Origin of the sequence: Massilimicrobiota sp. An105 (assembly GCF_002161155.1) — a bacterium.
Lineage (GTDB): Bacteria > Bacillota_I > Bacilli_A > Erysipelotrichales > Coprobacillaceae > Allocoprobacillus > Allocoprobacillus merdigallinarum.
Window position 1 is genome coordinate 1 of record NZ_NFLY01000013.1, and the last position, 56,901, is coordinate 56,901.

55 protein-coding genes and 1 riboswitch are annotated in these 56,901 nt (G+C 30.8%); of the genes, 33 read left to right on the plus strand and 22 right to left on the minus strand.

Going from position 1 to position 56,901, the window contains the following annotated elements:
- Positions 1 to 184 precede the first annotated feature (184 nt).
- Positions 185 to 1,054, minus strand: a complete 870-nt coding sequence (locus B5E48_RS05110) for a DegV family protein (protein WP_087304306.1) — start codon at positions 1,052 to 1,054, stop codon at positions 185 to 187.
- Between the two features lie 184 nt (positions 1,055 to 1,238).
- Here B5E48_RS05110 and B5E48_RS05115 point away from each other — a divergent pair, with 184 nt between their 5' ends.
- The 6 genes from B5E48_RS05115 (at position 1,239) to B5E48_RS05140 (ending at position 8,069) form a co-directional block, all read left to right on the plus strand.
- Entirely contained in the window at positions 1,239 to 2,057 is an 819-nt protein-coding gene (locus tag B5E48_RS05115; RefSeq protein WP_241146928.1) for a mechanosensitive ion channel family protein, read from the plus strand.
- A 206-nt stretch (positions 2,058 to 2,263) separates the two neighbouring features.
- On the plus strand, positions 2,264 to 4,054 hold the full coding sequence (locus B5E48_RS05120; RefSeq protein ID WP_087304308.1) for a peptide ABC transporter substrate-binding protein: 1,791 nt from the start codon (positions 2,264 to 2,266) through the stop codon (positions 4,052 to 4,054).
- 99 nt (positions 4,055 to 4,153) lie between these two features.
- Positions 4,154 to 5,116, plus strand: coding sequence for an ABC transporter permease (locus B5E48_RS05125; protein WP_087304309.1), 963 nt, complete (start codon positions 4,154 to 4,156; stop codon positions 5,114 to 5,116).
- 6 nt (positions 5,117 to 5,122) lie between these two features.
- Complete coding sequence (locus tag B5E48_RS05130) at positions 5,123 to 6,097, plus strand: ABC transporter permease (protein ID WP_087304310.1); 975 nt, start codon at positions 5,123 to 5,125, stop codon at positions 6,095 to 6,097.
- A gap of 5 nt (positions 6,098 to 6,102) precedes the next feature.
- A complete protein-coding gene (locus B5E48_RS05135; RefSeq protein ID WP_087304311.1) occupies positions 6,103 to 7,107 on the plus strand; it encodes an ABC transporter ATP-binding protein in 1,005 nt (334 codons plus the stop codon).
- Positions 7,107 to 8,069 (plus strand): ABC transporter ATP-binding protein, encoded by a 963-nt coding sequence (locus B5E48_RS05140; protein ID WP_087304312.1) that lies wholly within the window; start codon positions 7,107 to 7,109, stop codon positions 8,067 to 8,069. Before B5E48_RS05135 ends, B5E48_RS05140 begins: the two co-directional genes overlap by 1 nt.
- 129 nt (positions 8,070 to 8,198) lie before the next feature.
- Here B5E48_RS05140 and B5E48_RS05145 read toward each other — a convergent pair whose 3' ends face one another.
- From B5E48_RS05145 to pepT, 3 genes are all read right to left on the minus strand, one after another.
- Complete coding sequence (locus B5E48_RS05145) at positions 8,199 to 9,257, minus strand: DUF2812 domain-containing protein (RefSeq protein WP_087304313.1); 1,059 nt, start codon at positions 9,255 to 9,257, stop codon at positions 8,199 to 8,201.
- A gap of 83 nt (positions 9,258 to 9,340) precedes the next feature.
- On the minus strand, positions 9,341 to 10,711 hold the full coding sequence (locus B5E48_RS05150) for an aminopeptidase (RefSeq protein WP_087304314.1): 1,371 nt from the start codon (positions 10,709 to 10,711) through the stop codon (positions 9,341 to 9,343).
- A gap of 1 nt (position 10,712) precedes the next feature.
- Entirely contained in the window at positions 10,713 to 11,933 is a 1,221-nt protein-coding gene (pepT, locus tag B5E48_RS05155; protein WP_087304315.1) for a peptidase T, read from the minus strand.
- 90 nt (positions 11,934 to 12,023) lie between these two features.
- On the opposite strand from pepT, the gene B5E48_RS05160 reads away from it, so the two are divergent.
- On the plus strand, positions 12,024 to 12,755 hold the full coding sequence (locus B5E48_RS05160) for a nitroreductase family protein (protein WP_087304316.1): 732 nt from the start codon (positions 12,024 to 12,026) through the stop codon (positions 12,753 to 12,755).
- 23 nt (positions 12,756 to 12,778) lie between these two features.
- Here B5E48_RS05160 and B5E48_RS05165 read toward each other — a convergent pair whose 3' ends face one another.
- Positions 12,779 to 13,951 carry an AI-2E family transporter gene (locus B5E48_RS05165; RefSeq protein WP_087304317.1) on the minus strand — a complete coding sequence of 391 codons (1,173 nt, stop codon included), beginning with the start codon at positions 13,949 to 13,951 and terminating at the stop codon, positions 12,779 to 12,781.
- Between the two features lie 115 nt (positions 13,952 to 14,066).
- Here B5E48_RS05165 and B5E48_RS05170 point away from each other — a divergent pair, with 115 nt between their 5' ends.
- Positions 14,067 to 14,612, plus strand: a complete 546-nt coding sequence (locus B5E48_RS05170; RefSeq protein ID WP_087304318.1) for a DJ-1 family glyoxalase III — start codon at positions 14,067 to 14,069, stop codon at positions 14,610 to 14,612.
- 25 nt (positions 14,613 to 14,637) lie between these two features.
- Here B5E48_RS05170 and B5E48_RS05175 read toward each other — a convergent pair whose 3' ends face one another.
- Genes B5E48_RS05175 through B5E48_RS05190 form a run of 4 tightly spaced genes read right to left on the minus strand, consistent with a single transcriptional unit; the run spans position 14,638 to position 16,565 of the window.
- Entirely contained in the window at positions 14,638 to 14,967 is a 330-nt protein-coding gene (locus B5E48_RS05175; protein ID WP_087296850.1) for an inorganic diphosphatase, read from the minus strand.
- A 2-nt stretch (positions 14,968 to 14,969) separates the two neighbouring features.
- The gene (locus B5E48_RS05180) at positions 14,970 to 15,605 is read right to left on the minus strand and encodes a GNAT family N-acetyltransferase (RefSeq protein WP_087304319.1); all 636 of its coding nucleotides are present in this window, start codon (positions 15,603 to 15,605) and stop codon (positions 14,970 to 14,972) included.
- A complete protein-coding gene (locus B5E48_RS05185) occupies positions 15,602 to 15,841 on the minus strand; it encodes a hypothetical protein (RefSeq protein ID WP_087304320.1) in 240 nt (79 codons plus the stop codon). Before B5E48_RS05185 ends, B5E48_RS05180 begins: the two co-directional genes overlap by 4 nt.
- A gap of 19 nt (positions 15,842 to 15,860) precedes the next feature.
- Complete coding sequence (locus B5E48_RS05190) at positions 15,861 to 16,565, minus strand: YaaA family protein (protein WP_087245692.1); 705 nt, start codon at positions 16,563 to 16,565, stop codon at positions 15,861 to 15,863.
- Between the two features lie 79 nt (positions 16,566 to 16,644).
- Between B5E48_RS05190 and B5E48_RS05195 the strand changes: the two genes are divergently transcribed.
- From B5E48_RS05195 to B5E48_RS05210, 4 genes are all read left to right on the plus strand, one after another.
- The gene (locus tag B5E48_RS05195) at positions 16,645 to 17,631 is read left to right on the plus strand and encodes a nucleoid-associated protein (protein WP_087304321.1); all 987 of its coding nucleotides are present in this window, start codon (positions 16,645 to 16,647) and stop codon (positions 17,629 to 17,631) included.
- 154 nt (positions 17,632 to 17,785) lie between these two features.
- Positions 17,786 to 17,992, plus strand: a complete 207-nt coding sequence (locus B5E48_RS05200; RefSeq protein ID WP_087245696.1) for a helix-turn-helix domain-containing protein — start codon at positions 17,786 to 17,788, stop codon at positions 17,990 to 17,992.
- A 144-nt stretch (positions 17,993 to 18,136) separates the two neighbouring features.
- Positions 18,137 to 20,008, plus strand: a complete 1,872-nt coding sequence (gene glgB, locus B5E48_RS05205; RefSeq protein WP_087304348.1) for a 1,4-alpha-glucan branching protein GlgB — start codon at positions 18,137 to 18,139, stop codon at positions 20,006 to 20,008.
- 16 nt (positions 20,009 to 20,024) lie between these two features.
- Positions 20,025 to 22,421, plus strand: a complete 2,397-nt coding sequence (locus B5E48_RS05210) for a glycogen/starch/alpha-glucan phosphorylase (protein ID WP_087304322.1) — start codon at positions 20,025 to 20,027, stop codon at positions 22,419 to 22,421.
- A gap of 244 nt (positions 22,422 to 22,665) precedes the next feature.
- Here the strand turns inward: B5E48_RS05210 and B5E48_RS05215 are convergent, their stop codons facing one another.
- On the minus strand, positions 22,666 to 23,895 hold the full coding sequence (locus B5E48_RS05215; protein ID WP_087304323.1) for a hypothetical protein: 1,230 nt from the start codon (positions 23,893 to 23,895) through the stop codon (positions 22,666 to 22,668).
- Positions 23,892 to 24,593, minus strand: coding sequence for a LytR/AlgR family response regulator transcription factor (locus tag B5E48_RS05220; protein WP_087304324.1), 702 nt, complete (start codon positions 24,591 to 24,593; stop codon positions 23,892 to 23,894). Before B5E48_RS05220 ends, B5E48_RS05215 begins: the two co-directional genes overlap by 4 nt.
- Positions 24,594 to 24,874: 281 nt before the next feature.
- On the opposite strand from B5E48_RS05220, the gene B5E48_RS05225 reads away from it, so the two are divergent.
- The 6 genes from B5E48_RS05225 (at position 24,875) to mfd (ending at position 34,090) form a co-directional block, all read left to right on the plus strand.
- A complete protein-coding gene (locus B5E48_RS05225) occupies positions 24,875 to 25,300 on the plus strand; it encodes a hypothetical protein (RefSeq protein WP_087304325.1) in 426 nt (141 codons plus the stop codon).
- Between the two features lie 193 nt (positions 25,301 to 25,493).
- A complete protein-coding gene (locus B5E48_RS05230; RefSeq protein ID WP_087304326.1) occupies positions 25,494 to 25,925 on the plus strand; it encodes a hypothetical protein in 432 nt (143 codons plus the stop codon).
- Positions 25,926 to 26,132: 207 nt separating this feature from the next.
- On the plus strand, positions 26,133 to 27,800 hold the full coding sequence (locus B5E48_RS05235; protein WP_087304327.1) for a Na/Pi cotransporter family protein: 1,668 nt from the start codon (positions 26,133 to 26,135) through the stop codon (positions 27,798 to 27,800).
- Between the two features lie 172 nt (positions 27,801 to 27,972).
- The gene (gene pulA, locus B5E48_RS05240) at positions 27,973 to 30,069 is read left to right on the plus strand and encodes a type I pullulanase (RefSeq protein ID WP_087244337.1); all 2,097 of its coding nucleotides are present in this window, start codon (positions 27,973 to 27,975) and stop codon (positions 30,067 to 30,069) included.
- 9 nt (positions 30,070 to 30,078) lie between these two features.
- Positions 30,079 to 30,633 carry an aminoacyl-tRNA hydrolase gene (gene pth, locus B5E48_RS05245; protein WP_087304328.1) on the plus strand — a complete coding sequence of 185 codons (555 nt, stop codon included), beginning with the start codon at positions 30,079 to 30,081 and terminating at the stop codon, positions 30,631 to 30,633.
- 13 nt (positions 30,634 to 30,646) lie between these two features.
- Positions 30,647 to 34,090 carry a transcription-repair coupling factor gene (gene mfd / locus B5E48_RS05250; protein WP_087304329.1) on the plus strand — a complete coding sequence of 1,148 codons (3,444 nt, stop codon included), beginning with the start codon at positions 30,647 to 30,649 and terminating at the stop codon, positions 34,088 to 34,090.
- Between the two features lie 38 nt (positions 34,091 to 34,128).
- On the opposite strand, the gene B5E48_RS05255 is transcribed toward mfd, so the two are convergent.
- From B5E48_RS05255 to B5E48_RS05265, 3 genes are all read right to left on the minus strand, one after another.
- Positions 34,129 to 34,581 (minus strand): dUTP diphosphatase, encoded by a 453-nt coding sequence (locus tag B5E48_RS05255; protein WP_087304330.1) that lies wholly within the window; start codon positions 34,579 to 34,581, stop codon positions 34,129 to 34,131.
- Positions 34,582 to 34,635: 54 nt separating this feature from the next.
- Positions 34,636 to 35,196, minus strand: a complete 561-nt coding sequence (locus B5E48_RS05260) for a manganese efflux pump MntP (RefSeq protein ID WP_087304331.1) — start codon at positions 35,194 to 35,196, stop codon at positions 34,636 to 34,638.
- Between the two features lie 98 nt (positions 35,197 to 35,294).
- The gene (locus tag B5E48_RS05265) at positions 35,295 to 35,891 is read right to left on the minus strand and encodes a YigZ family protein (protein ID WP_087304332.1); all 597 of its coding nucleotides are present in this window, start codon (positions 35,889 to 35,891) and stop codon (positions 35,295 to 35,297) included.
- A gap of 101 nt (positions 35,892 to 35,992) precedes the next feature.
- On the opposite strand from B5E48_RS05265, the gene B5E48_RS05270 reads away from it, so the two are divergent.
- The 10 genes from B5E48_RS05270 (at position 35,993) to B5E48_RS05315 (ending at position 45,807) form a co-directional block, all read left to right on the plus strand.
- The gene (locus tag B5E48_RS05270; protein WP_087304333.1) at positions 35,993 to 36,856 is read left to right on the plus strand and encodes a DegV family protein; all 864 of its coding nucleotides are present in this window, start codon (positions 35,993 to 35,995) and stop codon (positions 36,854 to 36,856) included.
- A gap of 12 nt (positions 36,857 to 36,868) precedes the next feature.
- Positions 36,869 to 37,141, plus strand: coding sequence for a hypothetical protein (locus B5E48_RS05275; RefSeq protein ID WP_087244344.1), 273 nt, complete (start codon positions 36,869 to 36,871; stop codon positions 37,139 to 37,141).
- A gap of 50 nt (positions 37,142 to 37,191) precedes the next feature.
- A complete protein-coding gene (locus B5E48_RS05280) occupies positions 37,192 to 38,247 on the plus strand; it encodes a hypothetical protein (protein WP_087304334.1) in 1,056 nt (351 codons plus the stop codon).
- A 215-nt stretch (positions 38,248 to 38,462) separates the two neighbouring features.
- Positions 38,463 to 39,521, plus strand: coding sequence for a hypothetical protein (locus tag B5E48_RS05285; RefSeq protein WP_087304335.1), 1,059 nt, complete (start codon positions 38,463 to 38,465; stop codon positions 39,519 to 39,521).
- A 132-nt stretch (positions 39,522 to 39,653) separates the two neighbouring features.
- Complete coding sequence (locus B5E48_RS05290) at positions 39,654 to 40,256, plus strand: hypothetical protein (protein WP_087304336.1); 603 nt, start codon at positions 39,654 to 39,656, stop codon at positions 40,254 to 40,256.
- Between the two features lie 9 nt (positions 40,257 to 40,265).
- On the plus strand, positions 40,266 to 41,261 hold the full coding sequence (locus tag B5E48_RS05295; RefSeq protein WP_087304337.1) for a helix-turn-helix transcriptional regulator: 996 nt from the start codon (positions 40,266 to 40,268) through the stop codon (positions 41,259 to 41,261).
- 17 nt (positions 41,262 to 41,278) lie between these two features.
- A complete protein-coding gene (locus B5E48_RS05300) occupies positions 41,279 to 41,962 on the plus strand; it encodes a response regulator transcription factor (protein WP_340640774.1) in 684 nt (227 codons plus the stop codon).
- On the plus strand, positions 41,955 to 42,938 hold the full coding sequence (locus B5E48_RS05305) for a sensor histidine kinase (RefSeq protein WP_087304338.1): 984 nt from the start codon (positions 41,955 to 41,957) through the stop codon (positions 42,936 to 42,938). Before B5E48_RS05300 ends, B5E48_RS05305 begins: the two co-directional genes overlap by 8 nt.
- Before the next feature lie 102 nt (positions 42,939 to 43,040).
- Positions 43,041 to 43,799, plus strand: coding sequence for an ABC transporter ATP-binding protein (locus B5E48_RS05310; protein WP_087244351.1), 759 nt, complete (start codon positions 43,041 to 43,043; stop codon positions 43,797 to 43,799).
- A gap of 1 nt (position 43,800) precedes the next feature.
- The gene (locus B5E48_RS05315) at positions 43,801 to 45,807 is read left to right on the plus strand and encodes an ABC transporter permease (protein ID WP_087304339.1); all 2,007 of its coding nucleotides are present in this window, start codon (positions 43,801 to 43,803) and stop codon (positions 45,805 to 45,807) included.
- Positions 45,808 to 45,874: 67 nt separating this feature from the next.
- Here B5E48_RS05315 and B5E48_RS05320 read toward each other — a convergent pair whose 3' ends face one another.
- From B5E48_RS05320 to B5E48_RS05340, 5 genes are all read right to left on the minus strand, one after another.
- A complete protein-coding gene (locus B5E48_RS05320; RefSeq protein ID WP_241146929.1) occupies positions 45,875 to 46,222 on the minus strand; it encodes a DUF2200 domain-containing protein in 348 nt (115 codons plus the stop codon).
- Positions 46,222 to 47,256: an aspartate-semialdehyde dehydrogenase gene (locus tag B5E48_RS05325; RefSeq protein WP_087296831.1), complete on the minus strand. Its 1,035-nt coding sequence runs from the start codon at positions 47,254 to 47,256 to the stop codon at positions 46,222 to 46,224. The genes B5E48_RS05320 and B5E48_RS05325 overlap by 1 nt, the downstream gene beginning before the upstream one ends.
- A 13-nt stretch (positions 47,257 to 47,269) precedes the next feature.
- A complete protein-coding gene (locus B5E48_RS05330; protein WP_087244102.1) occupies positions 47,270 to 48,499 on the minus strand; it encodes an aspartate kinase in 1,230 nt (409 codons plus the stop codon).
- 6 nt (positions 48,500 to 48,505) lie between these two features.
- Positions 48,506 to 49,660: a homoserine dehydrogenase gene (locus B5E48_RS05335; protein WP_087304341.1), complete on the minus strand. Its 1,155-nt coding sequence runs from the start codon at positions 49,658 to 49,660 to the stop codon at positions 48,506 to 48,508.
- Between the two features lie 235 nt (positions 49,661 to 49,895).
- Complete coding sequence (locus tag B5E48_RS05340) at positions 49,896 to 50,645, minus strand: HAD-IIB family hydrolase (RefSeq protein WP_087304342.1); 750 nt, start codon at positions 50,643 to 50,645, stop codon at positions 49,896 to 49,898.
- A 130-nt stretch (positions 50,646 to 50,775) separates the two neighbouring features.
- On the opposite strand from B5E48_RS05340, the gene B5E48_RS05345 reads away from it, so the two are divergent.
- From B5E48_RS05345 to B5E48_RS05365, 5 genes are all read left to right on the plus strand, one after another.
- Entirely contained in the window at positions 50,776 to 51,558 is a 783-nt protein-coding gene (locus tag B5E48_RS05345) for a MerR family transcriptional regulator (protein ID WP_087304343.1), read from the plus strand.
- 2 nt (positions 51,559 to 51,560) lie between these two features.
- Entirely contained in the window at positions 51,561 to 52,376 is an 816-nt protein-coding gene (locus tag B5E48_RS05350; protein WP_087304344.1) for an ABC transporter ATP-binding protein, read from the plus strand.
- Entirely contained in the window at positions 52,373 to 53,104 is a 732-nt protein-coding gene (locus B5E48_RS05355) for an ABC transporter permease (protein ID WP_087304345.1), read from the plus strand. Before B5E48_RS05350 ends, B5E48_RS05355 begins: the two co-directional genes overlap by 4 nt.
- Positions 53,105 to 53,127: 23 nt before the next feature.
- Positions 53,128 to 53,820: a GNAT family N-acetyltransferase gene (locus B5E48_RS05360; RefSeq protein ID WP_087304346.1), complete on the plus strand. Its 693-nt coding sequence runs from the start codon at positions 53,128 to 53,130 to the stop codon at positions 53,818 to 53,820.
- A gap of 168 nt (positions 53,821 to 53,988) precedes the next feature.
- Complete coding sequence (locus B5E48_RS05365; RefSeq protein WP_087296825.1) at positions 53,989 to 54,393, plus strand: hypothetical protein; 405 nt, start codon at positions 53,989 to 53,991, stop codon at positions 54,391 to 54,393.
- A gap of 68 nt (positions 54,394 to 54,461) precedes the next feature.
- On the opposite strand, the gene B5E48_RS05370 is transcribed toward B5E48_RS05365, so the two are convergent.
- The 3 genes from B5E48_RS05370 to B5E48_RS05380 all read right to left on the minus strand — a co-directional run bounded on the left by B5E48_RS05370 (position 54,462) and on the right by B5E48_RS05380 (position 56,750).
- Entirely contained in the window at positions 54,462 to 55,151 is a 690-nt protein-coding gene (locus tag B5E48_RS05370) for a radical SAM protein (protein WP_087296824.1), read from the minus strand.
- Complete coding sequence (locus tag B5E48_RS05375; protein WP_087304347.1) at positions 55,097 to 55,696, minus strand: ECF transporter S component family protein; 600 nt, start codon at positions 55,694 to 55,696, stop codon at positions 55,097 to 55,099. The genes B5E48_RS05370 and B5E48_RS05375 overlap by 55 nt, the downstream gene beginning before the upstream one ends.
- A gap of 62 nt (positions 55,697 to 55,758) precedes the next feature.
- Positions 55,759 to 55,805, minus strand: a riboswitch (PreQ1 riboswitch).
- A gap of 126 nt (positions 55,806 to 55,931) precedes the next feature.
- Positions 55,932 to 56,750, minus strand: coding sequence for a phosphate ABC transporter substrate-binding protein (locus B5E48_RS05380; RefSeq protein ID WP_087244112.1), 819 nt, complete (start codon positions 56,748 to 56,750; stop codon positions 55,932 to 55,934).
- Between the last annotated feature and the right edge of the window lie 151 nt (positions 56,751 to 56,901).

Below are 56,901 nucleotides of genomic sequence, written 5' to 3' on the forward strand. Positions count from 1 at the left end.
ATCATGAACTCCATGTGTGAGCTAAGATATAGTGACTTTACAAATGAATTTTCATTTAAGACCATATAATCAATATATTTTAAATATAGTTACCAACATTTATCTAGGGTTAGATTTTTCCAAAAAAATAAAAAAGAGCCAACTTACTAAGTTGACTCCATTGAGCTACTCCTTTGAGTAGCCGTTAAATCTTTTTACATGCACCAATTGCTAAAGAATGAGGTCCAATATGACAAGCAACACTTAATGAAAGTGGGTCACAAATGACTTCATGATTTGGGAAAGCTTCTTCCACTTCTTTTTTGAATTCAAGTGCCAAATCTCTATCATATGTATAAGCAATCATGATATGAGCCTCTGACATATCTTCATGTATGGGATCAATACGTTCTTTAATATCTTTTTGAAGGGCTTCAATCATTATTTTTGATGCTTTTTGCATTGTACGTGTTTTTTGGAAAGAATCTAATTTTTCACCTTGAATTGTGAGAACAGGTTTGATTTTTAATAATCCTCCTAAGGCTGCAGCAGCTGGTGTAATACGACCACCTTTTTTTAAATATTCCAAAGTGTTCACAGTAATATAGATAGATGCATTGAATTTATTTTCCATTAAGATATCATGAATTTCTTTTGCATCTTTACCTTGTTTCGCTAATGCCATGGCATCCAAAACATCCCATTTTTGAGTCACAGAAATACGTTGTGAGTCTACAACAAAGACTTTTCCTTTATAATCTTCATCATCAGCTAACATCATAGCAGTCTGGCAAGAACCACTTAAACCACTTGACATTGGAATATGCACAATCTGATCATAATCTTCTAAAATACGATCAAAGAAAGCTGTCACTTCTCCAGCGGCTGGCTGTGAAGTAAAAACTTCAGCTCCATTCATTAACTTATCATAAAACTCTTCTTGAGTCAGATTGATATCTTCTTTATATTCCTGACCATCAATAGTAAAAGGCATAGGTAAAACAAAAATTCCTAATTCCTTGGCTTCGCTTTGCGTAATTCCACTATTACTGTCAGTCATAATTGCTACTTTCATGAAATTCCTCCTTATGTTAATAATATTATTGTATCTAAATAAAAAAATAATGCAACTCTTTTTGTGCATTGAGATATATTTCTAGGGTGAAAATAATAATGATATATTCATATAAAATTGCAAAAAAGATATGATATAGATTGTGAATGTGATAAGATAATGAAAAAAGAAAAGAGGAATGAAAATGCTAGATCGATTGATTGAAAAATATGCTGGCTTTGGTATGAGTGTCATAGAAGCTACCATTATATTTATAGTTGGATGGTATGCTGTGAAAATAATATTACATATTCTTTCAAAGATGATGAGAAGAAGTCAGATTGATGCGATTATTGAGAATTTTGTTATATCTATATTAAATATAGGATTAAAAATCATTGTGATTATTACTGTCATTGCACAGTTAGGTGTACCTACAACATCATTAGTAGCTGTTTTAACAACAGCAGGAGCAGCAATCGCCTTAGGATTGCAAGATTCTTTAAAAGGAATTGCTTCTGGTATCACAATTTTGTTTTCTAAGCCTTTTGTCAAAGGAGATATTATTGAAATTGATGGATATGTGGGAACAGTCCAAGAAATACAGCTCTTATATACGATTGTCATGACATTTGATAATAAGATGGTAGTGATTCCTAATAATGATTTAGTATCATCAAGTTTTGTGAATTATTCACACGAAGAAATACGAAGAGTAACAATTAGTTTAGAAATGCATCCTGATACTGATATCATGCAATTTAAAAAAGCATTAATGAAAGTCATTGAAAAACATCCATATGCTTTAAAAGAACCAGCACCATGTATTAAAATCAGTGATTATAAACAACAGAGTGTAACACTGCAAGTTTGGGCATGGGCGAGCAATGAACATTTTTATGAAGTTAATGATGATTTGCTTATTGCTATTAGAGAAATTTATAAGGAACAGAAAATCAAGATTCCAACTCAACGTATTGATGTCCACATTCAACAAAGTGATACTGATTACGAAAATGTTTGAATGTGTATACAATGTAAAAATTGTATACATCTGTAAAAAAAGAAGGTTTATTTTTAGTTAAAAAACAAATATGTAATAATTGTGGTTGAATTATCGCAAAACTGTAAAAAAATATAAAAAAAACTATTCCCATATTAAAAAAGTTATGATAAACTAGGGTAAAATAACTGACGTGATTGGTTATTTTGGAGGAGGGAAATTTAATAATGAAAAGAAATTGGTTAAAAACAATTATGGCTTCAGGATTGTGTTTATCAATGCTTGTTGGGTGTAGCGGGAATTCAAGCTCATCTGAGGGAAGTGTAAGTGTAAACATTTCTTCTGAACCACCTGAAATGTTATCTTTCTTAAATACCGATAGTACTTCAGGAAACGTATTGAGACATGTTGTGGAAGGACTTGTTACATTAAATCCTGAGAACGAAGCAGTTCCAGGTGTCGCAAAAGAAGTTCCTACTAAAGAAAATGGTGGGATTTCTGAAGATGGAAAAACAATTGTTTTCACAATGAACCCAGATGCAAAATGGTCTGATGGTACTCAAGTTACTGCTAAAGATTTTGAATTTGCATGGGATCAATTATTCTCACCAACTAATGGTGCTGGTTATGCTTCAACATGGGCTCCATTAATCGTGGGTGCAGAAGATTACTTAAATACTGCAATGATTTTACAAGAGGAATTTGTAAAAGCTGGTAAAGCTAAAATAGTTAAAGAAAAGAATTCAGAAGGTGAAGAAGAAGAAAAATTCACTGTTGAAAAAAGCTATGAAAAAGAATATAACGAAACATTAGCTACTCGTACTGAAGAAAATTTAGCAAAAAAAGGTTGGGTTGCTTCAGAAGATGGAACAACTTTTACAGTTCAATTAACTGGACCTTATACTTATTTCGTAAACTTAATGGCTTTCTATAACTTTGCTCCATTACAACAAGAAGCTTATGAAGCTGCTGGTGGTTTAGATACTTATGCAAACGATATGGAAGGTTTCTTAGGAAATGGACCATTTAAGTTTAAAGAATGGTCACATAACGATAAAATCGTATTAGAAAAAAATGAAAATTATTGGAATGCTGATTCAATCAAACTAAATGAAATTACTATGAGAATGATTGATAATACAAACACTGCATTAAATGAATTTGAAAATGGTACAATCGATATGATTGGATTAACAGGTGAACAAGCAAATAATTTAACAAAAGATGGACAAAAAGTTTTAAATTATGCTGATGGTTCAGTATGGTATTTTGAGTTTAATCATAATACAAAAGCATTTAGTAATGTTAAAGTTCGTAAAGCTCTATCTTTAGCATATGATGTTAATACTTATATTGACACAGTAAAAGGTGATCAATCAACTGTTGCTAATACATTTACAGCTCCATCTGTAAATAATGGTGAATTTGCTAAATCTTTAGGTAATTTATTTGATAGACCAGAAACTGAAGCTGATTATGCAGAATTAAAAGCATTATTAGAAGAAGGTTTAAAAGAAGAAGGAATCGAATTTAAAGATTTCAAGATTACTTTATTAGGTGATACTGGAGATGACGCATTAAAAACTTATGCTTTCTTTAAAGAACAATGGCAAAATCATTTAGGATTGTCTGATAGTCAAGTTGTTATCAAACAAGTTGAATTTAAGACAAGAATTGCAGATATGCAAAGTGGAAACTTTGATATCGTCTTTGCTGGATGGTCTGCTGATTATGATGATCCTATGAGTTATCTTGATTTATGGTTAACTGGTTCTGGAAATAACCATGGTGGATATTCAAATGCCGAATATGATAAAGTAGTAAAAGCTGCTTTGGTTGAAGCAGATGCTGCAAAACGTACAGAATATTTAAAACAAGCTGAAAAGATTATTGCAGAAGACTACCCAATTGGTGTTATCTATCATAGACAAAGATCATATATTTGTTCTGATAGATTAACTGGTGTTGTAAGAAATGCTTTCTCTGATTTAGATTTAAGATATGCAGAAATAAAGTAGTCGCTTATTCAATTTAAAATAAAAAGCATATGGGACTATTCAAAAATAGTCCCATTATATTATGTTATATAATTTGAATTATAAAAGGATGTGAAAAAAATGGGTAAAAGGAAACAACTTATAAAATACATTTTACAACGTTTTTTATATGCTTTCGTAACAATTTTAGTTTTAATTGTTATTACTTTTTTAATGATGCACGCTCTTCCTGGTGACCCAATTTCAGGAGATAAAGCTGTTAGTCCGGCTGTTAAGGCAGCATTACAAGCAAAATTTGGTTTAGATAAACCAATGTTTGAGCAACTGATTATTTATATTAGTAATGCTTTAAGAGGTGATTTTGGAGCGTCTATTAAATATGGTAGAGATGTATCTGTAATTTTAGGAACTGCTTTCCCTTATTCTGCAGAATTAGGGCTTAGAGCTATGATTCTTGCTGTCTTTGGTGGAGTTGCTATTGGATCGTTATCAGCAGTTCGAAGAGGTTCTAAAATCGATACTTTTGGAATGGGAATTGCTGTTTTAGGTGTATCGGTACCTAACTTTATTGTTGCAGGGCTATTACAGTATTTTGTTGCGTTACAATTTAATAAATTAACAGGTACTGTTGTTTTCCCTATCACTGGTTGGGAAGGTGAAATGGCAAAAGTTTTACCATCTATTGCTTTATGTTTAAGTCCGCTTGCTTCAATTTCTCGTTTAATGCGAACAAGTATGCTTGATGTATTGAGTTCGGACTATATTAAAACAGCTAAAGCTAAAGGTCTGTCTGAAAAAATGATAATTTTTAGACATGCCTTAAGAAATGCATGTATGCCTGTTTTAACAGTTTTAGGGCCAACTATTGCATCAATTTTAACAGGATCATTTGTTGTTGAACAAGTTTTCTCTATTCCAGGAATGGGTCGTTACTTTGTAACATCTATTAAGGAACAGGATTATACAATGATTGCTGGAACAACTATTTTCTTTGGTATTTTCTTGATTGTTTCAATTTTAGTCGTAGATATTTTATATGGTGTTGTTGACCCTAGAGTCAATGTTGCAGGAAAGAAGGAGTAATGTGTTATGAGTGAATTAAATAAAGAAATAAAAGAAGAAATTACTCCAACTATGGATATTGATAGTAGCGAGTTTGAGTATGTAGGTCGTGATTTAGAAAAAAGTGAAGAAATTGGTCGTCCAAGTATTAGTTTCTGGCAAGATTCTTTTGGCCGTTTAAAAAGAGATAAGTCGGCTATTGTTTTTATGGTTATTTTAGCTGTCATTGCTTTGTGTGCTATTTTTATTCCAATGTTTTTTCCATATACGTCATCTGAACAACATACATGGCATGTAAATATGGGGCCGCTTTTTAGTGGTGATGGATGTTTCCATCTTTTTGGAACAGATTATTTAGGACGTGATTTATTTGTTCGTATTTGGGAAGGTGGACGTATTTCACTTATAATAGCTTTTGTAACAGTATTGGTTAACTGTTTAATTGGTGTAGTTTATGGAGGTATTTCAGGATATTTTGGTGGTATCGTTGATAATATCATGATGCGTATTGTAGAAGTTGTTAATGGAATTCCTTATTTAATGATTGTTATCTTATTAATGACAGTAATGGAACCAGGCATGACAACAATTATAATTGCAATGGTTTCAGTTGGTTGGGTTGGAATGGCTCGTTTGGTTCGTGGAGAAGTAATTCGTTTAAAAGAACAGGAATATGTTATTGCAGCAAAATCAATGGGATGTTCTGCTTCAAGAATTATTGCAAAACACTTATTTCCTAACTTACTATCAATTATTATTGTTAATCTAACATTAGCTATTCCTAGTGCAATCTTTACTGAAGCATTTTTATCATTCATTGGATTAGGTATCCCTGTACCTGGTGCTTCATGGGGAACATTAGCACAAGATGGTATTACTAATTTTAGATATTTTCCTGAACAATTATTATTTCCGGCATTCTTTATTTCTATCACAATGTTAAGTTTTAACTTATTAGGTGATAAATTGAGAGATGTATTTGATCCAAAATTAAGGAGGTAGGTAGAATGTCTGATAGAGTTTTAGATATAAAAGATTTATATGTTTCTTTTGATACATATGCAGGAGAAGTTCAAGCTGTTCGTGGTGTTTCTTATTATGTAGATAAAGGGGAAGTTTTAGCTGTTGTAGGTGAATCTGGATGTGGTAAATCAGTAACTGCGCAAACAATTATGAAATTGAATCCTATGCCTCCTGCAAGAATAAAATCTGGTGAATTAGTTTTAGATGGTATTGATATTGTCAATAGTTCTGAAGAGAAAATGCAAACAATTCGAGGGAAAGAAGTAAGTATGATTTTCCAAGATCCAATGACATGCTTGAATCCCACAATGCAAGTTGGTAAACAAATTGTTGAAGCAATTGTTCATCATCAAAATTTATCTAAAGAGGAAGCAAGTGCGAAAGCTATAGAAATGTTAAAATTAGTACAAATTCCTAATGCAGAAGAACGTGCAAAGCAATACCCTCATCAATTTTCTGGTGGAATGCGTCAGCGTGCAATGATAGCAATGGCATTATCATGTAATCCAAAATTACTAATTGCTGATGAACCTACTACAGCGTTAGACGTTACTATCCAGGCTCAAATTATTGATTTATTAGCAGATATACGTAAGAATTTTGATACTGCTATTATTTTGATTACACATGATTTAGGTGTTGTAGCGTCACTCGCAGACAGAATTGCTGTTATGTATGCTGGGAAAGTTGTAGAAACTGGTAAATCAAAAGACATTTTCTATAATGCTTCTCACCCATATACAAGTGCATTATTAAATTCTTTGCCTAAACATGATACAAATAAGGAAGATACACTTTCTTCTATTCCAGGAACTCCACCTGATTTATTAAATCCACCAAAAGGTTGTGCATTTGCTTCACGATGTGAAAAATGTATGAAAATCTGTAAAGAAAAACAACCTCCAGTTTTCAATGTTGGAGAAGGACATGAGGCTTCATGTTGGTTGTTGCATAAAGACTGTCCTACATCAAATAAGGAGGAAAAATAATGGAAGAAAAAGTGCTATTATCGTTAGAAGATGTATGTAAAAGCTTTCATGTAAATGGAGGAATTTTAAAAGCTGTAAGCCATGTTTCATTTAATATTAAAAAGGGTGAGACTGTTGGCTTGGTTGGTGAATCAGGATGTGGAAAATCTACATTAGGTCGTACAGTAATGGGTATTTATCAACCTACATCTGGAGAAATTATTTATAATGGTGAAGTTGTACATGTGAAAACTGCCAAAGATCGATTGAATTATGCAAAAAAAGCACAGATGATTTTCCAAGATCCATACGCCTCTTTAAATCCAAGAATGACAGTAGGGGATATTATTGCAGAAGGTATGGAAGTTCATAACATGTATGATCGTAAAAAAAGAAAAGAAAGAGTTGGCGAACTTTTAGAATTAGTTGGTTTAAATAGAGAATTTGCTAACCGTTTCCCTCACGAATTCTCTGGTGGACAACGCCAACGTATTGGAATCGCAAGAGCTCTAGCTATTGAGCCTGAATTTTTGATTTGCGATGAACCAATTTCAGCTTTAGATGTATCTATCCAATCACAAGTTATTAATTTATTAATTGATTTACAAAAAAAATTAGGACTTACTTATTTATTTATTGCTCATGATTTGGACATTGTAAGATATATTTCTGATAGAATTGCAGTTATGTATTTAGGGCATTTAGTAGAATTAGGAACAAGTGATGAAGTTTATCATCATCCACTTCATCCATATTCTGAAGCTTTATTGTCTGCTGTTCCTATTCCTGATCCAGATTTAGAAAAGGAAAAGAAACGTATTATACTTGAAGGTGATGTACCAAGTCCAATAAATTTACCAGAAGGATGTCCTTTTGCAGGAAGATGTCGTTATGCAACAGAGAAATGTAAACAAGAAAAACCTTCATTTGAAGAAGTAGAAAAAGGTCATTTTGTTGCTTGTCATCATCCTATAAAAAGATAATAATAAAAAAAGTATTATTTAGATTTTATTATCTAATAATACTTTTTTTTATCTGATTTAAATAATTATTGTTTTAGAACTATGTGTTTTGAAATTTATATGCATGAGGTAAAAGAGGATTGTATTTTATTATTTTAAATAAAAATCTTCAATAATTTCAACATGACTTTCATTAACTTCAAAACCAGGTATAATTATAGTTACTTGTTGATCGTGTAAAATAACGATAGAAGTGAGTGAATCTCCTATATAACCACAAATTGTTGTTTTATTAGATTTTTGGCTATTGCAACTATATATTTCAGGATTTTCTTTCATTTGCTCAAATATTTTTTTTGCCATTTCATAAGAATGAAATGCAAATTCTTTAATATAAAGAGCTTCGTTAGTGTTTTTGCTAGTTTCTAATGAAATATATGTATGTGGAATGGTAAAACTTGAATAAGATTGGGTTGATATATTTGTGTTTTGTTGATATCCAAAATCATCTAATTGAATTACTTGATGAGTTTTTATATTAAAGGGATGATTATTAGTAAAATCTTCTAAAAGTCCACCACCAATGAGTAAACACATAATAATGAGAGAAATATTATATACTTTTTTTAATGTATATATTTTTTTTAATTGTGGTTTGCCGGATTGGAGCTCTTTATGGAATTGTGTAAGCTTGTAAAAATCGAAATAGTTTTTTAAACTTGCAATAATAAATAAAAGAAGCATACCAATATAATATAAAGTAATTCCATAACTATAAAACATATCAAATGTTGCATTGAAAAGATATAAAGAATATAAAGCTAAAGCAACAATAGAAACAAAAAAAAGGGCAAAAGATTTCAGTCTTTGTTTTAATGGAATAATATCTTTTTTTTCTTTCCAATTGATATTGATTGGTATGTCATTATTTGATAAAAAAACGTACATATTATTTTTATGATATATACAACGATAGCCTTTATCTTCATATTTATCAATAAAAGTAAGTTGACTTATTTTTATATCATTACGTGAGGAACCTGTTGGATTAAAAAAATCTATTGTATAATAGACAGGTTTATCTTTTTTTCTAAAAAAAGAAATGAAAGATAAATCATTTGTGCTGTAACCTTGTTTGCCTAACTTATCTAATTTTTCTTGTAATAATTCATATTCGTATGGTTTATAGTTCATAATCATAAATTTCATGGTTGTGTAACCTCCTTAATGGGCTTATTATATCAAAGAGATAATCACTTGTCTATGAAAGAAAAAAAGCTCATGATGAGCTTTTATAATTGAAGTAAGAATTGTGTATAAGCTAAGTAAGCTTCATAAACATCGACTTTTGATACAATTTCATGAGGAGCATGCATGTTTAAAACAGCAATTCCTGCATCAATAACATTCATATCATAATTTCCTAAGATGTAGGCAATAGTACCTCCACCACCTTGATCAACTTTACCAAGTTCAGCAGTTTGGAAATGGACACCAGCTTGATCCATAACATTTCTAATTTTAGCAAAATATTCAGGATTAGCATCATTGCTTCCGCTCTTACCACGAGAACCAGTGTATTTATTGAAAACAATTCCTTTTCCTAGATATGCGGCATTTTTAGGATCATTCACTTCTTTATAAAGTGGATCAAAACCTGCACTAACATCACTTGACAACATCATAGAATTGGCTAATGTCTTTCTCACAGACAAGAAAGTATCATCACCACATAAGTGTAAGATTTGAGCAATTGTATTTTCAAAGAATAAAGATTGAGCACCAGTCGCACCAACACTACCAATTTCTTCTTTGTCAACTAAAATACAACAAGATGTATATTGTGGGATTTCCTGAATATCTAAAATAGCTTTTAATGATGTATAAGCACAGACACGATCATCATGTCCATAACCCATAACCATACTTCTATCTAAACCATAATCTCTGGCGGGACCACTTGGTACAACTTCAATTTCTGCACTTAAGAAATCTTCTTCTTCAATATCATATTTTTCTTGAAGAAGTTTTAAAATATTCGCTTTCACAGCATCTTTTTCAGTATCTTTTAAAGGAATGCTTCCTAATGTCACATCCAAATTTTCTCCTTCAATCACTTTCGCAGCTGTTTTTTGCATTTGATCAGCAGATAAATGAATTAATAAATCTGTAATACCTACAACAGGATCATGATCATCTTCACCAATCACAACATCAATCTTAGTTCCATCTTTTTTAATAACAACACCATATAATGATAATGGAATTGTAACCCATTGATATTTTTTAACACCACCATAATAATGAGTATCTAATAAAGCAAAACCATCACTTTCATAAAGTGGATTCTGTTTTAAATCTAAACGTGGTGAATCAATATGTGCTCCTAAGATTCTCATTCCATCAACTAATGGTTTTTCTCCCATAATAAATAAAGCTAAGTTTTTATCTTTATTGATTACATAGAATTTATCTCCAGGTTTTAAACTGTCCATATTTTCAATATCTTGAAAACCAGCTTTTTTAGCAAGTTCAACAGATTCTTTTACACAAGCTCTTTCTGTTTTACCGGCTGTTAAGAAAGCTTTATAACCTTCATTAAAATCCATAACATCTTGATATTGATTACTTTCGTATTTGTCCCAAGCATTTTTTGCGTACATTTTATATAACCTCATTTCTTTCAATTATTTTTAATAGAACTTCTACTTGTTTTTTCATCATTGTTAATGATACATACTCAAATGGTCCATGGAAATTATACCCACCTGTACCTAAATTTGGACAAGGAAGTCCCATATATGTTAAATTAGCACCATCAGTACCTCCACGAATAGGTACAGCATATGGCTCAATACCACATTCTTTCATGGCTGCCATGGCATTTTCAACGATGTACATATGTTGTTCAATATGTTCACGCATATTTAAGTAACTTTGTTCAATTGTGACTTTAACCATTGAATATCCATACTTTTGATTTAAGAATGCAGCAATATTTTCAAAATCCTGACATTGTTTTTTAGCTAATGTTAAATCATGATTTCTAATGATGTATTCCATCACTGTTTTTTCACATTTTCCCTGAATATTTTCAAGATGATTAAAACCTTCATATCCTTCTGTATATTCTGGTCTGGCATGAACTGGTAACATAGCATCAAATTCCTGAGCAATGCGAATAGAGTTAATCATCGCATTTTTAGCACTTCCAGGATGAATACTTTTCCCTGTGATTTCTACGACAGCACTAAATGCATTAAAGTTTTCATATTCAATTTCAGCAATATTACCACCATCAATTGTATAAGCATAATCAGCATGGAAAGCTTCTACATCAAAGTTTTCAGTTCCTCGACCGACTTCTTCATCAGGAGTAAAAGCAATCTTAATATCATTGTGCTTGATTTCAGGATGATGGTAAAGATGTTCAGCCATACTCATGATAATCGCAACCCCAGCTTTATCATCTGCACCAAGCAATGTTGTTCCATCAGTTGTGATTAAATCATGATGAATCACATTGAGAAGTTCAGGAAATTCATGAGGATCAAGATATAATTCTTTCTCTTGATTAAGAGTAATTGTTGTTCCCTGATAATCTCTGATGATTTGTGGTTTGACATTTTGACCAGAAGCATCAGGAGAAGTATCCATATGGGCAACAAAACCAATGACTTTTCCATGGTCACTGTTTGCTGGAATTGTTCCATAAACAATACCACTTTGATCCAAGTGAGCATCTTCAATACCAATCTTTTTCATTTCTTCAACAAGATATTTTCCTAGTTCTAATTGTTTCATAGAAGAAGGTGTTGTTGAAGATTGAGGATCAGATTGTGTATCAAAACTAATATATTTTAAAAATCTTTCTTCTATACTCATTCATCTTACCTCGCTTTCTCTCTTATTATACATGGAAATTCACAAATAATCCATGATTATGATATAATCATAAATAGGGAGGTATTGAAAATGAATCAAACAATTCAGGAATTATTTGACAGAAAATCTGTTCGTGCTTATAGTGATGAAATCATAACGCCAGAGGAAAAAGAATGGATATTAAAATCTGCCTTACAGGCACCGACAGCAGGCAATATGGCTCTTTATTCTATTATTGATATACAGGATCAGTCCTTAAAAGATCAGCTCGCTATCACTTGTGATCATCAGCCATTTATTAGTCAGGCACCTATGGTTTTGCTTTTTTTAGCTGATTATCAAAAATGGTATGATATATATACTCACTATGATAAAGATATCCAACCATTGGAAGAGTCTGATTTGATCTTAGCTTTGGAAGATTGTATGATTGCGGCGCAAAATGCAGTCGTAGCAGCATGGTCTTTAGGAATAGGGTCTTGTTATATTGGGGATATTTTAGAAAATTTTGAAATTCATCAAAAGCTTTTTGATTTACCAAAGTATGCCATTCCAGCAACTTTACTTGTTTTGGGAAAACCAACGCTACAACAACAAAATCGTCCAAAACCACAGCGTTTTGATTTAGCAGATATGGTAAGTGTCAATACTTATCATCATAAAACAATGGATGAAACAAAACAGATGTTTATTAAACAGACTGGTAAAAATGAAGATGAACTCAAAAATTATATACAGGCTTTTGCGAAAAGAAAATTTCATGCTCAATATCGTAAGGAAATGAATCGCTCTGTTAAAAAGATGATCGAATCATGGAAATAATAAAACGGACAAAATGTCCGTTTTTACTCATCAAATTTTTTAATCGTTTTATCTGTGATTTCAATATGTTTACGATATAATGAAATATTAACAACGCGACTTCCTACAGCATAGATTAAGGCCATGCTTGGAACCGCAATTAATAATCCAAAGAATCCAAATAAGTTTCCAAAAATAACTAATGATAATAAGACATATAATCCAGAAATACCAACAGCTCCGCCTACAACACGAGGATAAATAATATTGGCTTCAAATTGCTGAATAATCACAAAGCAGATTGTAAAGATAATAGCTTGTGTAGAGTTAATAGCTAATACTAAAATAAAACTGATCGCAAATCCAAAATAACCTCCAAACATTGGAATAAGACTGGAAATACCAATAATAAAGGCAATCAACTCTGGAAAAGGTAAGCCTGTTATTCTAAAGCCGACATACATTAAAAACATTAAAATACAGCTTTCTAACAGCTGACCAGAAACAAAACCATTAAAATAATGATTGGCTTCGGCACCAATATCAAAAATCACCAATGAACGATGATATCCAAATAAGAAAGTCACAATTTTCTTTAATTGTCTTAAATGCGTTTCTTTATTGGCCAGTAAATAGATAGCCATAATAAAAGATGTAATCGCATTAATAAAAACACCAAAGATACCAATAGATTGAAAAATAAGATGAATTCCAGCATTCCCTAAAATATTACCACTTTGAGAAAGCAAATGATTCAAATCAAGGCTTGTCAGAGCCTGTTGAATAGATTCATAATTAATCGCATAATTGATATGGAAATGAGCTAAGGCATCATTAATCATTGTGACGAGACGATCAGCATAATTAAAAATATTTGTAATAATTAAGGCAATACTTTCACCAAGTCTAGGAATAATAAATGCTGAAAAGAGAATAATCAAGATAACAGCCAATATTAATGTTGTTGCAATACTTAAACCTCTTTTCAGTCCTTTACGTTTGATCTTTTTACCATACAAATGTTCAATCTTACGCATAGGTATATTTAAAATAAAAGCGATAATAATAGCGATATATAAAGGTGTCGCAAGTGCTAAGATATCACTGAGTATAGCAAAAACAGTTTCATAATTAAAAACAACAAAAGCCAGTAAAATGGCATATGTTAAATAAAAAATTGTTTTATTTTTTTTGACTATTTGACTTTTGTCAATCATAGGTTCACCTTCTTTTATGGTTATAATCATAACATAATTGCTTATAAAAGTGTAGTTCATTGTTTATTTAAAAAAATATGTTAAAATAAAGAAAAGAATCAAAGGAGGAATGAAGATGAAAGCAGCTGTTTTATTTAAAGATGGTTTTGAAGAATTAGAAGCATTAAGTGTTGTTGATGTGTTAAGAAGAGCACAATTGACATGTCTAATGGTTGGAATGGATGCAATGAGTGTTAAAAGTTCACATGGTATAGAAGTCAAAATGGATCAGTTGTTTGATGAAAGTGTTTATGATGTGGATATTGTTGTTTTGCCAGGAGGATTACCTGGAGCGACATCTCTTCGTGATGATCAAAGAGTGATAGATATTTTAAAAAGTTTTAATGAACAGGGAAAATGGATTGGAGCCATTTGTGCAGGGCCTATTTCATTAGAAAAAGCCAATGTCATAAGCAATAAGAAATTCACTTGTTATCCAGGATTTGAAAAAGAAATTCCTTCAGGGATTTATCAGGATGTATTAGTATGCTGTGATCAGAATATGATTACAGGACGTGGACCTGCCGCTGCTTTGGAATTTGCCTATACAATCTTAGAAAAATTAGGACAGCCTTCAAAAGATATTCGTAAAGGTATGCAATATCATTATTTAGTAAAGTAAAAACGACTTCTCTCATAGAAAGTCGTTAGAAATGTGAAATCATCATTTCAATTTCATATTCAAAGAATTGTTCTTGGAAATAGACATATTGTTCTATTTCTTTTTTTGTATAGGTTTTTGATATAGGAGCAATAACCCATTTATCTTCATTATCATTGAAACGATGAATAATGGCAATGACTTTTCCTGTAAAATGAGATAAAGGTATATCAACACCAATAACATAGGCATCTTGATATTCTCCATCACCACCTATGATTCCTTCAATGTATCCATAGTTAATAGGGTAATATAGATTTTTATGTTGAGGGTGAAAACTGCCCATAGGACGATCAATAGTCACGGTAACTTGCATATTTATTCTATAAATGAGCGACTGATAATCGCAAATTCATCTTGACTGGCAAGATGTTTCTTTTCCATTTTTTCTAAGGAATCATCAAAAGCTTTCGCAACTTGTGGGTCAAATGCCATAGCTGGGCTTTCATAATAAGTCCATGAGTGATGATCTAAAACATGAGGAACTAAAGTTTTCACCAGCAATGCTGTTGGATATTTTCCATTTTCTAGACTGACATGAAGATCTTTACAGCTTTGAAATCCCAAACGAACATAAGTTCCAGGATTGCCTAAAATGACAATAGTATCATATCCAAGCTGATAGGCTTCTTTCATTGAATGTTCAATCAGTCTTTTTCCATAACCCTGTTTTTGATATTCAGGTAAAATACAGACAGGACCAAAAGTGAGAACAACTTTTTCATTTTTATTTTCATCTATAAGCTTTGCTTTGGTATACATGATATTCCCAATAATTTTTCCATCTTTTTCTAAAACAAAATCTAATTCATGAATAAAATCTTCATGATCACGAATGATATGTGCTAAATAATGTTCATAACATCCAGGCATATAAACGTTATAAAAGGATTGCCTGATAACATTTTCTACTGTCATATAATCTTTTTTCTCTTCATGACGAATGGTAATCATTTGTTTCTTTCCTCTCTTAGTTGATTTATTTTTTTGACAATGATGTAGCTACAACAGATGATAATAGCTCCAATCAGTGCAATACCACTATATATAGGCATCATATATGAAAGCACATAATCATCTCCACCTATCACAAGAAATGATAAAATATAAGATAAAAAATAAGAGTTCAAGATAAACAACCCTATAAAAGATCCAATCCCAATAACAATAACTTTTTCACTTTTTAACATAACAATCTTCCTTTTTATATTATAGTACTTTGACGAATGCTAAAGTACCTTCTTGATTATAATCTGGCTGATATGTAAAACCATCAATATTGAGTGTTTTCAATTCATCTAATGTACAAATTTCATTTAAGACCATCTGATTTAACATCTGACCACGGGCTTTTTTAATAATCATGGCGTTTCTTTTCATTTTCCCCTGATCATTGATCATGAAATCTATAAAATAGATATGAGGATGTCTTAACATATTGGTAAATTCTTTAGATGCTAAAGAAATAATGAAATCAACTTGTTCAAAGTGTTGATATAAAGGTGTATACCAATAATCATATAAGTTGATATGATCAGGTTTCATTGTCATATCTAAACGATAAGGGGTTATCAAAGTATTGTATTTTAAAACACCATAGTAAGCATCTAAAATACGTAAATGTTCTAAGAGATAATCATGATGATTTATGTAAGATGCTAATTCAAGTTGTTTAAAAACAGTTCCTTGATAAAAAGCTAAAGCAGGATGAGCAGTCTGTTCTTCATGAAAATACTGATACACTTGAGTCGCCTGTTTATAAGATATTTTCATGAGCTGACATAACTGTTCATCATTATATTGTTTTAAAATGTTTGTAAGATATTGTGTTTCTTCTGGAAATAAAGGTTCACTACCAACAAAAGGAATCTTTTGATATTTCATTGTTTTACTTGGGGCAATGACAATTTTCATATTATTTCACCTCGAGATTATTATAAAGTATTTAATGTCATAGATAAAGAAATATGTTATAATCTTGGCGGGTGGTAAGATGAATACAATAGTCATAAATAAAATTTTAATGCATATGTTAGATTTTGAACATCGTAAGATTTATCATTCTACTGACTTTGTCGATATGAATGAAACATCTATTGATTATTATCGTAAGAAAGTAGAAAAAGCTTTAAATTCTCCTTCACTCAAAGAATTAACAGTTGGTTCTTTACATGAAATGATGTTAAGAAGTGACAAGATGATTGAAAGTGATGAAGAATTTATCAAACAGGCACATGAAATGACGGACAAGTTATTTGCGTTAGGTTCAGTTATAGAAGAAATGCCTAACAGTAATGTGCTGTTTGTGGATTGTTATAAAAATGGGGAAAGATATGTGGCAGCCTTAAAGCTCAACTATCGTTATATTCCTATGAGTGTGATTGATGAAGAAAACATTCGTATTACCAAAAAACAGGTTTTACCAACAATGGGTTCTCCTGTAGATGAAGCGATTGTTGTGAATGTGGATGCTAAAAAATTATTTTTAATTGAAAAGAAATATATGATTGATGGAAGAATGGATTTCTATTTGAATGCACAGTGGATTAAAGGTGAAGAAAAGTTGACGGATAAACAAAAAATGTCAACAATGAAAAAAGTTGTGAAAAAGATGGATGATATTTATAATGTCAATGATGGAAAAGCTTTACCTTTAATGAAGCATGAAATTCAGGAAAGAATTGATACAAATCAACCTGTTAAACCATTAGAAATTGTGAAAAAAGTATTGGAATCTGATGGTCAGGCACAGGAAGAAAGTGAAATCATGATGAAAGATTTAGGCATTGATGAAGAAGATCGTATTGAAAGCTTATCTTTAACATCAATGGATAAATGTAAGCTAGTGTTAGATGATGATATTGAAATTAGCTTACCAATAGAAGAATACTTATCTGGAAATAAGGTAGAAAAAGTGAAACAGGAAGATGGAACATATTCTATTTTATTGAAAGATGTCAGTGAAGTTATTGTCAAATAATATTCAAACAAGAAGTATGATTTGAAGAGAGAAGAAGCATTTTTGAGTCATACTTTTTCATTGACAGAAGGTTAGTACATGTCATTATAGTTACATTTTTCAATATATTCATAATCTTAAGAAATGGGCATAATAAAATAGAGGCTGTGATAGGATGATTAGTTATGCACCATTATTTAAGACAATGAAGGAAAAATCTATAACAACATATGCCCTTATCCATCAATATGGAATTAATTCAAGAACAATCCATAATATTAAACATGGAAAGGGTATTTCAACATATACTTTAGAAAAAATATGTGAAGCATTAGATTGTACACCTAATGACGTTATTGAATTTATCAAAGAGGCAGAATAATCTGTCTTTTTTTATATTCAATATATGTAGAAAACATCATAGAAAATAGGAGATAGAAGCTCATTGAAAATCCTCATTTGACAAATAATGGGTGCTTTTTTAAGCGTTTTCATGTATAATAAAAACTATGAAAGGGGTTTTAATATGGCACAATTGGATAACTTTTTGATACAACTTTTCCATGAGGGAAATTGTTTAGAGATGTATAGAGTTTTTGGTGCGCATTTTGAGGAATTAGATGGACAAAAGGGTGTAAGATTTACCGTTTATGCTCCAAATGCAAGAAGTGTGCAGGTTGTTGGTGATTTTAATCAATGGAATGGTGAAAATCATTATATGGAAAAATATACTGATGGGGGTATTTATACTTTATTTATTCCAAAAATCAAACAATACGATACATATAAATATCGTATTGAAACACCCAATGGATCTTGGGTTGATCGTGCAGATCCATATGCTTTCTTTAGTGAATTAAGACCGGGAACAGCGTCTAAAGTTTATAAAATTGATGGCTTTAGATGGGCTGATAAACGCTGGTTAAATAAACGTACAAAGAATTTTGAAAGAGTTTTAAATATCTATGAAGCCAATATTGGTTCATGGAAAATGAAAAAAGATTTTACAGATGAAGAAGATGGTGAATATTACAGCTATGAAGAAATGATTGATCAGATCATTCCTTATGTTGTAGAAAATGGTTTTTCACATATTGAACTGATGCCATTGACTGAATTCCCATTTGATGGTTCATGGGGATATCAGGCAACAGGTTATTTTAGTGCAACAAGCCGTTATGGAAATCCAAAACAGTTAATGGCATTTATTAATGCCTGCCATAAAAATAACATTGGTGTCATTATGGATTTTGTTCCAGCACACTTTGTAAAAGATGGACATGGGTTACATCAGTTTGATGGTGGTTTTGTTTATGAATATCCTGATATTAATTTAAGATATACGGAGTGGGATAGCTGTTATTTTGATTTAGGAAGAGAAGAAGTTCGTAGTTTCTTGATGTCTTCTGTTCATTTCTGGGCAAATTACTTCCATGTTGATGGTATTCGTTTTGATGCAATCAGTAATTTGATTTACTGGAAAGGAAATAAGGAACGTGGCGTTAATGATGGCGCTATTGAATTCATGAAACGTATGAATTCACATATGAATGGATTATTCCCAGGTGTCATGTTGATTGCGGAAGATTCAACAGATTATCCAAATGTTACAACAGCTCCACAATCTGGAGGATTAGGATTTGATTATAAATGGGATTTAGGTTGGATGAATGATACATTGGCTTATTTTAAAAAGGATCCAATTTATCGACAGTATCCAGATGTCCATAATAAACTTACATTCTCTATGATGTACTTCTATCGTGAAAATTATATTTTACCATTCTCACATGATGAAGTGGTTCATAGTAAAGGAACAATTCTAGATAAAATGTGGGGAAATAATGACCAGAAGTTTGCGCAATGTAAGTCATTGTATTTATATATGATGACACATCCTGGTAAGAAATTGAACTTTATGGGAAATGAGCTGGCTGAATATAAAGAATGGGATGAAAAGAAAGCTTTAGGATGGGTATTATTGAAATTCCCACAACATGATTCTTTCCATAGATATTTTCATGACTTAAATCATCTGATTTTAAAACATCCTGCTTTATATCAGTATGATTATTATCCAGAAGGATTTGAATGGCTCGTTGTTGATGATATGAAACAAAGTGTCTTTGCTTATGCACGTTATGCACCAGATGGGGAAGTGCTTGTCTGCGTGATGAACTTTGTAGGAAATACACATCATGGTTATCGTATTCCAGTTCCCGTAGCAGGAACTTATAAAGAGATTATTAATACGGATACAGACTACTATACAGGAAGCAATTTCACGAATAAACGTGCTATCAAATCACAAAAAATACACGCTGTCAACAAAGAAAATTCAATTTTGGTTGACATTGCACCATTTTCGAGTATGATATTTGAATTGAAGAGAAAATAGTTGAGGGAGACGAGATATGTTTAAGACAAAAGAAGAATTTAAATATGAGTTTTCAAGAAGAATTATTGAATCTTACGGACGTACAGTAGAAGAATCACACATTACAGAAAAGTTCATGACACTTGAAAGAATGGTTCGTGATTATGCTTCTGTCAATTGGGCTATGACAAAAATGGCTACAAAAACAAATTACCAAAAACAAGTTCATTACTTCTCTATGGAGTTTTTGATTGGCCGTTTATTGGTAAACAATATGATGAATTTAGGTATTTATGAGATTGCCAAAGAAGGATTAGCAGATTATGGAATTAATATCCATGATTTGGAAGAATTAGAATCTGACGCAGGACTTGGAAATGGTGGTTTAGGAAGACTTGCTGCCTGCTTCATGGATTCATTAGCTTCACTTTCTTATCCAGCATTTGGAAATACAATTCGTTATGAATATGGTTTATTTAAACAGAAAATTGAAAATGGATATCAAGTTGAAGTTCCTGATCAATGGTTAAAATTAGGAAATATGTGGGAAGTGAGAAAACCTAAACATGCTGTTGATGTTAAATTCTGGGGACGTGTTGTATGGAATGAAGAAACTGGAAAATGGGATCATATCGATGCTGAATGTGTCAAGGCTGTTCCTTATGATATGCCAATTGTTGGTAATGATACAACTGTCACAAATACACTCCGTTTATGGTCTTCAGAACCAAGTGATGAAATTCCATCTAATAAAGATTTTAGACAATATGCTCAAGAAGTCAGAGATATCTGTCAGACATTATATCCTGATGATTCAACACTTGCTGGACGTACATTACGTTTAAAACAACAATATTTCTTTGTATCAGCAGGATTACGTGCTATTATTAAAAATCATTTAAGAGTTTATCCATCATTATCTAATTTCCATGAAAAGAATGTTATTCAGTTAAATGATACACATCCAGTATTGGTGATTCCTGAATTGATGAGAATCCTAATTGATGAATATGATATGGATTGGGATGAAGCATGGCATATTACAACACAAACATGTGCCTATACAAATCATACAATCTTATCAGAAGCATTGGAAAAATGGCCAATTTCAACAATGCAGGCATTACTTCCAAGAGTTTATCAGATTATCGAAGAAATCAATAGAAGATTTATTGGATATGTAAAACATATCAGTGATAACGATGAAGATTTATTAAATCGTGTTATGATTTTAAAAGATGGACAAGTACATATGGCTCATCTTGCAATTGTAGGAAGTTTTAGTGTTAATGGTGTTGCTAGACTTCATACACAAATTTTAATGGAACAGGAAATGAAAGATTTCTATTTCTTATATCCAAAGAAATTCAACAATAAAACAAATGGTATTACACATCGTAGATGGTTAGCTTATTCAAATCCTGAATTATCATCATTATTAAATGAAACAATTGGAAATGATTGGATTAAACATCCAGAAGAATTAGAAAAACTAATGGATTATGTTGATGATTCTATTGTTCAAGGTAAATTCTACAATGTCAAACAACAAAGAAAACAAGTTTTAGCTGATTATATTTATAAACACAATGGTATTAAAGTTGATGTCAATAGTATTTTTGATATTCAAGTCAAAAGATTACATGCTTATAAACGTCAATTATTAAATATCATGCACGTGATTTATTTATATCAGCAAATGAAGATGAATCCTGAATTTAAGATTTATCCAAGAACATTTATCTTTGGTGCAAAAGCTGCTCCTGCTTACTATTTTGCAAAGAAAGTTATCAAATTAATTAATAGTGTTGCAGATGTTGTGAATAATGATCCTGAAACAAATCCATATTTAAAAGTTGTCTTTATTGAAAACTATGGTGTCACAATTGCTGAAAAGATTATGCCGGCTGCAGATGTTTCTGAACAGATTTCAACAGCTGGTAAAGAAGCAAGTGGTACAGGTAATATGAAATTTATGATGAATGGTGCTGTCACAGTAGGAACACTTGACGGTGCTAATGTGGAAATTGCTGAACGTGTTGGTGATGACAATGTGATTATCTTTGGATTAAAAGATAATGAAATTAATGAATTAAGATGGAATGGTCAATATAACGCATGGGATTATTATAATAATGATCCACGTATTAAACATGTTGTTGACTCATTAGTTGATGGAACATTCCATGAATCACGTGAAGAATTCAGAATGATCTTTGATGAATTGATGAATCGTAATGATGAATACTTCTTATTTGCCGATTTTGAAGCTTACTTAAAAGCTCAGGCAAAAGTAGATGAATTATATCGTGATCGTTCAAGATGGTCTAAAATGTGTCTTGTCAATATCGCAAAATCTGGATATTTCTCATCAGATCGTACAATTGAAGAATATGTTAAGGATATCTGGAAATTAGATAGAGTGAAAAGATAAAAAAATGGAAACCAATGAAGTAAGGTCAAACTTATTTTATTGGTTTTTTATTTTATAAAAATTTGAAACTGAAATGTTTAGTTAGTGCGAAGCATTCATATTGAAAGATGAGTTAATTTTAATAAAAAAGAATCTTATGATAATAATAAATGTGTTTTTTAATATTATTATCTAGATTCATTATAATGAAGAAAACATATGAAACTGTTTATTAGTCAAATTTAAGACAATATATTGATTGTTTTTATTGAATTAAAACTTTGATAATTGTTTTATTATCATCTTGATGATCTATCATCTCTTTTTTTATATGTGTTGATTTTTCATCAAATAAAAATATTGAAGTTGATATATCTAAAAATAAATCAATTTCTATTTTAAAAATAATATATTCAGCTTTCTTATATATCTTAATGACTAAATTTATATTTTCTTTATTTGGATTATTTAATGTACATATATCAATATATTCTTCTAAATTTTTTATTAAAAGATGATCATTTAATATTATATCTTCGTCAATATTAGCAATATATATAACATCATATTTATCTGATTTAAGTTGACAAATTTTTTTGGTCATAATGTAATCCAAAACGGGATTTTTAGACGTATATGGAATATCTGTTTTATATATTTTGGCTAATGCATTGTGAATAGAATTCATTATTTCAAAATTGTTTTGTGATTTCGCAATATTTTCTATTTTTTTTAAAATATAATATATATTATGCTTTTCTTCAGAAAGTTTATATGCTAATTTATTCGTTTCAAAATACATTTTACGAGTATAGTTAGATTGTAATAATTGAGATTGAATTTCTAATTTTTGATTATAACTTTTTACTATATCTAGAAATAATTTTACTGATGCAAAACACATAATTACAAATTCCAAAGATAAAAGAACATAAATTTTGTAATCAAAAATTCCATATACTATACTTTCACCTATGGTTGTTAAAATTGATAATAGACAAATGATAAATACTGAAAATGAATTAAATTCAAATAATTTATTGTTTATTTCTATTATTTTTAATTTTTCAATTATTTTTGTTAACCAAACAATACTTAAGAAAAAAATACAACGTGAAATAATAATTGCGATTATTAATAATTCTTGATGAAAGTTAATTTGATTGATTTTTATTTTAAAAATGAGGGATGTAAGATAGAATGAACTGATATTAGAAATGAGCAATAATCCCATCATTAAACATGGTAATAGTAGGTAAAGAATATGAATTCTTTTTTTTATAAAACATAATGAAATTGCCCAAGTAATGACTAATGAAAAGAATAATAATTCATTATTCATAAAATAGTTATTTAAAATGAATGTTTCAATTAAGGTAATGAATGTCATAAAGAAAATTAAACTATATCTTTTTGTGTTGCTAAATATTATCATTAAAAAATAACTAATTATAAAATCCTCAAAAAAGGTCATTAAAAAATCAAATACAATCATCGTAAAAGAAATTCCTCATATTTTTTAATAAAAGTAGATTTATATTTTCTACCAATTGAATATTCACAGTTATCATTTAATACAACTTTTGAGGATTTTATATGAGTAACATAATTTAAATTTACGATTTGACTTCTGCTTATTTGTATTAAATCATAATATGATTTTTCTTCTACTTTGATCATCATTTCTTTTATTGTAGAAACAATAATATAATCTGTTGAGATTGTTTTAATTAATAAATCTCGGCCAAAAGATAGGAGATACTGAATTTCATTTAAATTTATGACAGTTTTTCTACCATTTATCTCTAAAATAATTTTTTTGTTATAAGTTTGAATATGCTTATATAATTGCTTAAATACTTTGGTACAATCTTCTTTAAATTTTGATTTCCTTATGAATTGAAAAGTTGGTACTGACAGCGCATTAAATACTAACTCATCTTTTGAAGATATAAAGATTATTAAAATTTTTGGAGAAATATCAGTCATATATTTGGCTAAAGCAATGCCATTTTGACCATTTAGATCTATATCAATGAAAGCAATATCAAAATCATAAAAAGAATCTAATGAAAAATGATTAGATATTATACGAATTTCTATTGGGCTAATTAATGTTTTAAAATAATTTTTGAATTCATTTGATAGATTTTGAGAGAATTTAACATCATCATCGAATATTGCTATTTTCATAAATATTCATCTCCTCCCTATAATAAGTATAGCATATATAAACATATGAAATATAAAAAAAACATTTTTATGTTTTTTTAATTGACTGAAAAGGTTGGAGATTATAGAAAATATGGAATTTATTTTTAATACAGCAAAAGAATATATATTTGTCTTCTGTGCATCATTTTTGCATTTCATATATGTAAAAGAGATTTTTCTTAAAAAATATATATAATAAAAGTATAGATAATGTATTATCCATTTCATAGTATTCTCTTTTTAAATCAGGAGGTGTGATTATGGTTGAATATATACTAATGGGTACACAAAAAAATGGATGTTCAATTGATAATCGAAATAAAGAAATCATATATTACCAATTGCTAAGTTTTTATGAAAAAATTGTAAAAAAACCACAACAATTATTGATTAAATATTCGGATATAAAAAAGATAAAAATATGTTATGGACTTACTACAGGAGTACGATTTGATTCTGCACAAATAACTATGGAAGTTTTAACTCAACATAATACAATTTATGATATTCCAATGACATATAATTCAACACAAAGAAAAGATGTACTTCTGTTTATAGAAATTCTTAAAAGTTCTAATTTATTAATTGAAGATCCATATAATATTCTCAGCTTATATCCTGAAACTAAACTAGATCTTATAGATTTTATAAAACTTATCAATAAAGAACATTATAAAAAATCTTGATGAATTGTGTTTTGTAAAGTGTGAATATAAATTGACTGGAGATATTATTAAATGAAATGAGTTATTAAAATCTCAACAGTATGAATGTAGTATTCTTTAATTAAAAGATATAAATAAGAATAATCAATGGATATGGATAAAAACGTTTCTATTCGTTAATTTTAAAATGAATGGGGGGGAGGTTTATGTTAAAATGTATGTTCTAAAAAGAAAGAAATATTATACTTCTACAATATTGTTCAATATATTAAGTATAATATTGACTATAATAGCATATAATTCTGATATTTTAGGGTGGAAAGATGTACGTTTAGAAACCATGCTATTTCATTTCTTTAAAGAATCATTTTTAAATTCAATTGACTTGATTTTTATAATTCCAGTTGCAATTTTATCTGTGATTGCACTGATACAAAAAATAAAGGAAGGTAAAGATACTGAAATAGTGATACCAAGTTCAAAAGTATTTCATATATTTTCTTTAACAGTAGTAATGATATTGTATAGTATTATAACTTATTTATACTTAACAAAAATAGGATCAGGATCGTTAATAGGATTTATCATCATTTTTGCAAATATGGTCATGTTTAACTATATCTATGTGATTCGATTCCATGAATAGTAGATTGAGGATTAACATTTATAAATTTGAATATGTTTTATCAGTTTAATATTATAGCGAATAGTTATATTAATAATGACAAAGAAAAAGTCAAATTTCTATTTTTTGTTGATATAACAGTATTTTATTAATGAACTATGTAAAATTTATGTTTACATTATGTAAGGATTATGTTAAGTTTGTTTTGTGTGTAAATAGGAGGAAGAGATGGAACTGACAAACATATTCTCTATGCTAGGTGGGTTAGCTTTATTCCTTTATGGGATGACAATGATGTCAACTGGTTTGGAGCTGGCTGCCGGGAATAAGATGAAGTCAATTTTGGAAAAATTGACAACAAATCGTTTTTTAGGAACGCTGGTAGGAGCTTTAACCACAGCAATCATGCAATCATCTTCTGCCACAACTGTTATGGCAGTAGGATTTGTCAATGCGGGACTTATGCAATTAAAAAATGCTGTATGGGTCATCATGGGTGCCAATATTGGGACAACAATCACAGGACAGTTGATTGCCTTGGATATTACAGCTTTGGCACCTATTATTGCTTTTATTGGGGTTGTGTTGATTGCCTTTTTCAAAAGCAAGAAACTTGATGCAATTGGTGAAATTATTGCTGGTTTAGGTATTTTATTTATGGGAATGGAAATGATGTCTGGTGCTATGGCACCATTAAGAAGTTCACCAGAATTTGCGAATATTGTCGCAAACTTTGAAAATCCATTGATTGGTATTTTGGTGGGTGCAGTCTTTACTGCCATCATTCAGTCATCATCAGCGTCAGTAGGTATTTTACAGGCGTTAGCGATGAGTGGTGTTATTACATTACCATCTGCCATTTATGTTTTATTTGGACAAAATATTGGAACATGTATTACGGCTGTATTGGCTTCCATTGGTGCTAATCGTAATGCCAAACGTACAACCATTATTCATTTATCATTCAATATTATAGGAACAATTATCTTTGTTATTATTAGTATGCTGACACCATTTGCTGCGTTTATGGAGTCATTGACACCAGGTAATGTCGTGTCACAAATTGCCAATGTACATACAGTATTTAATGTTGTGACAACAATCATCTTGTTACCAATTGGAACAAAACTGGTCGATTTATCATTCATTATTTTACCAGAAAAGCCAGAATTGGAAGGAAAGATGCAGTTAAAATACTTAGACTTTGGTATCTTTACAAACGACTATCATATTGGAACAAGTGCAATTGCGAATACGCAGTTGTTCAATGAAACACAGAACATGCTAGATGTTGCAATAGACAATGTTCGTAAATCATTTGAACTTTTGATAGAGTTCAAGGAAGACAAATATGAAAAGCTACAAAAGAATGAAGAATATATTAACTATTTGAATAAAAATATCGTAGACTTTACAACAAATGCGATTTCAACAGAATTTCCAATAGAAGGATCACAGGCCATTGGTTTATTCATGAAGATATCATCAGATATTGAAAGAATTGGAGATCATGCGGTGAACATAGCCCAAAGGGCCGAGCTACTTCAAAGTGAAGACAGACGATTCTCACATGAAGCCATGGATGAGATAGGAATCATGAGCAGTCTTTGTGTCAATATACTAGATGAGCTGAGAATCATGAACTATGATGAGTTCAGTAGCATTGTAGACAAAGTTGATGTAATAGAAGAGAACATAGACAAGACACATCATCAGTTTACAGTGAATCAGCTTAAGAGATTAAAAGATAAAAAATGTACAACAGAGAACAGTGTTGTCTATACAAAAATTCTTACAGATTTTGAAAGAATTGGAGATCATGGATTGAACATAGCTGAAGGTTTCTATAAAGCCAGAGAAGCAATGAAAGCTATGAAGATGATAGAACATCAATAAAAAGCAGATATACCTATTGAAAGGTATATTTGTTTTTTTATATGACAATTGATATAAAGTATCAAACCTAAACAAGAAAAGTAAAGGGGTTACATTCTTTGATAGTTTTTTAGATTTGTTTATGTTATACTTGGAATGGTTAATAGTCGTGTTAAAGAGAAAGGATGGTTATATGGAAGAAAGTGCAGTAAGGATGAAAGCTTATGCAGTTGCTTTTGATGAGATTAGAGTTTACTTATCTAAAGGATATTATAATGGCATTAGTAGCCAATTTTATATTAAAAATATTGAAAATGATGAATTGATACCATTGAATGGAGATTCGTTGAATAATAGTAGTCAGGACGGATTTCAGGAATATGTATTTCATACCAATTTTACAATGGGAAAAGTTTATAAGGTTGTTGATGCCTATGGTTTAAGCTGTTATTTAGATTTTTCCAAACTATCTATGTGTGAAGAATTTGATGAATTATATTTTTATGATCATAATGATTTAGGAAATCAATATACAAAAGAGAAAACAACATTCAAAGTTTGGGCACCACTTGCGACTGGTGTCATTTTGAAAGTCATGAAATGGAATGGGGAAACAGAATTGTTCCCAATGAAAAGGCAAAAAAAAGGTATTTATTTTGTTGAAGTCTGTGAAGATTTAGAATTGGAACAATATGTTTATTTAATCAGACATACAAACAGTTATGAAGTGACTTTAGATCCTTATGCTTATTCTTCATCATCAAATGGACGTGCCAGCATTATTGTGGATTTAGAAAAAGTACCATGTCGTCAGTTTGATTTACCAGTTTTAGAGAAAATGACTGATATGGTGATTTACGAAACAAGTGTTAGAGATTTTTCTATGTCTTCTACCAGTGGGATGAAAAATAAAGGAAAGTTTTTAGCTTTTACAGAATTAAATACATCAACAGATAGTGGAAATCCAACGGGATTAGATTATTTATCATGTTTAGGTATTACTCATTTACAGTTGATGCCTATTGCTGATTTTGCGACAGTGGATGAAAAGAATCCATTGGAACTATATAACTGGGGATATGATCCATTAGCTTATAATGTGACAGAAGGAAGCTATGTGACAGATCCAGACGATGGTTATATGCGTATTACTGAAGCACAACGAATGGTTGAAGCATTACATTCTAGAGGCATACGTGTTGTGATGGATGTTGTTTTTAATCATATGCATGATGTCAATATCAATGCTCTTGAAAGAACAGTGCCTTATTATTTCTTTAGAAGAAATGGAGATGGTAGCCTTTCTAATGGCTCATGGTGTGGTAATGATTTAAATACAACAGCACTGATGTGTCGTAAATATATTTTAGATATGTGTAGACGCTGGCAGGTTTTATATGGTATTGATGGATTCCGTTTTGATTTAATGGGTATCATTGACCAGGAAACAATGAAACTTGTAGATGCACAAGGAAAAGCTTTAGATCCTTCATTTGTTGTCTATGGTGAAGGATGGAATATGCCTACAGCTTTAGATGAAGAGATGCGTACAACGATTCAAAATAATTTGAAAACACCATATATTGGATTCTTTAATGATTTCTTTAGAGATACATTAAGAGGTACGAACCAGATGGAAACAAAAGGTTATTTCTCAGGTGATACGTATAAAACAAATGATGCGATGAAAGCTATTTGTAATTTAGATATGTTTGCGAAAATTACACAATCTATTAATTATGTAGAATGTCATGATAATGCGACATGTTATGATAAATTACAGATTTCGAATTATGATGAATCTGAAAAGATTAGAAAAAGACGTTCACGTCTGATGATGGCCGCAGTGATTTTATCGCAAGGTGTTCCTTTCTTGCATAGTGGGCAGGAATTCTTTAGAACAAAAGGTGGACTTTCTAATACATATAATGCTGGTGATCAGGTTAATGCATTAGATTGGAATCGTAAAGATATGGAAATTGATACGACTCAATTTGTACAGTTTTTAATTCACCTTAGAAAAAATAATCCTTGTTTTAGATATGGAAGTTATGATATGATACGTAAAAATGTGAAAACAGAAAATATTAATCATCGTATGATTAAATATTCATTACATCAAAATGAAGGAGAATATAAGGATTTTATCATATACTTTAATGCTTCTCTAGAAACACTTCAGGTTGAAGTGGAAGATGGTTTCCAACTTTTATATCATAGTGAAAAAGGTAAAATTTTAGATCATCAATTAGATGTGAATGGAGTTTGTCTAGCGATATTAGTAAGATAGGAGTTATATATGAAGTTAATCGTTGGGTTAGGAAATCCAGGTAAAGAATATGAGAAAACAAGACATAATGTTGGGTTTATGGTTATGGATTGTTTAGCAGATGATTTTCATGTGTCTATAAATACAAAAAAATTTAAAGGTGAATATGTCAAATTAAAATATCAAGGGGAAGATATTATTTTACTCAAACCAATGACATATATGAATAATTCAGGTGAAGCCGTAAGTCAAGTCATGAACTTCTTTAAAATTGATGTCGATGATTTACTGGTGATTTATGATGATATGGATATGCCAACAGGCAAGTTACGTTTAAGACAAAGTGGAAGTGCTGGAGGGCATAATGGAGTGAAAAGTATTATTGCTCATGTAGGTACACAAAATTTTAAACGTATCCGCGTGGGTATTGATAAACATCCCCAAATACCTGTGGTGGATTATGTATTAGGACGTTTCACCAAGGAGCAGCAGTCACTTATCGAAGATGGTATTCAAAAAGCCACGCAAGCTGTTCAGATGATGCTTGATAAAGATTTTGTAGCCGCAATGAATGCTTTTAATTAGGAGATGAAAAGATATGAAGAAGATTATTCAGATTTTAAAAAATAATTCAGCATATCTTGCAATGAAAAAAGGAAAAGGCGAGATTGTTGTATCTCACGCTAGCGATGAGGCGATTCTCATTGCTAGTGCTTTTTTCGCTTGTCCAAAAACAATGCTGGTGATTAAAGATAGCTTATATCAGGCACAGCTTTTATATCAGGAGCTGTATCCTTTGTTGCATCAAAAAGTCGCTTTCTTTCCATGCGATGAATCATTACGTGTAGAAGCTTTAGCTTCTTCTCAGGAATTAGTTGGAGAACGTATTCATACTTTGTCATTATTACTGCAACATCAGCCAATCGTTGTGATTTGCCATACTCAAAGCTATTTACGTTATATACCACATCCTTCTCTTTTTGAAAGTTCTCAGTTACATTTATCTGTAGGTATGACCATTGATCCTTTGACATTAAGAGAAAAGCTTATCCATAGTGGATATCAGATGATACAACGTGTTGATGAACCATTTTACTATTCAAAACGTGGTGGGGTTATAGATGTTTACTCTATCCAATATGAGAATCCTATTCGTATTGAATTTTTTGATGATGAAATTGAAAGCTTACGTTTCTTTGATAAAAATACACAACGTTCTTTAGAAAATGTTCAGGAAGTTACAATCTTACCGGCGACCGATCTGCTTTATGATGATCAGGAAATAGAACATGTGATTTCACAGATTGAAACATTACAGAGTCAAACACAGTGTCCTGATTATCAGGATGATTTAGATGAGGAAATTTCTATTGATATAGAATCTATTAAGAATCATGATTATTCATCTCGTCTTTATCAGTACATGGGATTGTTTTCATCATCAACGTCATTACGTTGTTATTTTGATGATGTGCTGATTGTAACATCAAGTCAGGAAAAAATAAAATCAGTCTATAATCAGTACGTAGAAGAAACATTCTACTATTCTCATGAATTACAAGACATAGGGAAAATGGTAAAAGGATTGTCATTATTTCAAAGTTTAGACTCATTATTAAAAAAGACAGATATTGACTTTGTTGATTTTAGAACGAATGACAAACAAATTTCCTTTTTAACAAGAGAAATTCAATTACCATTATTGAATGAAAATCAATTGATTCAACAAATCAAAGATTATCTCATTCAAAATAAAATCCTTATGTGTCTTGAAAATAGTCATCAGATTCAAATGATGACAGATTTATTGGATCAATATCATCTCTCTTATGCCTTGGTAGGTCATGATGATCATATTTATCAGGGAATTAATATTTATATGGGTGATTTATCAACAGGTATAGATTTTTGTGAAGAACATGTGATCCTGTTGACAGAAAAAGAGTTATTTAAGGTTAACAGTCAAAAGAAAAAAGGCTACATTAAATATAAAGATGCAAAAGTCATCAATGATTATACGGAATTAAATATTGGAGATTATGTTGTTCATGATGTCAATGGAATTGGACAATATATGGGTATTAAAACACTGGAAGTCAGAGGTGTGAAAAAAGATTACTTGTATATTGCCTATAAAGGAAATGATACTTTATATATTCCCGTAGAAAATTTTAAACTGGTACGAAAATATGCTTCCAGAGATGGAAAAGTTCCAAAAATTCATTCTTTAAATAGTACAGAATGGCAAAAAACAAAACAAAGAGTCAGAAACAAGGTTGATGATTTGGCAGATCGTTTAATTGAAATATATTCACAAAGAATGAAACAGCCAGGATTTGCATTTCCTAAAGATGATGCTATGCAAATACAGTTTGAAGAATGTTTTGGTTATGAACTGACACCAGATCAAAAAGAGGCTGTCAAAGAAATTAAAGCTGATATGGAAATGCCACGTCCTATGGATAGATTGTTGTGTGGAGATGTTGGATTTGGGAAAACAGAAGTGGCTTTACGTGCCTGCTTTAAGGCTATTTTAGGTGGTAAGCAAGTTGCTTTTCTATGTCCTACAACGATTTTATCTTCACAGCATTATCATACGATGGTTACTCGTTTTGAAAATTTTCCAGTCACTATTGCTTTATTAAATCGTTTTACAACGACGAAACAAAGAAAACAGATTTTAAGTGATTTAAAGGAAGGAAAGATTGATTTATTAGTTGGGACACATCGTATTTTATCAAATGATGTTGTTTTTAAAGATTTAGGATTATTATGTATTGATGAAGAACAGCGTTTTGGTGTTAAACAGAAAGAAAAAATTAAAGAAATCAGAAAGACAATAGATGTTTTAACTTTAACTGCTACACCAATTCCAAGAACTTTACAAATGTCTTTAATGGGAATTCGTGGATTATCACAAATTGAAACACCACCGTTAAATCGTTTGCCAGTACAGACTTATGTCATGGAAAAAAGCAATCAGCTTGTCAAACAGGTGATTGAACGTGAACTTGGGCGAAAAGGACAAGTTTTCTATTTACATAATCAGACAGCCAATATTGAAAGTGTGGCTAATGAAATTGCTAGATTGGTTCCACAGGCAAAAATTGGTATTGGACATGGGCGTATGAGCAAAGATGAACTTGAAAAGGTGATGCAGTCTTTTGTAGATAAAGAATATGATATTCTGGTTTGTACAACGATTATTGAAACCGGTATTGATATTCCTAATGCCAATACCATTATTATTGAAAATGCTGATCGTTTTGGTTTATCTCAGCTTTATCAGATTAAAGGACGTGTTGGTCGTAGTGAACGTTTGGCTTATGCGTATTTATTGTATGCAAAGAACAAGCAAATGAATGAAGAAGCAACGAAGCGTTTAAAGGCGATTAAAGAATTTGCACAATTAGGTAGTGGATATAAGATTGCTATGCGTGATTTATCTATTCGTGGATCTGGTGATATACTAGGAGGAGAACAGGCTGGATTTATTGATACAGTTGGTTTTGATATGTATATGAAGATTCTTCAGGAGGCTATTGAAGAAAAAACGGGAGAGAAAAAAGAAGAAAAAGAAGTGCCTGTTCAAAATGTCAATGTTGATGGTTATATTCCTGAAAATTATGTAGAAAATGATATGGAAAAATTAAATCTTTATCAACGTATATATAAAGCGCAACATTTAACACAGTTACAATCTTTAGAAAAAGAATTAAAAGATTTATATGGAACATTGCCTAGAGAAGTGAATAATATTGTATTGAAAAGAAAATATGAAATTTTATGTACACAGCCTTTCATTGATGAAGTCAAAGATGCAGGTGGATATGTTCAAATTATGTTGACACAGGAATTTTCAGCCCGTATTGCAGGTGATCAGCTTTTTGAATTGGTTAATCGTTTATTTGATAAACCACAGTTAAAATACATTAAAAATGAAATTGTGATTATGATTCAAACAATCGGTCAATGGTTACCGCATACAATAGAATTATTAAATGAATTAAAGAAAATGGATGAGCAATCACGACATCAGTGATTGCTTTTTCATATAAAAAAATCCTCATAGAATGAGGATTAATCATTTTGATAATTATCAATGATTTCATCAATATCAATACCTAATTTAAAACCTAATGTAAAATAATCATCAATAGTATTTTGATAGTCTTCACTAGAGTATTGTTTTTGAACATTTAAAATAGATTGATAAATCTTGAAAAATAAAGAATAAAGATCTTGATTTTCAGGAATTTCTGTATGATTTTTAATACTGTCAATACGTAATTCATAACCAATAGACATTAACATCGTTAAACCTTCAAGATAGTTTTCTAATAACTGTTGATGATTGACAGGTTCTTCTTTTTCCCAAAATAAATAACATCTTGATTCAAGTGCAACTTCAGATAAATCATGTAAAAAAGATAAAATCTTTTGATTGATTCTTGTTGTGTTTAATATTTCATTTTTAGCGACTTGAACTTCTCTATTGATATAGACTTGATATAATTTTGCGACATCATTCATAATCTTTCACCTCTTATCTATTATCTTACCTCAATATGAATAAAATTTGAATGATTAACCAAAAATATGAAGGTGTTCTAATAAAATCTTAATACCCATACCTATCAAAATAATACCACCAGCAATTTCAGCTTTAGATTTATATTTCATACCAAAGACATGTCCGATTTTCACACCTATCATTGAAATCACAAAAGTTGTACAGGCAATGATAGAAACAGCTGATAAAATATTGACATTTAAAAAAGCAAAAGTAACACCAATAGCTAAAGCATCAATGGAAGTAGCAATCGCTAAAGGAATCATGACTTTAGGTGAAAATTCTGTATTACATGTTTCTTCATCCTCAAAAGCTTCTTTAATCATATTGATTCCAATTAAAGCTAATAAGATAAAAGCAATCCAATGATCAATACTTTCAATTTTATCTTTAAACTGAATACCTAATACATATCCTAAAAATGGCATAATGCCTTGAAAAAAGCCAAAATAACCACCACAAATCAAAGCGTGTTTGAGTTTAAGCATGCGTGTTGATAAGCCTTTACAGATGCTCACCGCAAAAGCATCCATGGATAACCCGACACCAATGATCAATATTTCTAAAAACCCCATACGTCCTCCTTGTAATAAAAAAGACATGACTGTTGAGCGTACAGACAAGTCTTATTGTTTTCATCATATTCAAATTATAACAACTTTGCATATAAGTGTCAAACATCTTTTGGGATATAGTCACTGCCTATTTTTTCGGCTTGAAACTGATTGTTTGTGAAATCTTGAATCATATCCAGAAAATCAAGGTTACGTAAATAACATTGATAAGAAACTTGTTCTTGATATTGAATATCTATACACTTGATGTGATGAACTTTTAATAAATGCTCAAGTTTACGTGTGTATGTATAGTCAACTGTTATATTATATAAATCAACCAGTTCTTTTTCAACGATATGAGCGACTTTAAGAGCTTCAGCTACACTTTGGCTATATGCTCGTGTTAATCCCCCAGCGCCAAGTTTAATGCCACCAAAATATCTGGTCACAATCGCTATCATATTTGTTAAACCTTGCATTTTTAAAACATTTAACATAGGCATACCCGCCGTTCCAGATGGTTCACCATCATCATATGCTCTTTCATGAGGACCAATAATATAGGCAACACAGTTATGTGTAGCTTGTGGATCGCTATATTTTGTAATCATATCATTAGCCTGTTCAATTTGACTACAGGGAATCAAATGACAAACGAATTCAGATTTTTTAATAACTAATGTATGGCTTGTATAATCTTCAATAGAAATCATGATGTCACACCTTTCTTTCTTTATTATATATGATTTCATTTTATTGTCAAAAGTGTTATAATAATGAGAGAAAAATTAACTTTTGGAAGTGAGGGATCGAGATGGCTAAGATTGCAGTATTAGCTGATAGTGGCTGTCAAATAGAATTAAATCAATATGAAGATCAAGGTATATTTATTGTGCCTTTATGTATTACGATGAAAAATCATACGTATTTAGATCAAAAAGACATTACCAGTTTGGAAGTTTTTGAAACTATGGAAAAAGAGGATATCATGGTCATGACTTCTCAACCTGCAACAGGGGAACTGGTGAATATTTTACAAAGAATCAAAGATGCTGGTTATGATGAAGTTATTGGATTACCCATTGCGACAGGATTATCATCAACTTTAAATGGGATGAAAATTGCTGGAGAAATGGTGGGTATTCCAATCACTTTAATTGATACAAAAGGAACTGCAGGCAATCAAAAATATTTAGTATTCACTGCTGCTAAGTTGATTCAAGAAGGTAAGAGTGTTGGTGAAATTCAAGATATTCTTGAAAACATGATTGAACATTCTGGAACGATTATTATGGCCCCTAACTTAGAACATTTAAAGAAAGGTGGTCGTATTACGCCAGCAGTGGCATTACTTGCCAGCATGTTGAAAATTGTTCCAGTGATGGAATTAAATTATGACTTGGGTGGTAAAATAGATGTACTTGGAAAAGTCAGAACCTTATCTAAAGCCAAAGCTACACTTGTGAATCGCATGGTCGAATTAGGTGTCAATGCTAAGGAATATAAAGTCACAATTGAACATGTCTTATGTGAAAGTTCAGCTTTAGAAGTGAAACAGATGGTTTTAGAAAAAATTGGAAATGTTGAATTAGAGTTAAGAGAACTTCCAGCTGTTGTTGGTGCCCATATGGGAGTTGGAGGTATTGGTGTACAATATATCAAAAAATATACAGGATAGGAGAATGAACAAATGCCTTTATTTGATGATCTCACAAAAAAAGCAGCGAAATTGACAGAAGAGGCTATTGATAAAACACAGGAATTAGCTGGTACTGCCAAATTGAAGCTTAAAATGAAAAATTTAGAATCTGATCGTGATGATGTTTTTCGTGACTTAGGAAAATATTATTATCAACAAATTCAGACATCAGGTGTTGTTGATGAAGAAGTCATGGATATGTATCGTCATATTGAAGAATATAATCAAAAAATTGCAGAATTAAAACAATTACTAGACGAATAAGCTGAGGAAACTCAGCTTTTTTTGATATAATGAAAGTAGAGGTGATATGTATGAATATCAAGATGAGAAACTTGGCTATATGCATTGGTGGAATTTTTTGTATAATGAATTTAAATAGTGAATATCATTTCACTTATATGAATACTATACAGCCGTTTCTTTTTATCTTCTTTTTCATTTGTTTATTCTTTTTTAAAGAAAGTATCCTTTATCCCATATCAGGCTTATTAATGGGAATAGGTATTGATTATTCTTTAATTCAGGGAATCATCAATAATCCTTCTACAGTTCCTATTATTTTTGATAGTATTTTATCCTTATCTTTTATTCTGTATTTTATCATCATGCTTTTTAAAAGGAGATGGAATCGTCAAAATCAAAATATGGAATTATCTCAAGATATTCAGCACAAAAACTTGCCTGGAGATGGGACAATATCTCATCCATATAGATTAGATATTGATCAGACGCTTACCATCAATGATGAAATAGAACATCAATATCATAAAGTAATGTATGCACTCAATGGTGGAAGTCAAGAATACGAAGATCCAACATTTGGTTTTAAAGATAAGGTATTGGTAGGAAAAAAACATCTCCAACAAGATTATGGTGGTTTTTGGAAATATGAAAGTGATATGCCTGCTTTAAAGGAAAATGGAACCCTTTGGATGAAAGGTGTCGTTTATCTTTCGTATGATGATGTCAAAAATATATATCAGATGCTTTGTGATGATCATCTGTGGCAAATGATTCAAGAAAATATATCACATGTGTTAAACTTATCCTATAAAGAGAGTTATCAATTTTTAATAGACAATCAGATTCCACAAGATGTGGCCAAGAGTTTATTAAAAGTTATTGCTCAAAAAGATAATATATTTGATAAGGATATCATCAAATCATTTATTAAATTCAGTTTTCAAAAAGAAGATTACCAGGAAGCAATGGACCATCAGGATGGAATGATTTATTGTGCTTATTGTATCTATTATTATGATAACTGGTTTTTACAGATGAGAGAAGGCGTATGGAAAGTGAAACCAACTCTTTATGAACCATCTCTTTATTATGGAAAGGGTACTTATCAACCATTTGAAAAATAATCGTATAATAGAATCAATATTTGATAAAGATATTTCAATAGAAAGCAACAATGAGTATTGTGAGTAATATTCATTGTCTTTTTTATAAGGAAATTAAGAAAGTGATTATTAAAAATATTTTTATTATAAATAAATCATAAAAAATTATTTTAATATCAACTTTTGTTTTTATGTCTTCAAAATATTTGTTATAATGTAAGAGAGGATGAGTATATATGAATAGAAAATGGTATTTTTTAGAGTACGTAGGAGCTCTTATATGTGCATTTATGGCTAACATTGAATATCAATTTTCATATATGAATGGTATTCATTTATTATTGTGGATCATTTATTTTGGAGTATTTCTTTATTTTAAAGAACATATTTTGTATTGTGTGTTGAATGTTTTGATGGCTTTAAGTGTATGTCTTTCATTAATCATAGGGATAATAACGAATCCACAGCCTGTTTGTATTATCTTTGATTCTATCATGATGATATTTTTACTTGTTTTAGCCATTGTTTTGTTTATAAAAAGAAGAGCTGTCAATCCAAATAATCAAATTCTTAATGAACTGAAATATACAATACGTGATGGAAATGGAACGGTGGAACATCCTTATATTCTTGATGAAAACAGTCTACCTCCTCTATGGAAAGAGATGATTGATGAACAAAATCATAAAGTCAGTTATGCTTTAAATGGTGCAGGCCAAGAATATAAAGATTTCTCATTGAATATTGAGGATTATATTTTGGCTGGGAATAAACATAAAAAACAGGAGCTGGGTGGCTATTGGATTTATCAAAGTGATATGCCTGTGTTTAAAAATGAAGGCACATTATGGATAAAAACAGTGATTTATTTATCTTATCCTGACTGTCAATTATTATATGAATTATTGAAAGATTATAAACAGTGGCAGACCATTCAAAAAAACATTTTATCTTTATCCAAGATGTCATATGAAGAGGGGTATTCTTTATTAAGAAAACATCAGATATCCAAACAACATTGTCAAGTGTTATTCAAAGTCTTAGGTATGACAGATTATATATTGAGTTCATCCGTGATTTTAGATCTTGTTAAAAACAAGTTTCATTTATCACGATACCAAGAAGCCATGGAATATCAAGAAGGTATGCTCTATTGTGTATATTGTTTTACATATCAGGGACAATGGTTTCAATGTATTCTTGAGGATAACTGGAAAATCTATCCTATACTTTATGAACCATCTTCTTATTATGGCCAGGGTATTTATCAGTCATTTGGAAAAGATTTTGTATAAAGCAAAATCTTTTTCTATATATAAAAAAATAAAAAAAGTGTTTTAACTCCGTTTTTTAGGTGTTAAAATAGGTATAAAGTCATCTTCAAAATCATAAAATGGGTATAATGATAATACAAGGAGATGACATATATGAAAAAAACTTATCAAAAACAAGAAATGATCACTTTTGTTCAAAAGAAAAATTATGTATTAGAAATTATGAAAGATTCATCTATATTGGAGTTATTTGCCAGTTGCTTACATGAAAAAGAATTGAGTCATTTATTACATGATAAAAGACTTTATCAACAACTTTTTATAGCTGCCTTAAGACATTTATATCAGGCGCAGAATTATCAGGATATGGAAAATGATTTAATGATGATGAATAGTTTGTTTTCACATCAGGATTATTTGTTGTTGAAGGAAGATATTTTTAAAAAAATAGCTAAAAAAACAATAACATTACAAGAATATTGTGTGATCCGATATCTGATTCCTTTTGAGAATATGTCTTTTTCTCAAGTCATTTCTATTCTTGAACATCAATATCATGTAGATACACTGGATTGTGCTAAAATATGTCTATTGGAAGATGAATATCATTTAGCCTATCAATATTTATTGAAGCTAGATGACTGTCAAGATGAAGTTGTCTTAGATTTACTTTGTAGCTACAGCATGAAAGATTATCTTTCATTAATGCGTCATTACAACAGGAAGAAAAGTTATCAGCTTGTCATGAGTCATTAGGAGTCTATTATGGGAAAAAGAATGTTTTATGTACTGAAAATGATTTTACAAACGCCAAATAAAGCCATTACAGCTTTAGAAATACAGGAAGCTTTAATGAAACAGGATATGAAGATTGATATTAAAACTGTTTATTCTTGTATCAAACAAATCAATGATTTTTTTAATGGTTGGATAGGTAGAGATTTGATTATCTCTTATCATAAATTGGGTTATAGGATAGACGAAGATATATTTGAGGATGGTGAATTACAATTTCTATTAGATCAGATTGCCTTTCATCAGGATTTAAATAGAGAAGATCAGCAACATTTACAAAAGAAACTTCTCACCCTATCTTCTTTTCATCAACAAAAACGTCTCGTCTTATTTCAACCAAGTGAACGTCAGCATTCTTTTTCTCTATTTATCAATTTAACAGTTATTATGAAAGCGATTGAACATCAAAAAGCTATTTCTTTTCAATATATTGATTATGATATTCAAAATCATCACTTCATAGAGGTGGCTTCACAAAGAGGGAATAAAGATGATCAATATATTGTTTCTCCTTATTCTTTAACTTCTCAAAATAATCATTATTATATGATTGCCTATAATGAAAAACATTCCCAACAATTAACCAATTATCGTATTGATCGTATGCGTGCTATTCAGACTTTAAATAAAGGATATATCAATGTTCAGGAACAATTTGATATCCAAAATGAAATTGAAAAGATGATGAATATGTTTATATCTCATCATCGTGATACATTGGTTATTGAATGTGATTATAAACAGTTAAGAGAGATAGTATCGCGTTTTGGATTGAATATGCGAGTACAGCGTTTATATCAGGAACGCTTATTATTAACAATTGAAGATGTTTCTATTTCAGAAGGATTGATTGGCTGGATTATGATGATGCAAACTCAAATTAAAGTGATTTCTCCACAGTATCTACATGATGACATCAAGTCCCGTATAAAAGCTATGCACAACCTTTATCAAGATATGTTATAATGGAATTGGAGTGGGTGATGAAAATGCAAAAAATCATGATTGTCGAAGATGATGAAGTCATCGCTTTAGCAATTCAAAAACATTTAGAAACATGGAATTATGAAGTTGAAGTTGTGGATGATTTTGAACATGTTTTAGATCTTTATCTTCAAAAACAGCCAGAACTTATTTTATTAGATATCTCCTTACCTTTTTATAATGGATATCATTGGTGTGAACAGATTCGTAAAGTATCTTCAGTACCTATTATCTTTATTTCATCTGCCAATGAGAATATGAATATTGTCATGGCTATTTCTATGGGAGCAGATGATTTTATCACAAAACCTTTTGATTTTCATGTCTTAACAGCGAAAATTCAGGCGTTACTTCGTCGTACATATTCTTTTTCTAAATCTATGCAGGTTTTAACATATAAAGATTTGGTTTTAAATATCTTAGATGCAACTATTTCTTATCATCATCAGACTATTGAACTGACGAAAAATGAATTAAAGATTTTACAGGTTCTCTTTGAAAAATCAGAAGTCTTTGTATCACGTGATGATTTAATGATGGCATTATGGCAAAGCAATGAATTTATAGATGATAATACTCTAAGTGTAAATATGAATAGATTAAGAAAGAAATTAGATGATTTTCATATTGAACATCTTATTCAAACAAAAAAAGGATTAGGTTATAAGCTGGCTTATGAATAGATTACTGCATTATTTTTATGATAAAAAAGCTTTTTATATTCTTTATTTATCATGCATTGGTATTTTTTGTCTGATTCTTTATTTATATAATGTTTTCATTGAAGCTGTCATCTATGCGACTATTTTATGTCTGGTTTTATTGATTGTTTATTTTGCGATTGATTATTTTCTCTATTATCAAAAAACGAATAATTTAGAATCAATCTTTCAATTAGAAGATATGATTTTATTAGATTTACCACAAAGTTCTGGATATATTGAAACTCAATATCAATTATTGATTCATCAGATCCATCATTTATTAAAAGAAATGAAAGAACAACATGAAATACATAATCAGGATATGTTAGATTATTTCACTTTATGGGTTCATCAGATCAAAACACCTATTTTTGCATTAAGACTTTTAATTACATCTCAAAATGCTTCAACAAACGATATGCTTTTACAAGTTTTAAGAATTGAACAATATGTAGATATGGCTTTACATTATATGAAATTAGAACAGATTTCTTCTGATTTACGTATCAAACGTTATGATTTAAATGAGCTCATTCAAGATGTTATTAAAAAACAAGCAACTTTTTTTATTCAAAAGAAATTAACTTTAAAAATTGATCCAATAGATTTACAGGTTTTGACTGATGCCAAATGGTTGTCCTTTGTTTTGGAACAGATTTTATCCAATGCATTGAAATATACCAAAACAGGTGGCATACATATTTTTGTTGAAGATGAAGTTTTATATATTGAAGATACGGGTATTGGGATTAAACAGGAGGATTTACCAAGACTGTTTGAAAAAGGCTTTACAGGATATAATGGAAGAATGGATAAAAAAGCAAGTGGTCTAGGATTATATTTATGTGCTCGCATATTAAAATATTTAGGACATCCTATTCATATCCAGTCAACTCAAGGAGTGGGAACAACAGTGATGATTGATTTTCATGTTAAGGATTTACAAGTTGAATAAATCTTACAGAAATGTAAGTTATAACAGAGAAATTGTAAGATAAATCAATGGTACATATTTCTCTTTTTTTATAAACTATAAGTGTACAAAGGAGGAGTTAAAATGTCATTACTGGAAGTTAAAAATTTAAAGAAAATTTATACAACACGTTTTTCAAATCAACAGGTACAGGCATTATCCAATGTCACTTTTAGTGTAGAAGAAGGTGAGTATGTTGCGATTATGGGTGAATCTGGAAGTGGGAAAACAACTTTATTAAATATTCTAGCTTCATTAGATCAGCCAACCAGTGGACAGGTCTTATTAAATGGTCAAGATATTACCCATTTAAAGGAAAAAGAAATCTCACAGTTTAGAAGAAAGAATCTTGGTTTTGTATTTCAGGATTTTAATCTATTAGATACATTTTCTATCAAAGATAATATTTTCTTACCACTTGTCTTATCTAAAGAACCTTATCCTGTTATGCAACAGAAATTAAAAGCTTTAGCACCAAAACTGGGTATTGAGGATTTATTAGAGAAATATCCATATGAAATATCTGGTGGACAGAAACAAAGAGTTGCTGTTGCAAGAGCACTTATCACACATCCTCAACTTGTTCTGGCAGATGAACCTACGGGTGCCCTTGATTCAAAGTCAACGGATCAATTGTTGGAAATTTTTGATACAGTCAATCAGGAAGGGCAAACAATTTTAATGGTGACTCATAGTACCAAAGCAGCCAGCTATGCTTCAAGAGTCTTATTTATTAGAGATGGTGAAGTTTTCCATCAAATTTACAAAGGAAATCAAACGAATCAGCAAATGTATCAAAGTATTTCAGATACACTAACATTACTTGCGACAGGAGGGAAATAAAATGAAATCTTTCTTTTATCCCCGTCTGGCATTAACCAATCTCAAAAAGAATTCTAAGTTATATTTTCCATATTTATTAACAAGTTCCTTTACTGTCATGATGTTTTATTTAATTAATTATCTAGCATCACATAAAGGTTTAGAACAAATGGCAACGGGTTCAAGTACAATGCAGATCATCTTGAATTTAGGAATTATTGTGATGGTTATCTTTTCTGTCATTTTCTTATTTTATATGAATAGTTTTTTAATGAAACGTCGAAAAAAAGAAATAGCTTTATACAATATTTTAGGTTTAGAAAAGAAACACATTATGATGATGATGTTGTGTGAAACCATCATCACAACATTGATTTCATTTGTTATGGGATTTCTTTTTGGTATTATTTTTAGTCAGCTGGTTTCATTAGTATTGATTCATTTAATGGGACTATCTACAACCTTGACATTTCATATTTCATGGTCATCTTTTCTAGTTGTCGTTATTGTCTTTTTACCTATTTATTTGGCTTCTTATCTCATTCATGTGATTCAAATTCAATTATCAAACCCTATTGAATTATTAAGAGGCTCTCAAAGTGGTGAAAAAGAACCGAAGACCAAATGGCTGATGACAATTATCGGTTTGGTAACACTTGGATTAGGATATTATATTGCAGTGACGATTGATGATCCTACAACAGCGATGCTCTTATTTTTTGTAGCTGTTATCTTGGTTATTATTGGAACCTATTGTTTATTTACTGCAGGTTCTATTATAATTTTAAAACTTTTAAAGAAAAATAAGCATTTCTATTATCAGACAAAACACTTGACTTCTGTGTCTCAGTTAATTTATCGTATGAAACAAAATGCTGTAGGACTGGCAAGTATCTGTATTTTATGTACATGTATATTGGTAATGTTATCAAGTACAGTCTCACTCTATTTTGGAATTGAAGATACAATTACAGCTTATCAGCAGGATAGTTTTCAGCTTAAAGTTTATGGCTATGATGATGGAACGTTGCCAAGTGATCAGGAGTTTGCAAAGTTTTATTCACAAATGCAGACTGAATTAGAGAATCATGATATTGGTATTGATAGTTTTATTCATACCAAAAGATATTCAGTCAGTGTACGTTTTGGAAATGACCATATTTTGGCATTAGACGAATCTGGAGATTTTGTTGTGGGATATTTGGTAGGGATGACACAGGATGAATATAATCGTGCCTATCATCAAAATGTTCAATTAAGTGGTCAGAATATTTTAGTGAGCAGTAATTTCTTTGACTTTGGAGATACTTTAGACATAGATCAACAAAAATATCCAATTCAGGAAGTTGTGCATCAACCCTATTTATTACCTAATGAAAATCCTACTGCGCAAAGAAATCTGATTGTCATTATGAAAGATGAAGAAGCTATTCAAGAGATGATGTCGTATTTCTTTGGAGATACTATCCAGCCAACAGAAAATCTTTCTATTGTATATCAGGATCAGTCTCAAGAAAAAGAAGCTGAAGACATATTAAGAAAGTGTTTAGATAACTTTGTCTTAGAAACAGAGACAGAACAGGGAGGCATTTCTTTCTATCGTTCTTCATTATATGAAGTCAGAATCATGTTGATGGAATTGTATGGAAGTTTATTTTTCTTAGGTATTTTCTTAGGCATCTTATTTTTAATGGCTACAATATTAATTATGTACTATAAACAGTTATCAGAAGGTTATGAAGACCAAAAACGCTTTGAAATTATGCAAAAAGTTGGAATGAGTACAAAAGAAGTGAAACAGACTATTCGTTCTCAAGTTTTAATCTTCTTCTTTTTACCACTGATAGCTTCAGTTATTCACATGGCATTTGCTTTCCATTTGATAACTATGATGTTTAGTTATATTGTTTTGAGTGGAACAGAGGTGTTTATTACATGTACAATCATCTCAGTCATTATTGTGGCGATTGTTTATGCGATTGTCTATGTCTTTACATCAAGAACATATTATCGTATTGTTAAGAATTAATAGAAGATGAATGAATGTTCATCTTCTTTTTTTGAATAAAAAAAGAAGTGAAACAAAATTCACTTCGTTATTTTCTTAATATTTTATCTAAGCTTTTTCCTTTCGCCAGCTCATCTATCAATTTATCAAGATAGCGCATGTTTTGCATCATAGGATCTTCAATGGTTTCTAGTTTAACACCACAGATACTTCCTTTGATTAAAAATCTTTTTTCATTCAAACTTGGAGCCTGAAGAAAGACATGTTCATAGTCTATAGGTGTTTTTAACATTGCGTGAATCTGATCTTGAGAATAGCCTGTTAACCATTGAATGACTGTATCAACTTCTTCTTGGTTACGTCCTTTTTTCAATGCTTTTTGAAGCAGTAAAGAATAGATTTGAGAAAAGGGCATCTGGAAGATTTTATGATTCATTATAACAATCCCATCTCTATCATCTTTAAGCCAATATCAACAGAGTTGTAAGCAGCACCTTTCATAAGCTGATCAGCCACAATCCATAAGCTTAAAGCATGATCATTATCTAAATCTCGACGGACACGCCCTACATGGACAAGTTCATCACCAATAAATAGAGTTGCCATAGGATAAATCTGATTTTCAATATCATCATAGAGTTCAACACCATGAGAATTTGATAATAATTCAAAGACTTTATCCATATCAATTGGTTTTTTTGTTTCGATATAAACAGATTCACTATGTCCTCTTAATACGGGAACACGGACACAAGTGGCATTAACTTTAATATCTTTATTAAAGATTTTCTTTGTTTCATTCACCATTTTCATTTCCTCTTTTGTAAAATGATTATCTAAATCAAATTTATCCACTTGAGGAATACAGTTGAAAGCAATTGGATAATGTTTTTTATCAGAAGCACAAGGCAATGTTTTGGCAACAGGTTCTTGACCATCTAAAACTTCCTGTGACTGACGATATAATTCTTCCATTCCAGCAACACCAGCACCTGAAACAGCCTGATAAGTTGACACAATAATTCTTTCAATATCAAAATATTCATTTAAACGATTTAAAGCACTGACCATCTGAATCGTTGTACAGTTTGGATTAGCAATAATCCCTTTATGTTCTTTTAATGCATAGGCATTGACTTCTGGAACAACTAATGGAACATCAGGATCCATTCTAAAATGAGAAGTATTATCAATATTGATACAACCAGCTTGAACAGCATAAGGCATATATTTTTCAGAAATACTTCCACCAGCACTCCAGAAAGCAACGTCAATACCTTCAAATGAATTTTCAGTTAATTCTTCAACAACAAATTCATGACCTTCATATTCAATCACTTTTCCAGCACTTCTTGAAGAAGCTAATAATTTTAAACTTTCAAATGGGAAGTGAAACTGAAAAATACATCTTAACATTTCTCTACCCACTGCACCAGTAGCTCCTACAATTGCAACTTTATATTTTTTCATTTTTATAGTCCTCCTAACCTAAGAATGCTTCATGTAATAAAACCTGTGCTCTTTTGACATCATCTCGATCAATATAACAAGAAATATTAATTTCACTACAAGAAGTCATTTCCACATTAATATCATGACTCATGAGTGTATTATAAACTTTCTGGAACATACCTTTATTATTTTTAATACCTACACCAATGACAGCCACTTTTCCAATATTTCCTCGCACAATCGTTTTTTTAGCCTGCAATGTTTCTTTTAAATCATTAATGACTTCAACGACAGCAGGAACATCTTTATCATTAATGATTAAAGAAATATCCATTCTACCACCACCGACTAATGCCTGACTGAAGACATTGACATTGACATTAGCATCAGCAATTTTTTCAAAGAGTTCACCAGCACCATTGACTTTGGCATCAACACCAACGAGAGTAATTCTCGCTTCATTTTGTGAACCAGTAATTCCAGATATAATGAATTGATTTAAATGATCTTTCATAATTTTTTCATCTCCTAACACATATGTTCCTTGACTTTCATCGAAAGAACTTCTTGCATGAATCACAATATCATGTTTGGCAGCCAATTGTACACAACGATGGTTGAGAACTTTAGCGCCATTTTTAGAAAGTTCCAGCATTTCTGAATAACTGATATAATTTAATTTCATCGCATCAGGAACAATACGAGGATCAGCTGTATAAATACCGTTAACATCACTATATATTTCAACTTCATTGGCATCTATCGCAACACCAATAGCAACAGCAGATAAGTCACTGCCACCACGACCTAAAGTGGTAATTTTTCCATTTTGAGAATATCCCTGAAATCCTGGACAAATCACAATATCAGCATTTTTAAGTTTATCTAAAATATGTTTTCCCTCTACGGTTGTAATCGTTGCATTTTGATGATGTGAATCTGTCAAAATACCCAGTTCTCCGTTTGTTACCGTATCTACAACATAGCCTTTTTTAGCCAGTTCACTTTTAACAACAAGTGTTGAAATCGTTTCTCCAATACTTGTTAAACGATCAATTTCTTCATCTGTCAATTGATCTGTATGAACAATGGATAGAAGGGTATCTGTTGCATAGGGATCATCATAGCGCCCCATCGCACTGACCACAGCAACAACTTTGTTGCCTTTATCGTGTTCACGAATAATATTTTTATACATATGTTCACGTGTTTCAATACTACGTGTTGAGGTTCCACCAAATTTTTGAACAATTATTTTCATGTTATTTTAACCCCTTACTTTCAATAAATTATAGGTTTCATCTTGAAGTTGTTGTTTTAACTCATTCAGTTCAATAGGATTTGTAATGTAGATATGATCATGATCTTGAGAATAATACATTTCATAGTCAATATCTAGAGGATGATCACATCTGATATAATATTTAGAATATGTAATTGGATAAATCTCTTCTACATATTGATATTGATGTTGCCACAACGTTGGTTGATGTGTTTTGATGATATCACTCACAACAGCACTGGCAGTGACATAACGCCCAGCACCTTTACCATAGAAAATCACATTTTCTAAATAATTACAAGTGATTTCTACTACATTATATGCTTGATTCACATTCGCAACAATGTCTTTTATACCAATTAAGGTAGGAGAAACATCAATTCCATAACCATGATCGAGTTTCTTAGCCTGTGCAATCAACTTAATACGGTATCCTAATTTTTTAGCATAGTCTATATCTTTCTTTGTGACACTACGAATACCTGTACATTGAATCTTATTGAAATCAAAGAAAATCTCAAAAGCATTCATAGTTAAAATACAAATCTTATGTGCAGCATCAATCCCATCTAAATCCAAGCTGGCATCGGCTTCTACATATCCTAAGCCATCAGCTATTGTGAGAGCTTCCTGAAAATCCAAATTATCTGTTTCCATTAATGTTAAAATGAAATTTGTTGTTCCATTTAAAATACCTTCGATTTTCTCAATCTCATTAGCAATTAAATCTTCTTTAGCTGGAACAACGACAGGAATACCACCACCCACAGCAGCTTCATAATAGATTTTAGCATGATATTTGGCTGCAGTTTCAAAGATTTCCTGACCATCATGTGCAATCAATGCTTTGTTTGCAGTGACAACATGTTTTCCTTTTTTTAAGGCTTCTAAAATGATTGTTTTAGCAATTGTTGTTCCACCAATTAATTCTACCACAACATCAACTTCATCATCATTTAAAACATCATGAAAATCTTGGGTATAGATGATACCATCTGGTAAAGTCACTTCGTTTAAGGCACAGCCATATTTAACTGTCACTTCTTCATGAATGTGCTTTTCTAATCTTTCTTTTTGTTGTGTTAAGATTTCTACAACGCCAAACCCAACAGTTCCTAGACCAATAACACCAATTTTCATATGATACCCCCTCTAAATAAAAAATCTCATTCTTCATGAGATATGGTTTTCTTTGACAACAATCTAGACACTCTCATATGATCGGCTATGATATATTCATGTTTATAAATCCGCATGAAAATGTCCTCCTTTGTTATTGCATTGATAATATCATTTTTGTATACATTTGTCAATTTATGAATAAATAATTTTGAAATAAGCGAAAAAAGATGCTTTATTTTTATTAAAAATAAAATTATTTTTCAATATCTAAAATACACTTGGACAATTGTGAAACAATTGTCTTGGCATGTTTTTGAACTGGTAAGGGAGCATAATCAAAAGAATAACTATGTTGAATGGCATCTAACATAGGTAAATCATTATAGTTATCTCCAATTCCATAAACATGATCATGTGATAAGTGGAAATATTTTTCAATGATTTGTATACCTTTTCCCTTTGAACAGCCTTTCATTGCTAAATCTATATGTTGATTATTTTGAAAAGCTTCAATTTGATGGCCGTATTTGTCTATAATGAGATGTGTCATCTTTTGAGCCAGGTCTAATTCATGATCTTGATAGTGAAATGAAAAAGCCTGAATATGTGTAAAAGGAAGTTCGTTGAAAGAATGAATTTCATGATCAAAAATATGATCTTGAAATTTTGTATTAAGATGATATGTCACATCATTATGAACAATCGACATATTTTGTTTGCCGGTAAATTCATAGATGTCTTTAACTAAAGATATAGGAATCTGACTTTCAAAAATAGGTTCATAGTCCTTATTTAAAATGAGTCCCCCACTTAATAAAATAAAAAAATCATACTGAATATCATAAGGTTTTGAAGGACGTAAAATACCACTCAAACTTCGCCCAGAACAAATACCAAACAGATGTCCATGTTTTTGAAATTCATGAATGGCTTTGACATCTTCATCTTTCATATGATCTTCAAACCATAATGTATTATCAAAATCACTAGCAAGTAATTTCATATTTTCACCCCAAATCTTATTATAGGGGAATTCATATTGAAATACAAAGAGATTATACATATATTTTTGACAAAAATGCTTGTTTGTGACGTAACGTTATGAATTATAATAAAAGCAGGAGGGATGGAAAATGAATAATCACAAATATATGACAGTTGGAGAACTCGCAAAGAAGATGGGAACAACTGTTCGCACATTACAGTTTTATGATCAAAAAGGATTGTTACATCCTAGCAGTGAAAGTGAAGGAGGCCGACGTCTTTATACTTATCAGGATATGATTTTACTTCATCAGATTCAATCTTTAAAATCATTAGGTTTTACTTTAGATGATATTAAAAATAGAATAGAAGTTTTAGATACACCTCAAAAAGTAGAACATGCCCTTCATCAACAGGAAGTCATGATTGAAGAAAAAATCAAACAGCTTCAAAATACATTATCAGCCATTAAAGCCTTAAAGGTTGAAGTCAATCAAATGCAAACAGTTGATTTTAAAAAATATGCAGATATCATTGTGAATCTTCAAATGGATAATGAGTATTATTGGTTAATTAAACATTTTGATAATGAAACATTGGAACATATTCGTCAACAGTTTGATAAAGATAGTGGTCAGGAATTTATTCAACGATTTCATCAGCTCAATGAAGACATCTTAAAGCTGAAGGCAAAACATCTTCCTCCAGAAGATGAACAGGTCCAGCAGATGACTGGTCAGTTTTGGAATTTGATTATGGAATTTACGCAAGGGGATATGAGTTTATTACCACGTTTAATGAAATTTGATCATTTAACTGATGCACAAAATCAGGAATGGATTCAAAAACAAAATGAAGTCAATGATTATTTGAAACCGGCATTAGAAATTTATTTTCAAAAATTAGGATACAATCCATTTGAGGGGGAATGATGATGGATACGATTATGCACGTTTCACATTTGAAAAAGAAATATCAGACACTTGAGGTTTTAAAAGATGTCAGTTTTGATGTGAAAAAAGGGGAAATCTTTGGCATATTAGGAATGAATGGTGCTGGAAAAACAACAATCTTAGAATGTCTGGAAGGATTTTTAAAATATGATGTGGGGCAGATTGAAATTCATGGTCAAATAGGCATTCAGCTTCAATCTTCAGCTTTACCTGCTTATATGAAAGTGAAAGAAGCTATGAAGTTGTTTTCAAAATGGAAGCATGCACAGTTAGATGAAGATATAGTCAAGGCATTAGGTATTGAAGAAATAGCTGATCAGACATATAGCGAACTTTCGACAGGACAGCAACGTCGTCTTCATCTGGCACTGGCTTTGATGGGACATCCTGATCTGCTTTTTCTAGATGAACCAACTGCAGGATTAGATGTCGCTGGACGAAAAGCCCTGCATGAAAATATTATCCAATGTCAAAAACAGGGAATGACGGTTGTTTTGACGAGTCATGATATGAATGAAGTGGAAAGCTTATGTGATCGTATTGGGATATTAAGGCAAGGAAAAATGGCTTTTATAGGAACAGTAGAAGAATTAGTGAAACAACTTGGACGATATTATTATATTAAGGTCAATAGTCAAGAAGGAGAAGAAGTTTATACGACACAACATATTCAACAGACATTGATGCAAATCTGTCAGGACTATCAAAATCAAAATCTTGATATTTTAGATATGACAGTCAATCGTGGGACTTTGGAACAGCACTTTTTAGAAGTCGCAAGGAGAAATGAAATATGAAAGCATTAGGTTATGGGATTTATTTACAATGGAAAATGGATATCCGTTCTCGTTCACTATTAATCACATGTTATTTAGTGCCATTACTCTTTTTCTTAATGATGGGCAGTGTTTTTACATCCATCATGCCTGAGTCTCAAGAAACATTGATGGCATCTATGACAGTCATGGGTGTTTCGATGGGGGCATATATTGGTTTACCACCATCTATTGCTGAAATTTATGGAACAGATATTAAGAAAATGTATATGGCCAATCATATACCTGAATATTTTGCAGTTTTGTCTTTATTTTTATCAGCATTTATTCATTTAATGATGATGAGCAGTCTGATTTATATTTTATCTCCTCTTCTTTTTGATGCAACATGTCCTATTCATCCAGTTTTATATTTTGTGATGTTGATATTATTTGTTTTGGTATCATTAAGTATAGCCTGTATTTTAGGATTGGCAGTTCATAATCAGGCCAAGCTGACTATGATCAGTCAAATCATCTTTTTACCATCCATCATTTTATCTGGTATTATGTTTCCTGTTTCTTTATTACCTTCTTTTTTAGAAACCATTGGAAAACTTTGTCCAGCTACATGGGGTTATCTATTACTGATTGAACAACCTATACAATTATCAAATGTCTATATTTTATGTATGATATTGATTGTTGCTTTAGTGATTTGTTATGCATTATTAAGATCAATTCGTTCTTCCTTTCGTCATCTGCCATGATATAATCAATACAGGAGGGTAGAATGATGATATTAGATTCAATTGATGATATTGATTTTATTGAGCCATTACGTTTAAATATGACAGATGTTTTCTATCATGAAGATGATGGCTTGATTATGCTGGAAAGAGAAAGTCAGTCCATCATGATTTCTATGACTGATATAGACAAGTTCAAAAGATTATGGAGTCAATGCCATTTAGATCAATATCAATTATATAATGTCAAACAAAAAGAAGTTGTTGATTTACTGATCAATGAATATCATAAAAAAGATTATTTTGCCTGTTATCAGGCAGTTTATATGGCAACTCAGCCAATAGAATTCACAATCCCTGATCATGTTTCTATACGTGTGTTGACTCAGGATTATCTTGATGATGTTTATCATATTTATCATCATATGAGTGATCGAGATTATATAAAAGATCGTATTGAAAAGAAAGCATTATGGGGATTGTTTCATGATGGCCAGTTAGCTGGATTTATTGGTATGCATCGAGAAGGAAGCATGGGCATTTTAGAAATCAAAAAAGAATATCAAAGACGAGGTTATGGTTCTTTGTTGGAAAGCTATTTGATGAATGAATTACTGAAACAAAAGAAAGTCCCTTATTGTCAGGTTGTCGTAGGAAACGAGGCATCATTAGCTTTACAAAGAAAATTAAATATGACTTTATCAACAACTTATTCTTATTGGGTATTTGATGAATAGAGTATTGACTTACCTGATATGAGTCAATGGAATAGGGATGCATGTGCATCCTTTTTTTAGAACCAAAATATTGGAATTGTATATTCACAGGTTTTTCATATCTTTTTTATATAATATATATAATAAAAGTCTATTATATTTTCAAAGATAAGTAAGGAGCTCATCAATATGAAAAAGAAAACAAAAGGCATTATATTCATGATAGTTGTTGTGATAGCACTCATTGTTATATTTTGTAATCAGCCAGTTGAAGTTAATAGAGAAATTCGTCATAATACAATCCATAAAAGAGAAGATATTCGATTGGTTATGGATAAGGCACTTGCCAATATGGATCAAGATGGTATAACAGTAACAGATGTCTATTATGATGGAATGGAAAGTCAGACATTTGAAAAGAATCTGATTCATGATGGGTATCAGGATGCTATAGTTGTTTATTTAGATTTTCATACAGGCTTTTTTCAGGCACCACCTGAATTTGGGAAAAATGCATCTGTGTCAGGATATAGATATGAATGTGTTCAAAATTCTCAAGGTGAATGGGTATTTTTTGGAAACGGATATAGATAAATATTGTGATGGGTATAAAAAAATGTACGATGTATGTGTCGTACATTTTTTTGTATATTTCAATTGTATTAGTCTCCTACACCAAAATCAGTAGGATCACATAAAAAGTCATAGCGTGGATCATCTTGTAAATAGGCATAGTTTTGCATAAACCATTGAATTAAAGATTCATCTCTTTTGATAGGTGTTGAATTATTACGATAAATATTGATTGTTCCATAATCGAAATGATGAGTTAAAATATCCATATCTTTTTGAATCATTTCTTTTGTTTGTCCTTGAATACCAACCATCAGGCAAGGTGAATCAAAATATTTTTTTAATTCCTCAATGCTTGAAAAAGTCGCATTCTTATTGAGAACACGATTTCTAAAATCATCATCAAAAGATTCAACACCAATTTTTACAATCATATCAATACCAAAGAAATCTCTGATTTCCTGAATACGTTGATGATAAATCCAGTGACTTTCTACAAAGAGTGTGTGAATATTTTTATCATGAATAATTTGTTTAATCAGTGATAGTGTTGCTTGAGGTAATTCAAAAATACTAGCAGAGTCAATGATTTCTAAAACACCATATTCACCAGTGACATGACTTAAAACGTCCTGATTGATTTTGATCATTTCTTCTGTACATGTAGAATTATCTTCAATATAATCACAAAATGTGCATTTTGACCAGGCACATGGTCTGGCTTTTAAAAGAACGATTTCTCTTTTGTGCTTGTTTTCAATGCGGCTGTATCTTTCCATGCTACCCCCCATTTCTCATAAAGATGTCCTCTTTCAATAATCGCCTTTGTCAGACATACGGCAAAGAATTTATCCAAGTAATCAGTAAAAACTTGAACAAGCAAGATACTGAATACTAATGGTAATCCTAAGTGATGAAAGACAACGACAAAAGTGCTGCTGGCACCAGAAGTGATTCCGTTAAATAAACCAGCTGTAATGCAGGCACTCAATAATGATGTTGGAATACCAACTAATAATGAACCAATAGGTGTACGCCATCCCTTGAGCCATTTGCCATGATAGAGTAATCCAGCAAAGAAGCCTGTGAACAGTTGCACAGGAGCATAATAGAAGGAATACATATCAAAAGTGATTCCACTCGTTATACTTCCTAATACACCCGTTAACATGGCATATTTAGGACCTAAAAGTCCGGCCACCAATATGGTTCCAATAGAATCCATATAAAATGGAATAGAGAGTGTCATAGCAATGAATGCTCCCATAACATTGAAAACAATCCCCATGACAATAACCATTTGCATTTTTGTTTTCTTTTTCATATTTCATTTTCCTTTCTTCTAAAAAACAGTTAGAAGCCAGAAAAGAGATGGTGAGCCATCTCTTTTCCTTAGTTTTTTATACTGGGTTTGGCTCTCGAACCAGTGTATGAACTATATTTAGTATATAAAAGATAAATAAAAGTGTCAATATCATAACTACCTCTTTTATTAATGACAAAATAAAAAAAGAGAGTTTTATCTTCAATATTGAAAATAAGACTCTCTTATTGATTCTTTATTCAACGACAGGAACAAGACCAACAGCACGTATGATTTTTTGTCCGTCTTCACTTTGAATGAATTGGAAAAGATGTTGAATATTTTCATTTTGTTGGTTGATAGCTCCTCTAGTTGCCATCACAAATGGTCTTTGTAAAGAATATTGTCCATTTTGAATTGTTTCTTCACTGGCTTGAACACCATCAATAGATAGTGGTTTTACTGTTTCATCAATAACATCTAATGATACATAACCAATAGCTCCAGGAATAGACTGGACTTTTGCAATGATTGGACCGGTTTCATTGACTTCATTGGCATATTGACATTGTTCTTCAATATTCAATATTTCTTCAAAAGCACTACGTGTTCCAGAACCAGACTCACGCCCAATCACAACAATAGGAAGATCTTCTCCTCCAACTTCTTTCCAGTTACGAATTTTTCCTTTATAAATATCTATTAACTGTTGAGTTGTTAAGTTATCGACTTTATTTTGTGTATCTGTCACAATCACAATCGCATCAATAGCTACAATATTTTCTGTTAAACCTTTTTCTTTTTCAGCATCTTTGAGATAACGAGAAGAATTACCAATATCAGCAGTTCCATTGAGAACAGCTTCAATCCCAGCACTTGAACCAGTGAACTGTGGTTCTAGTGATAATTCTGGATAATTTTCTTCAATGCCTTCTTTAATAGCATTGATCATTTTCTCCATAGATGTTGAACCATTTAAACTGATTTTTTGTGTTTCTATATCAGCATTGGCTGAAAATCCAAGAAATGCTAAACAAACCATAAAGACTATAACTAATATTCCAAACTTTTTCATTATTGATTCCATCCTTTATTTTTAATCACTCATACTTTAACAAATTTCTTGTAAACTATCGTTAATATTACATATATATTATGTTAAGTTTATGTAAAGTTTTAACACAAACTTAAAAAAATATTTACATTGAAGCCAAAGAAAGAACTTT

Excerpts from the sequence above, each read along its gene's own strand:
- B5E48_RS05135 (WP_087304311.1), top strand. The coding sequence starts at position 6,103 with ATGTCTGATAGAGTTTTAGATATAAAAGATTTATATGTTTCTTTTGAT.
- B5E48_RS05235 (WP_087304327.1), top strand. The coding sequence starts at position 26,133 with ATGGAACTGACAAACATATTCTCTATGCTAGGTGGGTTAGCTTTATTC.
- B5E48_RS05200 (WP_087245696.1), top strand. The coding sequence starts at position 17,786 with ATGATTAGTTATGCACCATTATTTAAGACAATGAAGGAAAAATCTATA.
- B5E48_RS05195 (WP_087304321.1), top strand. The coding sequence starts at position 16,645 with ATGAATACAATAGTCATAAATAAAATTTTAATGCATATGTTAGATTTT.
- B5E48_RS05315 (WP_087304339.1), top strand. The coding sequence starts at position 43,801 with ATGAAATCTTTCTTTTATCCCCGTCTGGCATTAACCAATCTCAAAAAG.
- B5E48_RS05125 (WP_087304309.1), top strand. The coding sequence starts at position 4,154 with ATGGGTAAAAGGAAACAACTTATAAAATACATTTTACAACGTTTTTTA.
- B5E48_RS05190 (WP_087245692.1), bottom strand. The coding sequence starts at position 16,565 with ATGAAAATTGTCATTGCCCCAAGTAAAACAATGAAATATCAAAAGATT.
- B5E48_RS05300 (WP_340640774.1), top strand. The coding sequence starts at position 41,279 with ATGAAAATGCAAAAAATCATGATTGTCGAAGATGATGAAGTCATCGCT.
- B5E48_RS05150 (WP_087304314.1), bottom strand. The coding sequence starts at position 10,711 with ATGTACGCAAAAAATGCTTGGGACAAATACGAAAGTAATCAATATCAA.
- B5E48_RS05115 (WP_241146928.1), top strand. The coding sequence starts at position 1,239 with ATGCTAGATCGATTGATTGAAAAATATGCTGGCTTTGGTATGAGTGTC.
- B5E48_RS05270 (WP_087304333.1), top strand. The coding sequence starts at position 35,993 with ATGGCTAAGATTGCAGTATTAGCTGATAGTGGCTGTCAAATAGAATTA.
- B5E48_RS05225 (WP_087304325.1), top strand. The coding sequence starts at position 24,875 with ATGGTTGAATATATACTAATGGGTACACAAAAAAATGGATGTTCAATT.
- B5E48_RS05120 (WP_087304308.1), top strand. The coding sequence starts at position 2,264 with ATGAAAAGAAATTGGTTAAAAACAATTATGGCTTCAGGATTGTGTTTA.
- B5E48_RS05230 (WP_087304326.1), top strand. The coding sequence starts at position 25,494 with ATGTATGTTCTAAAAAGAAAGAAATATTATACTTCTACAATATTGTTC.
- B5E48_RS05145 (WP_087304313.1), bottom strand. The coding sequence starts at position 9,257 with ATGAAATTTATGATTATGAACTATAAACCATACGAATATGAATTATTA.
- B5E48_RS05310 (WP_087244351.1), top strand. The coding sequence starts at position 43,041 with ATGTCATTACTGGAAGTTAAAAATTTAAAGAAAATTTATACAACACGT.
- B5E48_RS05260 (WP_087304331.1), bottom strand. The coding sequence starts at position 35,196 with ATGGGGTTTTTAGAAATATTGATCATTGGTGTCGGGTTATCCATGGAT.
- glgB (WP_087304348.1), top strand. The coding sequence starts at position 18,137 with ATGGCACAATTGGATAACTTTTTGATACAACTTTTCCATGAGGGAAAT.
- pulA (WP_087244337.1), top strand. The coding sequence starts at position 27,973 with ATGGAAGAAAGTGCAGTAAGGATGAAAGCTTATGCAGTTGCTTTTGAT.
- B5E48_RS05345 (WP_087304343.1), top strand. The coding sequence starts at position 50,776 with ATGAATAATCACAAATATATGACAGTTGGAGAACTCGCAAAGAAGATG.
- B5E48_RS05370 (WP_087296824.1), bottom strand. The coding sequence starts at position 55,151 with ATGGAAAGATACAGCCGCATTGAAAACAAGCACAAAAGAGAAATCGTT.
- B5E48_RS05255 (WP_087304330.1), bottom strand. The coding sequence starts at position 34,581 with ATGAATGATGTCGCAAAATTATATCAAGTCTATATCAATAGAGAAGTT.
- B5E48_RS05350 (WP_087304344.1), top strand. The coding sequence starts at position 51,561 with ATGGATACGATTATGCACGTTTCACATTTGAAAAAGAAATATCAGACA.
- B5E48_RS05175 (WP_087296850.1), bottom strand. The coding sequence starts at position 14,967 with ATGCAAGTTACCGTGACTATTGATCGTCCTATGGGCAGTTTTCACCCT.
- B5E48_RS05275 (WP_087244344.1), top strand. The coding sequence starts at position 36,869 with ATGCCTTTATTTGATGATCTCACAAAAAAAGCAGCGAAATTGACAGAA.
- B5E48_RS05295 (WP_087304337.1), top strand. The coding sequence starts at position 40,266 with ATGGGAAAAAGAATGTTTTATGTACTGAAAATGATTTTACAAACGCCA.
- B5E48_RS05340 (WP_087304342.1), bottom strand. The coding sequence starts at position 50,645 with ATGAAATTACTTGCTAGTGATTTTGATAATACATTATGGTTTGAAGAT.
- B5E48_RS05130 (WP_087304310.1), top strand. The coding sequence starts at position 5,123 with ATGAGTGAATTAAATAAAGAAATAAAAGAAGAAATTACTCCAACTATG.
- B5E48_RS05360 (WP_087304346.1), top strand. The coding sequence starts at position 53,128 with ATGATGATATTAGATTCAATTGATGATATTGATTTTATTGAGCCATTA.
- B5E48_RS05355 (WP_087304345.1), top strand. The coding sequence starts at position 52,373 with ATGAAAGCATTAGGTTATGGGATTTATTTACAATGGAAAATGGATATC.
- B5E48_RS05330 (WP_087244102.1), bottom strand. The coding sequence starts at position 48,499 with ATGAAAATAATTGTTCAAAAATTTGGTGGAACCTCAACACGTAGTATT.
- B5E48_RS05285 (WP_087304335.1), top strand. The coding sequence starts at position 38,463 with ATGAATAGAAAATGGTATTTTTTAGAGTACGTAGGAGCTCTTATATGT.
- B5E48_RS05180 (WP_087304319.1), bottom strand. The coding sequence starts at position 15,605 with ATGATTACCATTCGTCATGAAGAGAAAAAAGATTATATGACAGTAGAA.
- B5E48_RS05380 (WP_087244112.1), bottom strand. The coding sequence starts at position 56,750 with ATGAAAAAGTTTGGAATATTAGTTATAGTCTTTATGGTTTGTTTAGCA.
- B5E48_RS05170 (WP_087304318.1), top strand. The coding sequence starts at position 14,067 with ATGAAAGCAGCTGTTTTATTTAAAGATGGTTTTGAAGAATTAGAAGCA.
- B5E48_RS05290 (WP_087304336.1), top strand. The coding sequence starts at position 39,654 with ATGAAAAAAACTTATCAAAAACAAGAAATGATCACTTTTGTTCAAAAG.
- B5E48_RS05165 (WP_087304317.1), bottom strand. The coding sequence starts at position 13,951 with ATGATTGACAAAAGTCAAATAGTCAAAAAAAATAAAACAATTTTTTAT.
- B5E48_RS05375 (WP_087304347.1), bottom strand. The coding sequence starts at position 55,696 with ATGAAAAAGAAAACAAAAATGCAAATGGTTATTGTCATGGGGATTGTT.
- B5E48_RS05320 (WP_241146929.1), bottom strand. The coding sequence starts at position 46,222 with ATGAATCATAAAATCTTCCAGATGCCCTTTTCTCAAATCTATTCTTTA.
- B5E48_RS05325 (WP_087296831.1), bottom strand. The coding sequence starts at position 47,256 with ATGAAAAAATATAAAGTTGCAATTGTAGGAGCTACTGGTGCAGTGGGT.
- B5E48_RS05210 (WP_087304322.1), top strand. The coding sequence starts at position 20,025 with ATGTTTAAGACAAAAGAAGAATTTAAATATGAGTTTTCAAGAAGAATT.
- B5E48_RS05110 (WP_087304306.1), bottom strand. The coding sequence starts at position 1,054 with ATGAAAGTAGCAATTATGACTGACAGTAATAGTGGAATTACGCAAAGC.
- pth (WP_087304328.1), top strand. The coding sequence starts at position 30,079 with ATGAAGTTAATCGTTGGGTTAGGAAATCCAGGTAAAGAATATGAGAAA.
- B5E48_RS05280 (WP_087304334.1), top strand. The coding sequence starts at position 37,192 with ATGAATATCAAGATGAGAAACTTGGCTATATGCATTGGTGGAATTTTT.
- B5E48_RS05140 (WP_087304312.1), top strand. The coding sequence starts at position 7,107 with ATGGAAGAAAAAGTGCTATTATCGTTAGAAGATGTATGTAAAAGCTTT.
- B5E48_RS05160 (WP_087304316.1), top strand. The coding sequence starts at position 12,024 with ATGAATCAAACAATTCAGGAATTATTTGACAGAAAATCTGTTCGTGCT.
- B5E48_RS05265 (WP_087304332.1), bottom strand. The coding sequence starts at position 35,891 with ATGATTTCTATTGAAGATTATACAAGCCATACATTAGTTATTAAAAAA.
- B5E48_RS05220 (WP_087304324.1), bottom strand. The coding sequence starts at position 24,593 with ATGAAAATAGCAATATTCGATGATGATGTTAAATTCTCTCAAAATCTA.
- B5E48_RS05185 (WP_087304320.1), bottom strand. The coding sequence starts at position 15,841 with ATGTTAAAAAGTGAAAAAGTTATTGTTATTGGGATTGGATCTTTTATA.
- B5E48_RS05365 (WP_087296825.1), top strand. The coding sequence starts at position 53,989 with ATGAAAAAGAAAACAAAAGGCATTATATTCATGATAGTTGTTGTGATA.
- B5E48_RS05215 (WP_087304323.1), bottom strand. The coding sequence starts at position 23,895 with ATGATTGTATTTGATTTTTTAATGACCTTTTTTGAGGATTTTATAATT.
- pepT (WP_087304315.1), bottom strand. The coding sequence starts at position 11,933 with ATGAGTATAGAAGAAAGATTTTTAAAATATATTAGTTTTGATACACAA.
- B5E48_RS05305 (WP_087304338.1), top strand. The coding sequence starts at position 41,955 with ATGAATAGATTACTGCATTATTTTTATGATAAAAAAGCTTTTTATATT.
- B5E48_RS05335 (WP_087304341.1), bottom strand. The coding sequence starts at position 49,660 with ATGAAAATTGGTGTTATTGGTCTAGGAACTGTTGGGTTTGGCGTTGTA.
- mfd (WP_087304329.1), top strand. The coding sequence starts at position 30,647 with ATGAAGAAGATTATTCAGATTTTAAAAAATAATTCAGCATATCTTGCA.